The organism is Vibrio sp. Y58_MX_L22, assembly GCF_024181865.1.
GTDB classification, from domain to species: Bacteria; Pseudomonadota; Gammaproteobacteria; order Enterobacterales; family Vibrionaceae; genus Vibrio; species Vibrio alginolyticus.
Genome location: NZ_JAMZAN010000007.1, coordinates 57,672 through 115,342, shown reverse-complemented (window position 1 = coordinate 115,342; position 57,671 = coordinate 57,672). Strand labels below are relative to the sequence as shown.

The window sequence follows — 57,671 nt, the reverse complement described above, 5'->3', positions numbered from 1 at the left end:
TACGACAACGGCTATCGCGATTACGCTTGCTCTAACTATGGGTACTCTATTCCAGCCAGGGGCAGGGGCAGATCTAACGGCAGCAAGTTCATTCAAATCAGCCGAAGCGCCATCTTTAGGTCAGGTGATCATCGATATGTTCCCGACCAACCCAATCAGCGCAATGGCAGAAGGTAAAACTCTGCAAGTTATCGTGTTCGCCGTGCTATTCGGTATCGCGATCAGTGCAGCGGGTAAACCAGGCGAACGCATCGCAGCATTCTTCTCTGATCTGAATGAAGTGATCATGAAACTGGTCGCGATTTTGATGAACTTGGCGCCTTATGGGGTGTTCTTCTTAATGGCGAAGCTATTTACTGGTCTTGGTCTGGGCGCGATCGTCAATCTGGCAGAGTACTTCTTAGTACTGGCTGGTACGCTTGTCCTACACGGTCTAGTTACTTACAGCTTAATGTTAAAAGGTTTCACAGGTCTAAACCCAATTACGTTCCTACGTAAGATGGAAGACGCGATCATGTTTGCTTTTTCTACAGCATCATCGAACGCGACGATTCCAGTGACAATGGAAACAGCAAAGCACCGCATGGGTGTTGAGAACCGTGTATCATCGTTCACAGTACCACTTGGTGCAACCGTGAACATGGACGGTACGGCGATCATGCAGGGCGTAGCAACTGCGTTTATTGCTCAAGCTTTCAATATTGATTTAACTATGGGCGATTACCTAATGGTTATCATGACGGCAACATTGGCGTCTATCGGTACCGCAGGTGTTCCTGGTGTGGGTCTTGTCATGCTTGCTATGGTATTGAACCAAGTTGGTCTGCCGCTTGAAGGTATCGCGCTCATCATGGGTGTTGACCGTCTTCTTGATATGATTCGTACCGCGGTAAATATCACTGGTGACAGTGCTGTAACCGTCATCGTTGCGAAATCAGAAGGTGCATTGGATGAAGCTCGCTTCAACGACCCAATGGCAGGCGTAGCCGAAGAAGAAGTGCACCTGAAGCGCGCTGACGCCTAAATCGTTCTACGATTACCATTCTGAAATTATATAGTCCTGTCTAAAAGAAAGCCCCGATGGAAACATCGGGGCTTTTGTTTTCTCCGCGTCTAGAAATACTCTTTCTAATCCGCCATCGAATTCAGTTTTTCTCTCGCTTGTTCTTCATGCTCTTTGGTGATGGCATTGCCGACCGAGTTCGCTGCTAGAGTCAATGCTGCCATGTCATCAGTAAAGCCGACGCCTGCTAGTACGTCTGGCACCATATCTGTTGGTAGGACGAAGTAAGCCAGCGCGCCACCTAGGATAGCCTTGTGGCGAACAGAAGTATTGGAATCTGCCATCGCAAGCCATGATTTAATGCCCATAACAGCAATCTCTTCGCCTGCTTTCTTGACAGAGTTTTTCATTTTGCGCCAGAAGGTTTTCTCATCTGGCGCCTGCATCGTTTGGTCTTTGGCGTCTTTCGGCGCCGATTTTACAGACATTGTTGTGGTCATCGTTGCCTCCGAAATTTATGACTATCTCCAACATATTAATAAATCGAACCTGAACGCAAGATTAATAACAAGAAATGATAGTAAAGTGAAACACAGATAGAAAAATCCCCAAACCGAAGTCCAGGGATTATTGCATTGGAAAAAAAGTCTTGGAAGCCAAAAGCTTTGGGAACCAAGCTTTAAAAGCAGAATGCCCTATTGAGCAATCTTCTCCAATACACGCATCAGCATTTTGATACGTGGTTCGATAGACTCAAGCAACAAGTACTCTTGATCGCTGTGGAAGCCCGCACGGATAGGACCTAGGCCATCCAAGGTTGGAACGCCTAGAATCGCCGTGTTGTTTGCATCAGAGCCACCACCGACTTCTTTCCAGTTGATGTCGATCGCCAGTTCACTTGCCGCTTCTTCAACTAATGTCATTAAGCTTTCTGTTTGTGGGCTTGGCACCATAGAAGGCTTATACGCTTCACGAACCAACTCAATGCTCACGCCATCAACGAATGGTGTTTCCAGCATACCATTTAGCTTGCTATCGACATCATCGTATTCTTCGTTGCTCCAGAAACGCACATCCACGATCGCTTCAGCATGTTCCGGAACGATGTTCGCACCGTTACCGCCAGAAACAATACCGACGTTCAATGTGGTACCAGATTCAAAGTTGGTCATTGCATTGACAGCCAGAATCCAATTCGCCATCTCAGTGATTGCGCTGCGGCCATTCTCTGGCTCGTTACCAGCGTGAGCTGCAACGCCATTAAAGGTCATTTTGTAGCGAGCCATGCCTTTGCGCGCTTTCACTAAACCACCGTCTGCACGTGCTGCTTCTACAACCAGTACATTCTTAGCGTTTTTCGCTACTGATTGAATCCAATCCACAGAGTCCAGAGAGCCCGTCTCTTCATCTGGGTTCATGCAGATAGCGATAGACAGCTTATCCAACACCGCTTGGTCTAGATTGCGCATCGCGTATACGATGTTCAGCAAGCCAGATTTCATGTCCGAGACGCCCGGACCGTAGGCTTTTTCTGCATCTTGAGACATTGGACGAAGCTCAGCAGTACCCACAGTGAACACCGTATCCATATGACCAATTAGCATCACGTCGATTTGCTCAGCTTCCGGCTTGTTTCGAACTTCAAGACCAGCACCCGCTCTGCCACAGTCGATGCGTTTTACGCTCCAACCTGACATCGCTTGGTACTTATCTTCAAATTGAGAAGCGATGAACTCGATACCATCAGTAGTGTAAGTACCACAATCCACATTGATTAGCGGACGTAGCTCTTCTAGATATTCATTTAGAGAGAATTGCATGACTCACTCCTAGACAAACAGATTCATCACCAGCATTGCGCCAAATGCGTTCAATACTGAGATTGCAATCATAACTGGGATGTAACGACCTTCAGTACCGATTGGCCCCATGATACGACCCATGTACTGAACTTGAGAGCCCATTAGGTAGATAGCAGGTGCAAGAATCGCAATGTGCGTGCCGTTAAGGATACCTTGGTCAAACAGCGTGATAACCACACCCACTGCGCCACCCATCGACATCCAAGCACCGATCAATACCGCTGCAGCTTCACCCGGCAAACCAAACACCGCCATGATTGGAGAGAACACCGTGCCCATCAGATCCAGCGCGCCAGTGATTTGTAGCGCCTTGATGATAACAAATGCCATCAATACGTTAGGCACCGTAGAGGTAGTCGCAATCACCCAACCTTTCTTAGCACCTTCGACGAAGATATCCGTCACCATTGGTTTTTTCGCTTTAACGTCACCCATTATGCCGTCTCCTCTTTTAGGTTCTCTGATTTGTTTTGGTCTTGCTTGTCTTCTTTACCTTCCGTCATGTTTAGGTAGATACGGAACAGGTTCGCACCAATGATCTTAAACGCGAACATCACCACAACCGCCAAACCAATAGAAGAAGTTACTGCTAGAGAGCCGTCAGCCATCGTCAACGTGAACAATACCGCACCCGATGAGAAGAAGTTCACGATGGTTGCACCCGCAGTGAACTGGAACATGGTAAATACGTCCGTTTCACGCTTAGTTAGGTGACCTTCATCTTTTAGTTGACGCGTCATAGCCGCACCTGCATCGGTACTTTGTAGAGAAGCAATTAAAGCCAGACCAGAGTTACCAGGGATGCCCATTAGAGGACGTAGTAGAGGAGTAAGAAGCTTACGAGCGGCTTCAAGTGCACCGTAGTGCTCAAGTACGTTGATCATACCTAAGGCGAACATAACAGTTGGAATCAAAGTAAGTGCGAAAATGAAACCGTCACGAGCACCGCTACCACCAGTACCGCGAAGCGACGTTGTTGCAACTTGCACACCGTCAGCCGTTTCGGTGACACCATACGCCACCTTGCCGAAAGAGCCATTGAGCGTTGTAAAGTCGAATACACCGTACCATTCGCTAGATTGCATCAGGCCAGAAAAGAACACAACCGCAAACGCCAGAGCAACGTAGCACCCCAGTGTAACTTTACGCTCAGTTTGAACAGGAATTTTCATAACATTACCTACACATGTGGAACTTAACACATATGTTCACCTGAATAATGTGCTAGAGAGATGATCAAAATCAATCCGCCTGCCGAACATTATCGCGACTCAGTTATGAAGTTTTGTTTTATGATTTCAATCACAATTGAAAGATAATAAAAATTTGTGCTAACAATTAGGTATATTAATCTATGTCGATAGCTCACGACTTCTTCATCAACTCAAAAAATGATTCTGACGAATATTGCTTTCTACAACATTCATGACGTACTTCATACTTTGGCATTGAGGCAATATCGATTAACTCGAAAGTAACATTCAGCCACGAAATTTAGGTTAGGATGGTCCGGTCATATGTAAACGGCATAAACCAGAATTAACAGGACTATACGACCCATTGTTACGCTCACAATATAAAATAGCCAAATGGACACTCGCCCTCGTGCTTTGGGTGGTGATGATATGCTTAAGCCAAAATTCTGGTTTCTCGAAAAGCTGCCCAAAGGCTCACCAAATACAGAGTCAGCAAGATGAAAGCGTGAATTTATCACCATCTTGCGACCTTTCAGAAAAGTTGGTTCAAGCGTACCAACATCAGTTTGATCATATTCTTATTCCATTTTTTCTGTTTGCTTTGATTGTGGCGCTGCCGATGACAACCACAGCAATTCGCTATCTGGAATACACAGAACCGATACCGGAAAAGTATCAGGTTCACCTAAAGCTTTGCGTGTTTAGAGAATAAAGCCAGCAAGGCGAGAGACCTTTCTGCCTGACTTTTGTACATATTTTATTCACTTCACATAACAAACAACGAAATTTAAAAGTTTTAGGAAATATTATGACATTCACTCGTACACTTTTGGCGTTAACGATGGCTATCGTATCTGCCGTATCTTTCGCATCAGAAAAGACCGCAGAACAAAAGCTAGAGGAAGTTACTCAGATACTAAAAGATAACCCTCAAATTCTTGATTCATTGCACCAAAACCTTCAAGAGTACATTGCGTATCAACAGTCATTTGGCGACACCTTGAAGGAGGTTCGTCAATATCTAAGTGATGGCAAACATTCCTCTTTTGGTGCTGAAAACCCTGAGTTAACCATTATTAACGTAACAGACTACAGCTGCCCTTTTTGTAAACGTTTAGAAGGAGAGCTGGTCAAAGTTGGTAAGGAATATCCGCAGGTAAAAGTGCTTAACCTCAATGTCTCTTTTAAAGAACAATACGAGAAAAACGGCTACAACTCGGCAAGTTACGCATTAAATGTTTGGCAAAACCAGCGAGATAAGTACGAACAAGTGCATGAGTTATTGGTGAAAAAACCGGGCGCACATGACGCACGTTCCTTAAATCAAATCGCGAAAAAAACGGGGACAGAAGCGCAGCTTGTCGACGACAAAGAGACCAAGGCGTTGCTTGATAAAAACTATCAGTATTTCACGCAACTTGGTTTACGCGGCACGCCTGCGTTGATCATTAATGATCAAGTTATTCCTGGCTATGTGCCGTTTGACGAGCTAGAAAAAGTCATCGACCAAGAACTGGCGAACTAAAACAACAAAGCCCTTCCCTGATAACTCAAGGAAGGGCTTTTTATTTATCGACATAAAGAGCGTTTAGTTACTTATCACGTCCTACAAACGCCACAACGACTTTGTCATTGCCAAGCGAGCGAGAGAACACGTACGCGCCTTCTTGTTCAATTACTTGATGCTGACCCGCACCAATCGCTGGGTGCGCTTTACGGAACTGACCAAGAGTTTGCCAGTGTTTGAGCAGCGCTTGCTTCTCATCAGATAGCTTCCACACCATGTCAGAACGAGTGCCTTGGTGGAAATCGTCCGCGTAAGGACCAATGTTACGACCAACTTCATCACCATAGTAAACCTGAACAGCACCAGGGCTCAGAAGCAGTGCATTCGCGGAGTTACGCTGCATGCCGTAATCTTTGAAGCGAGAGAAGAACAGCTCGGTATCGTGAGAAGACATGTAGCTCACTGGGTTGAAGTCTTTTTCATTGGCGATAGTATCTGCGTAACTTTGGTAGGTGTCTGCCATTTGGCTGAAACACGCCGCGCCTTTGTCTAACTTCTTCTGCATGTCGAAGTTAATCAACGCATCAAAGCCATCTTCAAAGTAAGGACTGCGATATGCGGTATGTCCCCATACTTCACCCATCATCCAGAATGGCTGACCTGACTTACCATTCTCTTTGCGCCACTGCTCAAGACTGCTTGAAGCCTCTTCTTTCAAGCGTTTCCACACATCGCCTTCAACGTGCTTCACCGTATCGACACGGTAACCATCAATGCCAAAGCGTTTCACCCAATCAGTTTGCCACTCAATTAGGTAGTCCGAGACGGTGTAATTGTCGCGCGCCTCTACGCGAGTACCAGGGTTATCCAATAGCCACTGCGCGGGCTTCACGGCTTTGTCTGATTCGGTGATAAAGTCAGGTAAACCCGCCAATGACATAGTGATATCACTGCTGCCCGGAGCTGGGTATCCCGGTAGACCTGTTCTTACCCAGTCACCGCCCCACCATTTCGACCAGTTTGGACTCTGGTAATCAATATTCTGGTGATAGCTATGCCAATTTTCACCCGCTTTTGGTTGCCAGTCACCCCACTTATTCGGTAAATCAGCGTTTGGTTTTAACACCTCAATACCGTCAAATTGCAAATCGGCTAACGTTGAGTAACCGGTGTGGTTGATTACTGCGTCCATCAAGACTTTAAGGCCACGTTTGTGTGCCTCTTCCACCAGCTTTTTCAGATCAGCTTCGTTACCGAAGTTCTCATCAATCTTGGTAAAGTCACGCGTCCAGTAACCGTGGTAAGCGTAGAATGGGAATGAGCCGCTATCGCCGCCGCCAACAAAGCCGTGCACTTGTTCAACGATTGGCGACAACCAAATCGCATCTGTACCTAGGCTCTTGATGTAATCTAGCTTTTCGATCACGCCTTTTAGATCACCGCCGTGGAAGGTGCCGATCTCTTCTTTGCCGTCTTTCTTGCGTCCATAGCTGTTGTCATTGCTCGTATCAGCATTCTTGAAACGGTCGACCATCACGAAGTAAATGTTGGCATTGCGATAATCAAACGATACTGCTTCTTTGGTTTTCTTCACTGGCTCTAGTAGCACCAACCCGCCTGAATCTTTGCTTGGCGTCAGCGATACTTGCTGATCTTTTACTTCGACCATTTGCCCAGAGTAAGCATCACGCAACTTGGTGCCATCGGGGAAACTGTCACCCAGCGCAATGGTGACTTCGCCGCCTTGATAAACCTCACATTGCACTTGTGGGATTGGGCGTTTGAATTCTGTCTTCGCGGCTTTCTTAGGTTCACGCTTGAAGCGCAGTGTTTTCGCTTCCGCATCAAAAGCAAAAGAGTAATCGCCAGTAAAGCGGATTTTTAACGGCAGTTCCGTTGGCTTTCCGCAGTTCAGCGCGATAGGTTTATTGAATTTGACCTTCTGGCCATCAGGCGCGACACAGTCGCCTTCAACACCCGTAATTTTGAGCGTGTATCCATCTTTGGTTAAGGGCACAACCAAAGGCTGCTCTGCATTTAAAGGAAAGTCACGGCTGTTGGTCGTGGTCGAAATGGTGATGTTTGGCTCGGCGATGGCACTTGCCGATGCAAGCAATAAGGTAGTCGTAATCAGATTCAGTTTCATCGTTCAGTCCATTGGTTGCGCATAGGCGCAGTATTCGTGTTGTATTTTTATTCACACTAATAGTAAATGGATGAAAAACTGAGCACATCATTCTGAAAGGCTACGCCCTAAAGCTTGTGACGCTTCACATTTTATTGATATAGGGGCGTAGTTCTATTTAAGCGCAATAGATTGAGGGAGTTAAAGTTGCACGCTGCCAAGATTGCTCATTTGATTCATCGCCCATCTTGTGCGGCGAGCAGTGTAATCACTTTGTGGATAGACTTTGATTCGATATGGATTTGGCAACACCACGGCTAAACGCGCTGCTTGCCACTTCGAGAGTTGCTTTGCACTGACACCAAAATAATTCTGCGCCGCCGCTTCAGCGCCGTAAATACCGGGACCAAATTCAACCACATTTAGATACACTTCGAGAATGCGCTCTTTGCTCCACATCAGCTCCATCAGCAAAGCAAAGTAAAGCTCATAAGCCTTGCGAACGTAGGAGTGAGACGGAAACAAAAACACATTTTTCGCGGCTTGTTGGGTAATGGTGCTCGCGCCTCTCGACGGACCATTATCACCAGCCTCGGAAATCACGTCGAATAGCGATTCGAAATCGACACCATAATGATGAGGGAATTTTTGATCTTCGGTCGCAATCACCGCTAACTGCATATTTTTTGAAATGCGCGACAAGGATACCCATTCGTGTTGACTATTGTCTGGATAGTTCTTTGGTGGCGCAACAATGCGGCTTAACTTCCATCCCCATATTGGTGGATCGACATATTTCACCAAACCAACCAAAACGACTGGGGCGATCAGCAATATCAACACCATTTTAAATAGAAATGACTTAAGCCTTTTCAACATGTGTAGTTCCCCAATGCATTAGCGATTGATGATAAACAAACCCGTGAGCTTGCCTGATTCAATCAAGAACAACAAGTTTTAGAGGTAAAAAATAGGTCAAAAAAAGCCCGATTTACAATGTAAAACGGGCTTAGAATTTGATTAGACTAAATTATTTGTGCAGCTTGTAGAACACGGTTGAAAGTGGAGGCAAACGAAGCTCAAGTGATTGAGGCAGTGATTCACTTTCAACTTTTTCCGTTTTCACACTGGTCAGCACTTTAAAATCGCTGCCGCCGTATTTGCTATCGTCTGTATTCAGTAGCAGTTCGTATTGACCTGCATTTGGAACGCCTAAACGAAAGCGCTCGTGTGGTACGGGCGTAAAGTTGGTGATGATCAGAATACGCTCACCTTCTTTACTAATACGCTCGTGCGCTAGGATGCTCGCATCCGCTTCGTCTTGTAGACGCCACTCAAAACCAGCAGGAACACAATCTTGATCGTGCATCGCCGCTTCATTTCGGTACAAGTGGTTCAAATCTCGCATCAGCTTTTGGACACCTTGATGACGCTCATATTCCAGTAAGAACCATTGCAACTGATCATCGTGGTTCCACTCCGCCGTTTGGCCAATTTCCGCGCCCATAAAGTTCAGCTTTTTGCCCGGTTGACCATACATATAACCGTAGTATGCTCGTAGGTTTGCGGTTTGCTGCCATTCATCACCTGGCATCTTGTTATGGATAGAGCCTTTTCCGTACACCACCTCATCGTGAGAGAGAGACAAGACGTAGTTTTCGCTGTGCGCATAAACCAGCGGGAAGGTGATGGTATTGTGGTGGTATTTGCGGTGAACAGGATCTTCTTTGATGTATGAAAGACTGTCGTGCATCCACCCCATATTCCACTTGAAGCCAAAACCTAAACCACCCATAAAGGTTGGCGCAGACACCCCCGGAAACGCCGTTGACTCTTCCGCAATCGTCATCGCATTCGGGAAGTGCTTGTACACTTCTTCGTTCATCCATTTTAAGGTTGCGATTGCGTCGTAGTTTTCGTTGCCACCATCGACGTTTGGTACCCACTGGTCGTGGCTACGTGAGTAGTCGAGGTAAAGCATCGATGCGACTGCGTCCACGCGAATGCCATCAATATGGAATTGTTCAAACCAGTACAGCGCATTCGATACAAGGAAGCGACGCACATGTTCACGGCCTAAATCATAGATGTATGAGTTCCAATCTTGGTGCCAACCGCGACGTGGGTCCGGGTCGTGGAACAGCGGTGTGCCGTCAAAGTTTGCTAAACCGTGGTCATCCGATGGGAAATGCGCCGGAACCCAATCCAGCACCACACCGATACCAGCTTGGTGACACGCATCCACGAAGAATTTGAAATCATCAGGTGAGCCGTAACGGCTAGTTGGCGCAAATAAGCCAACGGGTTGATAGCCCCATGAACCATAGAATGGATGCTCAGACACAGGCATCAGCTCAACGTGGGTGTAGCCCATATCCACAAGGTATGGCACCAACTGCTCCGCGAGTTCGCGGTAGTTGAGGAAATCACCGTTCTCGTCGCGCTTCCATGATCCAGCATGCAGCTCATAAAACGATAACGCTTCATCACGCTTTTGTGTCACTGCGCGGTTTTGCCATTTCGCATCTTGCCATTGGTAACGCTTGTGATCGTAGGTGATGGATGCGAACGATGGGTATTGCTCAGAGTAGAAACCCCAAGGGTCTTGTTTATGAGGAAGCCCTTCCCCATTTGGCCCTTTGAGCTCAAATTTGTATTGTACCCCCTCTTCCAGACCAGGAATGAATAGGCCCCAGATACCGTAGTCTAGGCGTTGCATTGGATGACGACGGCCATCCCATTGGTTGAAGCAACCCACAAGGCTAACAGCCGATGCATGTGGTGCATAAACAAGGAAACGCACACCAGAGATGTTTTCACCGCCACGTTCTAGCGTGACAAAGTGTGCGCCCATGTAGTGATACATGTATTTTGGCGTATGCAGATGCTCGTACTCTTGGTAGATATTGTGATACTGGTACGGGTCATCAATAATTTGTTCAACACCATTCCAATCGACCGCTAAACGGTAGTGGGTCAGGTGTAAATCGCGTTGCTCTTTTAAGATGAAACCGCTGTCGCCATCACGCTCAAGCGCCACGCGAGGTTCACCATTAACAAGTAGTTCAACCTTGTTTGCGCCCGGCATCCAAACTCTCAGCGAAGCTTCGTCGTCAATGAATGGACCCAGCGCAGCAAATGGATCTGAGTAAGCCGCCTCAGCAAGCAGTTCGTATGCGCGTTCGTGTTGTTTCTTTATTTTCTTGGTTTTGGTGGTTTTCAAATCTTTCTCCCTAGAGCCAACATCCTTTTCAAGACCAGAGATCTGAATCAAACATCGGTTTCTCCACAGCCAACGTTGTGAACTCACAAAAAGACTCCGCTTCTCACGTTCGTTGCGTAAACGGCGTCAAAATACAAAAATGCCCGCTATTGTCGCGGGCATAATAACGGTACTTCATCCTAACGGATTGTGTTTTAGGAATGAGTGACCTAGACGGAACTTTCGTACCTCTGAGCTAACAAAAAATTGGTAATCAGCTCGTCCATCTACGCCACTCTAGGCATCTTACTTACTCGCCTGTGCACGAACTTCAGTAAGGCGTTTAGAAATACGATTCACATCTTCACGGCTGAAGATTTCATCTAGGTTCATCGACAATTTACGACGCCAGTTTGGATACTCATCCACCGTACCAGGAATATTGACCGGTTGATCCATTTCTAGCCAGTCTTCAAGCTGAACGCTAAGCAGTGCAGAGTCACCCGCGGCTACGTGCAGTTGCAGCGCTTCGCTTAGGTATGAATCCATTGGCACGTACTGAGCATCATGACCAATGCCTTCTGGCAGATAGCCATGCCAGCGAACACTGTCTAGAATGCCTTGTTTGCACTTCAAGCGGTCAGCGAATAGGCCTTCCAACTGCTGCTCATCAGGGTACAGACCAATCTCACGCCCCATCTTCAAGTCATCACAGTGCCAGAAACCGCGTAGTGTTGGCATATCGTGCGTACACAGCGCAGCCATAGACTGCTCAGCGTAGTGCTTCGGAGAAATAAAACCGCCGTCGTCTTTTGATGTTTCGAAGAAGAAGACTTTGTACGAATGCACACCCGCATCACGAAGGATATCAACGATTTCATCAGGTACAGTACCCAAGTCTTCACCGATTACAGAACACTGATGACGGTGAGATTCCAACGCTAGGATTGCTAGCATGTCTTCAACTGGGTAGTACAGGTATGCGCCTTCTGTCGCTTTCTCGCCTTTTGGAATCCACCAAAGGCGAAGCAGGCCAAGTACGTGGTCGATACGCAATGCTCCACAATGCTTCATGTTAGCACGTAGCAATTTGATGTAAGCGTCGTAGCCAGTCGCTTCTAAAACCTGAGGGTTAAGCGGAGGCAGACCCCAGTTTTGGCCTAGTGGACCAAGTACATCTGGTGGTGCACCGATGCTTGCATCCAATACTAGCGCGCCTTCATCAGCCCATGTTTCACTACCAGAATCAGCAACACCAACCGCAAGGTCACGGTATAAACCCACAGCCATGCCTTTTTCTTCGGCTAGCGCTTGCGCTTCTTTGATTTGATCGTCTGCGATCCATTGCAGGTACATGTACAAGTGAACACGATCTTGGTTGTCCTTAATGTACTTCTGAGTACCAGCTGCGTCGAATGTGCGGTATTTCTCAGGGAATACAGGCCAACCCCACATGTTTGCATCTTCTGCATGTAAATCAGCATGAAGTGCATCGAATGCAGCTTGATGTAGCAAGCTGTCGCCGCCTTTTTCAACAAAGTCCAAGAAGGCACGAGCGCGATCGGTGTTCTTGTCTAAATGGCGAGCTTTAAACTCACTGAATAGTAGCGGAAGAACGCTCATTTTTAGTTGCGAAACTTCGGTGTAATTCACCCAATGAGAGTCTCGCGCTTTTTGTAAACGTTGTTGGAACTCTGCGCTACCAACACGCTGTTGTGCTTCTGCACTTAGCGCGAATTCAGGTACAGAGCTTACGTCGATGTACATGATGTTCAACCAACGACGAGAAGACGGGCTGTATGGGCTTGCCCCTTCTGGATTCGCAGGGAACAGCGAGTGAATCGGGTTCAAGCCAATGAAGTCACCGCCACGAGAGGCAATATCACTCACCAGTTGTTTTAGGTCGCCAAAATCACCGATGCCCCAGTTATGCTGAGTACGCAGTGTGTAAAGCTGGATACTAGGACCCCATAGCTTTTTGTGTTGGTTTAGATCGTCTTGTTTGAAACACGCTTTCGGCGTAATGATCAATGACATCTCGTAAGGTGTTTTACGACGCTTACGACTGATGATCAGTTTGTGATAACCCCAAGCCAAGTTCTTTGGCAATGCAAACACTAGAGGGCCACCCTCAGCACGCTCATCACGAACAATTTGGGACTGAAGATAGCCTTCAAGTACCTCTCCTTGTTCTGTTTCTAAACGCCAGCTGAATTCACTCTCACGAGCACTCGTACCTAGGTTTAGTTCCACTTCGACTGGTTCGCCGTCGCGTAAAACAAGAACAGGGGCTAGTACGTCTTTTTTATGTTTCTTTTCAGCAGAAGCCAGTAGTTTTTCATCACTGCTAGTATCGTAGCCAAGCGAAGCGAGCAAGCGGCGTAGCGTCTCCTCAGACACTTTAGCCTCATCTCCCCAAGCACTGACATAGCTATCAGCCAATCTCGCCATTTCCGCGACTTTCTTTAATGCTGTTTGTTCTTTCATCGCTTTCTCCGAAGGTAATACCAACACCTTCCATGTAGGGTTTTATTGTTATCAATAACTTCTTTTGGAAAATGACCAAAGGTAGCGCTTGGCTACCTTGGTCTTAACTAGGTTCTATTAGCGTTTCACCGCTTCAAGTTTCCAGATATTGTTCACGTAGTCGCGGATTGAGCGGTCTGACGTGAACTTGCCAACAAGGGCGGTATTAAGAATGGCCTTCTTCGCCCAGCCAGCTTGATCTTTATATTGTTCGCTCATGTCTTCGTGTGCTTTCACATAAGAGGCGAAATCCGCGAGACATAAGTATGGGTCACCACCGTCTAGCAGGCTGTCGTATGTGGCACGCAGTAAGCCTGGTTGGCCTGGTGTGAACTCTTCACCCAATAGCAAGTCCATTGACGCTTTGAGTAAGTGATCCGCATTGTAGTAATCAAATGGGTTGTAACCTTGAGCTTTCAGCGCTTTCACACCTTCAACATCTAGACCGAAGATGTAGATGTTCTCATCGCCTACTTCCTCACGAATCTCAACATTTGCACCATCCATTGTACCGATAGTTAGCGCACCGTTTAGCGCCATCTTCATGTTACCTGTACCTGATGCTTCTTTACCCGCTAGCGAGATTTGTTGAGAAACGTCAGCCGCAGGGATAATGATTTCAGCCATGCTCACACGGTAGTCAGGGATGAATACCACTTTCAGCTTGTTACCGATGCGAGGATCGTTGTTCACCTTGTCTGCAATCTTATTGATTGCGAAGATGATTTCTTTCGCTAGGTGGTAACCCGGTGCTGCTTTTGCTGCGAAGAACACAACGCGTGGCGTACACTCAAAACCAGGTTCATTAAGAATACGGTGGTACAGAGACAGTACGTGTAGCAAGTCTAGATGCTGACGTTTGTACTCGTGCAGACGCTTGATTTGAACATCGAAGATTGCATTAGTATCGAGCTCGATACCCATGTTCTCTTTCACCCAAGTTGCTAGGCGTTCTTTGTTCTCTTTCTTCACTGCCATGAATTCTTTTTGGAATGTCGCGTCAGTGGCGTACTTCGCAATACCTTCAAGTTGCTCTAGTTTCGCTGGCCATTCTGGGCCGACTTTCTCAGTGATAAGCTGAGACAGACCTGGGTTACAGAACTTCAACCAGCGACGTGGCGTAATACCGTTCGTTACGTTGTGTAGACGTGTCGGGTACATTTCGTGGAACTCTGGGAATAGGTCTTTCTTAACCAATTCAGAGTGAAGTGCTGCTACACCGTTTACTGCGTAAGAGCCGATTACACATAGGTTTGCCATGCGAACCATGCGGTGGAAACCTTCTTCGATGATAGAAAGCTTCTGTTGTTTCGCGACATCACCCGGCCACATTGCACGTACGTCTTGTAGGAAGCGGTGGTTGATCTCGTAAATGATCTCCATATGACGTGGTAGCAGGTGCTGGATTAGCGACTCTGGCCATGTCTCTAGTGCTTCTGGAAGTAGCGTGTGGTTGGTGTACGCAAATGTCTTAGAGCTGATTTCCCAAGCCGCTTCCCAAGCTAAACCTTTTTCATCCATCAGGATGCGCATTAGTTCAGGAATCGCAATCGTTGGGTGCGTATCGTTAAGCTGGATAGTCTCTTGCTTAGGTAGATCCGCTAGCGAGTAGCCCGCAGCTTCGTGGCGACGTAGGATGTCACGTACAGACGCTGCTGAGTGGAAGTACTGCTGCATTAGACGCAGTGTTTTACCTTTCTCGTGGTTGTCGTTCGGGTAAAGCACTTTAGTGATGTTACCTGCGTCGATCAGTGCGTGCTGAGCTTCGAAGTAATCACCATTGTTAAAGCTTGCTAGTGAGAATGGTGCGATCGCCTGACATTCCCAAAGACGTAGCGGGTAAACAGTGTCTGATTCGTAACCCACAATTGGAAGATCCCAAGGCATTGCTCTTGCTGTCATGCCTGGTACCCATTTGCGAACTTCTTTACCGTTCTCGTTAATCACTTCAACGTGACCGTAGAAACCGATCTCTTGCGCAAGTTCTGGACGCGCAATTTCCCAAGGGTAACCTTCTACACCGCGCCATGCGTCAGGTGCTTCTTGCTGGCGACCATCTTTGAATGACTGTTTAAATAGACCGTATTCGTAATGTAAACCATAGCCGACAGTTGGGAATTCTTGTGCCGCACATGAATCCATGAAACACGCAGCCAGACGACCAAGGCCACCGTTACCCAATGATGGGTCGCGCTCTTCTTCTAGCAGATCAGTTAGGTTGTAACCTAGTTCAGCCATTGCTTCTGTTACTTGTTCGTACAGACCCATGCTGATTAGGTTGTTACCAGTCAAACGACCGATAAGGAATTCTAGCGAAAGGTAGTTAACGCTCTTCGCACTTTTAATGCGTGGATCTTCTTCTGTCGCAAGCAAATCTAGAGTAGTAAATTCAGCCAGAGCATGCCCCATTGCTAGGTACCATGCGCGGCTGTCTGCGTTTTCAATCGTATGAGCGTAAGTTACAGATAGGTGTTTCTTTACGCTTTCTTGGAACGACTTCTTGTCAAATTGTTTTTGTTGAGTAGGTTTCATTACGAAATTCTCACGTCTTTTGGTAATTCATCTGCCATACATCGTGCATTTACCTCTGTGAATAAACATCCTCCTAATTCTCATCCTTTGAAGGAGGAGGGCTGAGGGCGTAGAGGGGGTACCATTGCTAGGTTAGTGATCCAAATCTCAACAAAGTGAACTTTGCACCAGTTCTTAGTGATTTTGATCACAATGGAATGTGAGAAAGGTTAAAACCCGTTCATGACGCTTTTTATAGTCCACTCATCTGATGATGTGAAAATTGTAATATCGGTCACATTAACTCGGTCAGCGTAGAAGAACTTTTCGTAATCTATGTGCAACGCGATCTTAATGCTAACGAAACAAACGATATTTAAGTGACGACAATCACAAATAAAGGGCGTAGTTGATGGTAAATCCATCAACCCTTGAGAATTAGGAAGTGGATCAAAGTAACGAACATTTCTGATGTCGTAACATCCCACTCAGCTCACAGGATTGTACGCTTTTTATACAAACTAGAATTAGGCGATGTGAGTTATTTCTAGTTTTCGCTAGCTTTTATATCTAAGTGACCGTATGGAATGGTTTTTCAGACGGACGCAAGCCCCAACAGTAGCGACATCATCCGGCATTCAAACAGTGTTTTTGATGCTGATGACATCATTCAGTAAGACGGCTTTCAAGGGGGCTTTACAAGAATGATCACGTTGCTGTCATTTGGGTATACATAAATAAGGACATAACTACTAATGTGGATTCCATCTAAGCTTACTCGACCAGGACGCCTGCACAATGCCATCGTGCGCCCACGAGTGTTGGACTTACTACAGCAAGCGCCTTACTACAAATTGGTTTTATTCCGCTCCCCAGCAGGTTACGGAAAAACAACAATGGCAGCGCAGTGGCTATCCGATAAGCCAAACGTCGGTTGGTACAGCATTGATGACAGCGATAACGACGGCTTTCGCTTTGTAAACTATCTGCTTCAAGCATTAAACAAAGCCACCAACGTCAGTTGCGCTAACGCACAAAAACTGGCGGAAAAACGTCAGATCTCGTCTTTACGCTCCCTATTTAGCGAAGTATTCGCTGAAATGGCTGACTTTCATCAAGAGTGCTACGTGGTACTTGATGACTACCATTTAATCACGAATGATGAAATCCATGAATCCATGCGTTTCTTCTTAAAGCACATGCCAGACAACCTCACCGTTGTGGTAACCAGTCGTGCAGCGCCGCCTCTGGGCACTGCAAACTTACGTGTTCGTGATTTAATGATCGAAATCGGCAACGAGATGTTGGCGTTTGATACCGAAGAAACCACTCGCTTCTTTAACCAGCGTATCGCCGATGGTATTGATGAAGACATGGCGAACAGCCTAAGAACCTATGTTGAAGGTTGGCCATCGGCGATGCAGTTGATCGCATTACAAGCCCAACATCAAAACCGCACATTGGCACAAACTGTAGAGTCGGTATCGCAGTTCAATCACGCGCACTTGTGGGATTACTTGGTCGAAGAAGTGTTTGACTTACTCGATCACGAAACTCGTCACTTTTTAATGCAAGTATCCGTGCTTGACCACTTCAATGATGAGTTAGTGTTTGCCCTTACCCAACGCGAAGATGCACTGGGAATGATTGAATCGCTTAACCGTTACGGCTTATTCATTTACCCGCTCGAAGGGGAACAGAACTGGTTCCGGTTCCATAACTTATTTGGCGAGTTTTTATCTCATGAGCGCCAAGCTCGCATTCCTCAGCAAGAAAAAGATCTCCACCGCAATGCTGCTATCGCTTGGTTACAACAAAAAGCACCACACCAAGCGATTCATCATGCACAAAAATCGAATGATAAGGACTTAGTGGTAGAGATCCTAAACGAATTCGGCTGGAAGATGTTTAACCAAGGCGAACTCAGCACACTGGAAAGCTCAATTAACAAGTTGGACGATGATCTGTTGTTCAGCCACCCAAAACTTACGATGCTCCGAGCATGGTTGGCTCAAAGTCAGCATCGTTATAACCAAGTGGGCCACCTGCTTGAAGAAGCGGAAGAGGAACACAAAAAGCGTAACATTGCGTTAGATATTCATTATCAAGGTCAAGCAAACGCGTTGCTTGCTCAAGTGGCTATCAACAGTAACCAACCAGAAAAAGCTCTCGAATTAGCGGAGTTAGCGCTTAGCCAACTTGATAACACAATTTACCGTAGCCGAATTGTGGCGACTTCGGTTGTTGGTGAAGTTAACCACGTGCTAGGTAAACTAGACCGTGCTTTGCCGATGATGCAACAAACTGAAAAGCTAGCTCGTCAGTATCAGGTATATCACCAAGCGTTATGGGCAATATTGCAGCAAAGCGAGATTTTAATTGCACAAGGTTACGTGCAAGCTGCCTTTGAACTACAAGATTCCGCATTCCGTCTGATTGAAGATCAGCAGCTTCAGCATGTTCCTCTTCATGAATTTTTGCTGCGTATTCGCGCGCAAGTACTTTGGTGCTGGAACCGACTTGATGAAGCGGAAGAATGCGCGTACAAAGGTCTGCAAATTCTCGAAAACCATTCACCAAGCAAGCATTTACATAGCTATTCGATGTTGGCGCGTATTGCGATTGGACGCGGTGAATTAGACAAAGCAGGTAAATTCATTGAGCATATACAGCACTTGATGAAACAGTCGACTTATCACGTAGATTGGACTGCAAACGCTTCACTATCGTTGATTCTATTTTGGCAAGCGCGCGGGAATACCGATGCAATGCAAGAATGGCTCAACACTGCGGTTCGTCCTGAATCGGCATGCAACCACTTTTCTCAATTGCAATGGCGTAACATTGCTCGCGCCCACATTAACTTAGGCCAATATACCGACGCTCGTACTGCGTTAGATTTTCTCCAAGGTGAAGCTCGTCGCACTAACCTAATCACAGATACTAATCGCAACTTAGTGGTTGAAGCGGTCCTTTCTGCTCGCCAAAAAGATGAGGAGCAAGCCAAGGCTCTGTTAAAAGAAGCATTAGTAATGACGAACCAAACTGGCATGGTCGGAAACTTCCTGATTGATGGTGCAACCATTGGCGGTCTGCTGGAGAAGTTGAGCCTCCGCCATGAACTGGGCGATCTTGAGCGTCACCGTGCTCAACAGTTAATGAAGGACATTTCATCGAATCAACGTAGCCGGTCGATTCACTTTGATGAAGACTTTATTGAAAAGTTGGTGAATCACCCTAATGTGCCAGAGCTAGTACGTACTAGCCCATTAACACAACGCGAATGGCAGGTTCTGGGGCTGATTTATTCAGGCTTTAGTAACGAGCAAATCGCACAAGAGCTGGATGTGGCAGGTACGACAATTAAAACCCACATTCGCAACCTGTACCAAAAGCTTAATATTGCTAATCGTAAAGAAGCCATTGTGACAGCTGAAAATTTGCTACAGTTAATGGGATACTGAACTGCTAGATAAACGGGTTAAAACGTAAAGTAAAACACAAGGGTTGACGTAACACGTCAGCCCTTTTTTATGACTGACAGAAAGAGAAGTGCAATTTGCAAAGCACGTAAGTAACGTTGTTCATATAAAAAAATAGCCAACCGCAATAATCGCGATTGGCTTATATTTAGTGTGAACAAATTGTATTCACTAACAACGTCAGTTGGCTAGGTGACCCTCGGCTTAAGAAGGGTCGAGCAGTATTATGCATTAATCATGCCAAAATGCAAAGACTTATTTTTGGGCACAAGATCTCATATAAGCTGGATTTATTCATGCGCAAATTATCAAAATGCAATTTTATAATGCAAATTGCAATTGCATAATGCAACCAAGATTGATAATTGATAGTAGAGTTAATCATCTCAAAAATGTAAACCAAGCATTAAAAGCTCGTTACGGCGGCATTGTCTCTTGGCGGGTAATAAAGATAGGCAATAGATTGGATATAAAACCAAGTAGTTACAGCACTATTTCATACTTTTTTCATCGCAATGTTTGTATACTCTCTGCCATCGAAACGACTTAGCATTAGAGCAATGAACTACTTAATTACTTTCTTCAAGGGAATCGCCATGGGTGCAGCAGATGTTGTACCTGGTGTATCTGGCGGCACCATCGCGTTTATCACTGGTATTTACGATACGCTGCTTGAAAGCATTCGACGCATTAACCCCTCACTTTTCTCTATCTGGCGAAAAGAAGGGTTAAAAGCCGCGTTTAATCACATCAACGGATTCTTCCTAATCGCTCTGTTTGCCGGCATTTTCACCAGTATTGCAACGCTAGCAAAGTTGATTACTTGGCTTCTTGACACACACCCGATCCCACTTTGGTCATTTTTCTTTGGTCTAATTTTGGTCTCTGTGTATCACATTATTCGTCAGGTTGAGCAACGCGATCTTGTCCGCTTTGTCATTCTGCTCGTTGGTGTCGGGTTTGCTTATAGTATTACTGTGCTCAAACCTTTACACATGGAACCAACGGCCATTAACACCTTATTCGCTGGAGCTATCGCGATTTGTGCGATGATCTTGCCGGGTATCTCTGGCAGTTTTATTTTGCTGCTGATTGGCATGTATGCTCCTGTATTAGCCGCAGTGAAAGGTTTTCAAGTCGATACATTAGCGCTATTTTTGTCTGGCTGCGTGATCGGTTTACTGTCCTTCTCTCACTTATTGTCGTGGTTACTACGCAAGTTCCGTGATTTCACCCTGATGTTTTTGACTGGATTAATGATTGGTACGTTGCCAAAGATTTGGCCATGGAAAGAAACCATCACTTGGCGCACCAATTCGAAGGGCGAACAAGTGCCATTGCTACAGCACAACCTATCACCATTTGAATTTGAACACGTGACATCACAACCTTCTCAGTTAGTACTTGCTGTCGTAATGATGCTTGCAGCCATTGCTCTGGTTTTGGGTCTAGAGAAATTCGCAGATTCAGATAAATAACTTTGGTATCAAACACATACTGAACCAAATAAAAACGGAGCCAATTGGCTCCGTTTTTATCTATTGGCTAAGGGCAAAAACATCTCAATTGAAAACTCTGCTGTATTTGATGCAATAAAGTCCGTCGCATTACTAAGAAGCTGGTCACCGAGGTATAACGCACAATTTACCGAGGTCACGAGTTGGCGAGCGGCGCATCTGTGCTACGATGCTCGTAATGTTAAGTGATAAATGCTGAACCTTAATGAAACTGTTACAAATCGCCGCTGTTTCAGCCGCATTAGTTGCGGGATTTTATGCCCCGACTCTAATAAAAAGCTTTTCTTCTTCCACTCAAAGCAAGTCAATAGATGAATACTGCTTTCTCTCTACAACCTCTTGCGTCCAAGAAAATGTTACGATGACGCTAAACTCAGAAACTGCTCAACCCTTGGTTCCTACCACTCTAAATGTTGAGTGGCATACAAGCGATGCTAAGCAACTCATCCTAAGTCTTTCAGGAAGAGAAATGGAGATGGGTGAGCCTAAGTTTTTGCTGAAGCAAATCGCTCCTGGCCAATATCAAGGTGACATCATTCTCCCGGTTTGCACGGAGGATGCAATGACTTGGGTTGGTGAACTCAGTGATGGAGAGAATACCGTTTACCCTGCTATAAAAATGCAAAGATAAGGAATCGTTATGAGCCGCAATTGGTCCCTATTTCTCGTAGCTGCTTTCGCACTCGGGTTTGGCGTAAAGAGCTATTTAGATAATCAGAACACGAAGCCAGAGCTAGTGGACAGTTCCACCTCTCAACAAACGGTATTGTTTGGGGAAAATAGCCAAGCCGTCAATATCTTCGATGTGAATGACCCTCGCATCCGAGTCGTCTATTTTGGCTTTACTCGCTGCCCAGACGTTTGCCCAACTTCTCTTGCAATGTTGGCAGGAGCACTGAATCAAATTGATGACGCGCAAAAAGCACAACTACGCCCGATGTTCATTTCTTTAGACCCAGAGCGTGATGAGGCCGATGCATCAGCAAAATATGCCCATTACTTCCATCCAATGATTGAAGGCCTATCGGCACCACTTGATGTAACGACACCTTTGGCACACAACTATGGTGTCATTTTCCGCAAGACAGAATTGGAAGGCTCGGAACTAAAGTACACGCTGGATCATAGCTCTTACTTTTACTTCTTGAAGCCGGATGGCACGTTAATCACTAAAGTACCGCATACGCTCTCGCCGGCACCGATTGTTGAAGCCATTTCAAAACTAACGACCGAAGGCTCTTCAAATGACGGTTAAGTCAGTGCTGAAGCAATTTTTCAATTTCCTAACTCATACCAACCCCAATGTCGAACAAGACGTCGATACGATCATTGACGCCATTGGGGGCATAGAGAACCTGCTAGAAACTGGTGCATGTGCGACTCGGCTGCGTCTTACCCTCAGAGCGACGTCCGTCATCGATAAGAACGCACTCAAAAATCATGGCGCGCATGGCGTCGTGATATTGGATGATCGTCATGTCCAAATCATATACGGCTTAAAAGCCAACACGTATTCGCAGATTATGGAAGAGCGCATCACAAAACAAAGTTAATATTTTTGCAGTATAGCTACCCTCTTTAAAAAAGGGCAGCTATACTCTTTTGGCTTAATTAACTCACTTATTTATTAACCAACGAAGAGGACACAAGATGATTGTATTGAATAACACTAACTGGGCATCGCAAGGGTAATCCTAACAGCACCAACTCTGTGGCATAACCACAACTCCCCTTCTCTGCCCGGTCTTCACCGGGGTCAACTCTATCCGAATTAGACCCTAATGCGATTTGTATTAAGGCGCTTTGTTGCGTCTGGGATAATTCAATAATGAATCAAACACATACTTTTTGTGACACATTAGTTTCAACTTCAAACCCTCTAAAACAATTGGGTTGGAAACCATTTTTTCAGCAACAACTGACATTAGACGATTACGACAACACTATCTTTGCTCGTGTAATTGCGCATCACCGAAGTGGTTATTTATTGGCAACAGAAACTGGGCAAGTTCATCTTAATGCCCACCATTCTTTACCCAACATGACCGTCGGAGACTGGGTAATCTTAAATGAAGATCAGCAATTTGTTCGCTTACTGGATCGCTTGAGCCTCTTTAGCCGCAAAGCCGCTGGCAGCAAAGTGGCAGAGCAACTCATCGCAGCCAATGTGGATACAGTGTTTATCGTCTGTTCCCTTAACGACGACTTCAATTTAAGTCGTATTGAACGCTATCTTGCCTTGGCTCATGAAGCCGAAGTCGAACCCGTCATCGTGCTTTCCAAAGCCGATTTGTGTGACAATACTGATGAACTAAAAAGCCAAGTACAGAAGCTCGACCCTCTATTAGCTATAGAGACAGTCAACGGCTTAGAAATAGAGAGTGCTTCTAAACTCATGACCTGGTGCAAAGAAGGACAAACCCTCGCTTTTATCGGTTCTTCAGGCGTTGGCAAATCAACTCTTGTTAATGCATTACTCGGGCAACAAGAACAGGCAACTGGGCATATTCGTGAAGACGATAGCAAAGGTCGACATACAACTACATCGCGCTCTATCCATCTATTACCTGATGGCGGCATCTTGATTGATACTCCGGGAATGCGCGAGCTTCAACTAGCAGATTGTGAATCGGGGGTCAGCGAGGCGTTTTCTGACATTGAGGCTCTCGCTCAGCGTTGTCGCTTTGGTGATTGCCAACATCAAACTGAGCCGGGTTGCGCAATTCAAACTGCGATTGAAAATGGCAAACTGGAAGTTCGTCGTTTCAATAACTATCAAAAACTAACGCGAGAACAAGCCTTTAACGGTGCGACTTTGGCAGAGCAACGAGCTCAAAGTCGACAGTTCGGGAAACTCACTCGAAATGCCATGAGTGATAAGCGCAGGCGCCAACAAAGTTATTAATTTGTTGCGTTTGAGTTGTCAATAAAATCAAAGGAGACGAAAGTCTCCTTTTTAACAACTTTATTAAAAACCATTACTCATAACTAATGATAATTTTCAACATAAAAATCTTATTTAAATAACATTGAGCAAACATTTAATCCAAAAACAAACTAAAACTAGACACAAAATATTACCAAGCTAAGATATGTGATATTCAGCAAGAAAATGGCTGAATTTATAAAAACAGGATAATTGATAATCATGTGTCTTAGTGACCAGAAGCAATGCCCACCCCTTGCAATACAAGGGCATTATCGCCGTGTAATGATGGACTATTGCCCTGCCACTCTGGCATAAAATTGCAGGAATGATGTATGCAACACAACAGCCTCGTTGCCCGATATGCTCGTGGTAACCTCGTCGTCCAGATCCTTGTCGGTATCGTCTTTGGTATTTTGCTCGCGACAATTTCTCCAAGCCATGCCGAAAGCGCGGGATTAATTGGTAGCCTTTTTGTCGGTGCGCTTAAAGCGATCGCGCCAATTCTTGTGTTTATTTTGGTTGCCGCTTCAATTGCAAACCAAAAGAAAAACCAACACACTTACATGCGCCCAATCGTTGTACTGTACCTGATGGGTACATTCTTCGCGGCGCTATCAGCAGTGGTTCTAAGCTTCCTTTTCCCGACCAATTTAACGCTTGTCACCGGCGCTGAAGGTGCAACGCCTCCTCAAGGTATTGCTGAAATTCTACGCACATTGTTGTTTAAACTGGTCGACAACCCAGTAAATGCACTAGTAGAAGCAAACTACATCGGCATTCTTGCTTGGGGTGTGGGTCTGGGTCTTGCACTACACCACGCATCGGCAACAACGAAGGCCGTATTTGAAGATCTAAGCCACAGCGTGTCTCACATTGTGCGCTTTATCATTCGTCTTGCACCATTTGGTATCTTTGGCTTGGTTGCTTCAACGTTTGCGACAACGGGCTTTAGCGCACTAGCAAGCTACGCACACCTTCTGGCGGTTCTTCTTGGCGCAATGATGATCATCGCACTCGTTGTAAACCCGGCGATCGTGTTCGTTAAAACCAAACAAAACCCTTACCCACTTGTATTCCGTTGTCTACGTGAAAGTGGTGTAACTGCGTTCTTCACTCGTTCAAGTGCGGCGAATATTCCAGTAAACATGGCACTATGTGAGAAGCTAAAACTGGACGAGGATACATACTCAGTATCTATCCCTCTAGGTGCGACCATCAACATGGCTGGTGCTGCAATCACTATCACAACGCTAACGCTTGCAGCTGTGCACACTATGGGTATCGAAGTTGATCTACTGACTGCGCTACTGCTCAGTATTGTAGCTGCGGTTTCTGCATGCGGCGCATCAGGTGTTGCAGGTGGCTCTCTACTACTTATCCCACTTGCGTGTGGCCTGTTTGGTATCTCAAACGACGTAGCAATGCAGGTTGTAGCGGTTGGCTTCATTATCGGTGTGATTCAAGACTCTGCAGAAACTGCGCTAAACAGCTCAACAGACGTTGTCTTTACGGCAGCAGTTTGTAAATCAGAGCAGCAAAAAGCTCAGTAAGACTGACAGAACAAATAGAAAGGGGAGCCGATGATGGCTCCCCTTTTTTGTTTAATTGCGCTCAATTACGCGGTGACCAAAGCCACCTCTTCAATTGAGAAATGCTTACTTGGCTCAACAAACTCTTGCTGCGCAGCAATAGTTTGCAGCTCCCATTCGCCTGCATGGTACGTTGCACTTAACACCCCGTAGCATGCGTCATGACAATGTTGGAAAGCTTGCTTGGGAGACCAGCCTTTTAAGAGTCCCGCGGTAAAGATAGCTGAAATAAGATCGCCCACGCCAACAGGTTGTTTAGCAAACTCAAATTGAGGACGCTTCGCAAGGTAAATGCCTTCTTGCGTAGCCAATAGCATGTTGAAGCTGCCATTTTCTAGGCAGTAAAGGTGCTTAACTAGCACCACTTTTGGACCTTTTTCTAGCGCACGTTGGCATGCGGTGATCGCATCGTCTAGTGAGTGGATTTCCATCTCAGCAAATTGACTTAGCTCGAATTGGTTCGGAACGATCACGTCCGCCATTGGCATCAAACGCGTTAGAAGATTTTCAGCAATGCCCGGAGCCACAATGCAGCCTTTGTCTGGCGCGCCCATCACAGGGTCGCAAACATAAAGTGCGTTCGGGTTCGCTTGCTTCACTTTCGTCACGGTATCTTCAACAGCAAGGCACTGCTCTGCGCTACCTTGGTAGCCGGTCAACACCGCTTGGCATTTTTCCAATGCACCGATGTTACCAAGGCCACGAACTAACTCGCTGATGTCTTCAGCCGCAAACGCTCGCCCAGTCCAGCCTTCTTGATACTGCGTGTGGTTAGAAAATTGAACGGTATGAATCGGCCATACTTCGAAACCCATGCGTTGCATTGGGAAAACGGCACTGCTGTTACCAGCATGACCAAAAGAAACATGAGATTGTATAGAGAGGATACCTTGCATAGTACCTTACCTCTTATTGTAGTTATCGATAGTTCAAAGACAGCGGCAAGCGCCAGTTTTGCGAAACCAGTAGTGTATCCGACAAACCAAGATTCTCTAACTCAATTCTCCTCAATATCTTCAGAGTAAGTTGGAGCGTTGGTTTTCAACACCATCTTCTTAATTTCCATTTTGTCTTTATTCAGTGCGATTTCTAGGGTATCTCCTTCCCTTATCCCGAGCTGAGCCAGGATTACGCTTGGAATGACTACGGCGGTGTCGTCACCGATTTTAACAGGTTGACTTATCATCTTTCGTCCTCCAAATGTCGAAAATGAGTTTTCACGTCATTGGATGTCTAGCCTCAAATGCATTGAGCTGACTTGGGTTTGGCGTAACATTTTAAAGACAAAAGAAAAGCCTCACTCTTGAGGCTTCTGGATAAGATAGGTTATGGTTGAAGGAAGTTTTGAGTGAAATCGAGCGCCTCTTTAGAAAGTTTTTTTTCGTTGGGCGATGTGCTTGCCTGACCTTCTGCTGTTACCGTTGTCATGTTAGGCTGAAAATCTAGTGTTGATGTCTCCTCCCAAGCTTCGGAGGCGTCTTTATTCTCATCATTCAACACCGCATTGAGCTCCTCTTCCGCAGGAAAATACGCTTCGCGTTTGTACACTTTGTTAAGGGCTCGAATAATAGAGTGCTTTCTCACCATTCCTGAGGCCAGCTTTCTTTGCAACGGCTTCGCTATGGACTGCAATCCAACGACAACATCAACACCAATATTGGTTGCCACTTCATCACGCAACGTACGTGCAGGTTGGTAGCCCATATTGGCAGCAAGAAACAGCCAAACGTAAGCAATTGCATTACCCGTTTTACCTTTATCCTTCCACGCTTCGCCAGCATGATACATCGCTTTAGCACTGCCACCTTCCGCGGCCCGTTCCAGCCAGTAGCAACCTTTAACCATGCTTTTTTCTGTACCAATGCCATTTAGGTAACATAAGCCGACTTGGATCTTGCCATCTGCACTGTCTTTTTCCGCCGCTTTCATAAACCAGTAAAGCGCATCTGCACTGCGTCCTGCACTATTGTCTGGTGAAAGCTGCCATTCCCCCATATAAATCATGGCATCAATGCAGCCTTCTTCGGCGGCAGTTTCAATCAGTTGGTTACCTTTTGGGATATTTTTTTCAGTTCCTCGACCAAAGACCAAGGCCTTGCCCGTCGAAAATTTCGCTTCGGTATCCCCTTCCATTCCCGCAATTGCGGTACGCCAGAAGTTTGCCTGCTCTTTTAAAATCACATCTTCGCGCATGCGTTCACTTAAGCGAACAATGCCGTACATCCCCGTCACATTGTCCAGTTTAGCGGCTTTATCATACCAATACAGCGCTTGACGAATGTTGTCCTTTTCGGCTTCTTTCGCTAGAAATAAAATGGTGGGGATATGCCCGGTTTCTGCTTTGAACTCTCGCTCTTTACGCTCTTGCTCTCGCGCTTTATGCATCGCCTTTCGATAAGCGGCTTCGCGAGCTTTCCTCTCTGCCTCGAGTCTCTGTTTCCGCATCGACAACGAGATCATCCACACAAATATCAGGACGAGTGAAAGGCCAGTTGCCGCAATGGCAATGCCCATACTACTCATAAATAGCCTCTTTTGGTTTCAGGGCCCAATTCAACTCCCTTTCAGGGAAATCTTATGATTACGCGCCGACATAACGCCGACTACCTTCATTATATAACGACCACTTAGCGAAAATCTGAAGCTTGCGAAGACTTAATGGCGGTATTTTATTCAACATCACTGCAACTTATTTTTAAAAGAAAAATATAGCCCTCATTTTTATAGAACTTAATCACGGTTTTGGGGCTGAGACATTCTCATCCCCTATCATCCCCCCTTACTCATCCCATAAAAATTTACATTTTAATGATGTGCAGAATCTCTCACTATGCGCCTGTTTTATTATTTAATTTGTGAACAAAATCGACTGTGACAGAAAATTTGCACCTGTAAAAAACTTAACAGCCTGCTCTCACATTTTGCTGATGATTCAGTGTATTAGCATCTAATTGAACATTTCCTTTTTTGGCATCTGCCTTTCTAGCGTGTGCAAAACCTTCTTGATGATTGAGTCAGCGAAGGCAGCGCGCAGCTCAATATCAATTCAATAACAATGGATTTGTAAACGTGGACAATAAGACATTTAAATTATCAACAATTGCCAAAACCGTACTGCCTTTGATTTCCGTCGCGGTAATCAGCGGTTGTGGTAGTGATAGCACGAACGAAGATACGACGAACCCTGGCTCAGGCTTGTACCCTGCGGGAGAGAACGAAGTCGTCATTTATTACAAACGTGACGTAGCATCAGCTTCAACAGCAAGCGACTACGAAGGTTGGGGCTTGCACCTATGGAACGGTGAGGGCTGTACCAGCACAGATTTAGACGCAATGGGCATTCCGGGAACAGGAACGGATTGGTCTGCGCCACACCCATTCGATGGCATCAACGACACCTACGGTGCTTACTACGTACTGAAAATAAACCCTGACGCCTCTGACCCACACGAATGCATGAACTTCATTCTGCACAAAGGTGATGAGAAAGCGTTCGGCAGCGCAAACTCAAAAGTAGAGTTGACGAAAATCGGCGAATCGAAAGGTTTGTTTGGCTTCCACGGCAGCAGTGAACTTTACTACGAGCCAATAGAAGAGCGCCCTGTTGATATTGATGGTCAAAAAGCCCATTGGTTAGACGCCAACACCATTGCATGGGAAGCGGCGACCAGTGCGGATTCCATGAAGCTGTTCTACAGCCTTAGCAATGACATCAAAATGGATGAAGACAAGCAAATCTCTGGCGGTACTGCGGTTGAGCTGACAAAAGCTGGTGAGTTATCTGATGGACTAAAATCACGCTTCCGTCACCTTGCTAGCCTTCAAGCTGCGGGTATCGATGTCGATGACGCGACCTTGCGTACGATCCTGAAGTCACAAATCGTTATGGTGGCTTACAACGCAAATGGTGACGTCATTTCTGCAACTGAAGTGCAAAAACCGGGCGTTTTGGATGCGGTGTTTGCCGATTCCAAGGCAGGTAACGCGATCGGTCAAGAACTCGGTGCGATTGTGGAAGGCGGTGCCGCAACCTTCAAACTATGGGCACCAACTGCCCAAGATGTTGCTCTGATAATCTACGATGAAAACTTAGCAGAAGAAGCGACCGTTGCCATGACGGAAGACCCAGCAACAGGTATCTGGGTTTCTGAGGCACAAAGCAACGTTGTCAACAAATACTATCGCTACCAAGTTAAGGTATACCACCCAACAACTGGCGTCGTTGAAACGCGTTTGGTAACAGACCCATATTCAATGAGCTTGTCTAAGAACTCACGATACTCGCAAGTGGTTGATTTAGATGATCCAAGCTTAATGCCTCAAGATTGGAAAAACTACGCACGCCCAACGGTTAAAAAAGACGAAGACCACGTCCTTTACGAGTCACACATTCGTGATTTCAGCTTTAACGACAGCAAAGGCACACCAAGTCTTGATGGCAAATATCTTGCCCTTACAGAAACTGAGCGTGAGTCTGTTTCTCACTTAAAAGCCTTAAAAGATGCAGGCCTAACAACGCTACATATCCTACCTGCATTTGATATTGCAACAGTGGATGAAGACGCTGACCAGCGAGTCGATATCACCGACACCGTGGGTAAGCTTTGTGGCATCAAGCCAGAAGCCTCCATTTGTGAGACCGAAGATGACGGCAAAGTGATTGAAGAGGTATTAAATAGCTACGACCCAACAACGGGCAAAGCACAAGCGTTGATGAACGATCTTCGCATGCTAGACAGCTTCAACTGGGGTTACGACCCTTACCACTACACCGTGCCAGAAGGCAGCTATGCGACCGATCCTAACGGGTCTAAGCGTATTATTGAGTTCCGCGAAATGGTTCAAGCGACGCATAAAATGGATCTGAAACTGGTCATGGACGTCGTGTACAACCACACAAATGCATCTGGTGTGAACGAAAAATCAGTACTGGATAAGATTGTCCCTGGGTACTACCACCGTCTAAACGTCAACACTGGCGGAGTCGAAAACTCAACCTGTTGTGATAACACCGCAACCGAGAACTTGATGATGGGTAAACTAATGGTTGACTCATTGATGGTATGGGCGGATGACTATAAAGTCGATGGTTTCCGTTTTGACCTTATGGGCCACCAGCCGAAAGATGTGATGGTTTACGCACTTGAAAAAGTCCGTGAAATTGACCCGAATACCTTGTTCTACGGCGAAGGTTGGGACTTTGGTGAAGTCGCGCAAAACGCTCGCTTCGATCAGGCAACACAAGTCAACATGGCGGGAACAGAAATCGGTACTTTCTCTGATCGTCTGCGTGACGCAGTTCGTGGCGGAAGCCCGTTTGATGGCGGTGTAGATTCTGAAGGTAAGCACCCACTTCGCTTTAACCAAGGCTTTGGTAACGCCGCTTATCCTAACGAAGAAACCAAAACTGACGCAGAGTCGGTGAATGGTCGTTTACACAACCAAGATCTGGTTCGTCTAGGTATGGCTGGTAACTTGGCTGATTACATCCTTCTTGATTACAAAGGCGAAACCAAACTGGGTAAGAACGTTGATTACAATGGTGCGCCTGCAGGCTACACAAAAGTGCCATCAGAGAACATCTCTTACGTGTCTAAGCACGACAACCAAACATTGTGGGATAACAACGCCTACAAGATTGCGACAGGCACTTCATCTGCCGAGCGTGCACGTATGCAGTCTGTGTCCCTATCAACGGTGATGCTTGGTCAAGGCATTCCATTCATCCACATGGGTTCTGAGCTATTGCGCTCTAAATCCATGCAGCGCGACTCGTACGATTCTGGTGACTGGTTCAACCGTGTATTCTTCGACGGAAGCGACAATAACTGGAACGTTGGTCTACCACGTGAAGACAAAGACGGTGCAAACTGGGAGCTGATCAAAACCATCGTTGGTGACAGCACGGCGAAACCAGATTCAACCGACATCGAGCTGACTAAGCAACAATTCCTAGAGCTACTAAAAATCCGTAGCACAAGCGAACTGTTCCGCCTAGATACCGCGCAAGAAGTGATGAACCGTGTGGACTTCCGCAACGTAGGGAAAGACCAAGTGGAAGGCTTGATTGTGATGTCTATCGACGATGGTACATCAGCAGGTGCCGATTTAGATTCGAACTACGATGCTGTTGTGGCCGTTGTGAACTCAACATCAACTGAGAAGTCTTTCAAAGTTGCTGGCGCAACTGGTTTCGAGTTACATGAAGTTCAACAAAACTCTGCGGATGACATCGTGAAAGGTGCAAGCTTCACCAATGAAACGTTCACAGTACCAGCACTGACAACAGCGGTATTCGTGCAGCCACAAGACGGCGCACAAGGTGCTGGCCTGCCAGTAAACACGGATAACAAAGACGTATCGAGCATTCCTCCTTACGGCGAAACCGTTGTTTACGTGAAAGGCACGATGAACGAGTGGTCTGATAGCAGTGATTGGGCGATGACCTTTATTGGCAACGGCATGTACTCTGTAACTGGCGTTCTTGAAGCAGGTGAGCACGAGTTCAAATTCGCGGACTCTGGTTGGGCAAATCCAAACATCGGTTGTGATATTGCGAATATAGCTTCTGGTTCACTAGACTTAGGTTCAGAAGGTAACTGTAAGCTGTCTGTTGCTGAAACAGGTAAGTACAACTTCACTCTGAACGCGCTACATGTTCAAGATGAAAGCGTAGAAAAACCGGTCGTGTCAGTGACCAAGTCAGCAGATGCACCAACATTCGGTGAAACAGCACTTTACTTACGTGGCACTATCACTACATGGGATGCTCCAGCACAAGACTCAACTGCGAAGTTCAGCTATGTAGCAAATGACGTTTACTCGCTAGACATTACCCTAGCGGCGGGCAACTACGAGATGAAAGTTGCGAGCGCAGACTGGGCAGCAGACACCAACTTCGGTGGCGAAGGCAGTGTTGAGCTTGGTAAAGCGCTAACGATGGAAGTCGGTGGCGGTAGTGCAAACCTGAAAATTGCGATTGCAGAAGCAGGAAATTACAACTTCCACTTCAACGCGGCTGACAAGTCGGCGCCAATCGTGACGGTAACCAAAAACTAGTTTCATTTAAAAACATCCGTAATGAAAAAGGGGAAGCATCACGCTTCCCCTTTGTTTTGTTGGCGTCACTAAATGGTGGATACCAAAATCAAAAAGGTGTTAGTTTCCCCAAATCTGTTCAACAAACTCAGGATGATCAATGAATGGATTACGATTGCCCTGAAAATCAAACACTTGTTGATTGCGATTTCGTTCTTTTTCACTAACGGGATCATTTTTGTGCCAACGCTTAAGCATGTTTAACACCCAAGGTTCAAAAACCGTCGAACTTGAACCATCAAGGACAGCATCCGCATTGCTTGAGTTACCTTCCCAATTACCTACAACATTTTCATAACGGGTCGCCATGTAGAAATAAGCACGGGCGAAGTCGCCCTTAAACTCATCAATCGGCTCAAACACCGTACCGGAGTAGCCCAGACTAGTGCTTGCTTGGCCAAGTTTAGAGCCATTACTAGACACGTAGGTCGCGGTGCCCACTTCACCAAATGGCCAATTACTGCGCTTCGCGTTTACATAACCATCAGTCGCAAACAAGTGATGACCGTCTGAGTTCATCGGCTCAACCTTACCGCCAAACCAGCTTTTCGGAAAAGAGTGCTCACGGTTGTAGCAATCCCCTTCCGTTTTGTATTGGCCACATTGGTCTGTGACTTTGGTAAAGCTTACTGTATCGCTAGCAGATGGCTTTTCAGAGTACATATCGAGAATAGAGCCATCATTTTCATAATAACGATCAATATCGGCATCTTTTACCAAGGTCCAGACCGCAGAATAGCCTCGGCTGGAGTGATTATTGATAATGTTAAACAACGCTGTTTTTAGAGCGTATCCCGTCTTACCAGATGCCGCTTGATAGTAACCATCAACCACTGGTGGGGTCGTCGTTGTGTCACCTAAGTTAAAATCGGTGGTTTCACTTTTCGAGAATTCAGCGCCAGAAGCAAGAGTCTTATCTCCCTCAGTCAGCGTGTACGACCCCGCGCCACTGCCACAACAAATGCCGTCACCATACTCGTCTTGAATCGTGAATTGGTAGTTACCGTCAGCTAAGCACATGCTCTTTTCAATGGTGATTGCTGACTCATATCCCTGACCAGAAAACAGTACTTCAGCTTGGTTGTTTTTTAACGTCCAGCTAGTTTCTGAACCATAATTATCTGTTGTGAGAGTCAAGACCACTTGGTGATCACTACAACTTTCTACAGGAGGTTGTGTACTCGTCTCAGTCGGTTGAAAATTATCGACGTAGACAACTTCTGAGCCATCAAAACTGGCTTCATCGTAAAAACGCAAACCGACGTTGATGGTCTTGTTCGAGCTCGCTGTGTAGTTGTGCGCGAGCTCTTGCCACTGGTTTATCTGTTGTGGGTTCGAGTAATTGTGATAACCATCAACCACCAGACGTGCTTTTACATTTCCTTCGGTATGATAAACCGAGACAGAAAACGGATAGGTTTTCCCTTGCTCCACATTAATGGGTTGCAAAAAGTCGGTGTTGCTTTGGGTACCTGTATTCACGACGACCTGGGCAGCCAGACCACCCGATTTGATTTGCTCGCTGCTTGGCGACACTGCAATGCCAGCGTCAATCTCTGACCACTGCGTAGGTACATTGCCATTCCACTGTTCAAAGTCACCGTTGATAATTTGGCTATATGCAAACGGCGAGCTAACAGCAGCAAGGAGACAGAGGGAGTTCGTTATGGATTTCATTATACTTTTCCATTAGTTATATAAATCCCAAACACGATAAACATATTAGTGGGGCATAAGTAATCCTTCAGTCACATTTTTACGTTGCACAAGTGTTAATTTACTTTTTAATGTGCAGCTTATCTCACAAATATCCATCTGCTGAAAACAAACGCCAATACAAAAAGCGAAGCAACTTGTTGGCTACATCGTCGCAAAACCATTAAGGGAAAAGTAAAACAGACAGAAAAAAGCCAAGTGTGCGCCTATGGGGGTCAGCAACAACACTTGGCTTGTTTATAAGAAAGCTTGTGGTCAGCTCAACTGGTGAGCATCAATTCTGAATAATTCCTTAAGGTTTTACCGCAAAGAATCGTCCTTGTAGTGGCGACATCAGAATCTGATATTGACCATTACTCGGAGTAATTTTTTCATTCGTGAGCAAATCCACCAACTCACCAGTACCAACACTCTCCTGAGTAAGAGTGACGCTTCTAGCGCTCTCTAAGGTATTTAGCGCAAACAAGACTTTGTCCGAACCAGATTGTTTCAAATCCACATAACTGCCGTTACTCGCAACTAAATTCGTGCGTGACCCCTGATAAAGTGCAGGATGCGCATCGCGCATTGTCATCAGCGATGTCACATAAGATTTGAGATCGGCTTGGTTTGCATCAAGCGTCGCCGTCACGCCTTCAATTTTCGCACTGCTGCGCGCAACGTGATCATCGCACAAACCTTGAATGGCGCAGGTGCTGTTGTCTTCTTTTACGGCAAAACCATCCACTTGATCCCCGATTTCATCACCGTAGTACAACGTGATTGGCCCGGTGTACGCCGCTTGGAAAGCAAACGCGGCTTTATGGCGTAACCAATATTCTGCATCATTCACATCCGCCAAGTTTCCACGCTGTAACAAGTCACCAAAGCGCACTAAATCATGGTTGCCGATCATCAAATTCGGCTGCGCATGTGTTGGATATTGGTTGTGTGTGCTGTAACCGTTGTCTAGCCAATCCACACCGCGACCACCCACGCCACTCTCATTCACGGCCAAAGTTTCAACGATGCGATAGCGCATAGGAAAATCAAATGCAGAGCACAGTGCTGGATCGCTGTTCGATCCATACGCCTCATTCGCGATCTCAGACTCCCCTTTCCAAATCTCTGCCACCATATAGCCCAACGGATTCACTTGTTCGCCTTTGCTATTGGTGTACGTCACACTTTGTGAGGCTTCATCGACGGCTTTACGAAGTTGTGTCCAAGCGTCTGTCGGAACTTGATAGGCTTGATCTAAACGCCAGCCGTCAATCTTCAGTTCTTTGATCCAATACGTTGCCACTTCTTTGTAGAAATCGAGACTGGCCGGGTAATCAACGGGATTGCTCGATCCCGATGGCAACAAACCGGAAGGAGATGGTTTGATCAAACCATCTTTGTGATGACCAAATACACCATCAAAAAACACGTATAAGCCGCGTTTGTGTGCTTCCTCGACCAAGGTTCTCGCCGTTTCTAAATCACCAAAACGTGGATCAATGGTGAAGTAATCCGTTGCAAAGTAGCCCGTGGCATCCAGACGATCGGCCCAGTGCTCTTGGCCCGCTATCGCTTCCGATTCAAAAACTGGCGTCAACCAAATCGCGTTCATCCCTAAATCTTGGATGTAATCGAGTGAATCAATCACTCCTTGCAAATCGCCGTTATGATGGCTGGTGCCATAACCTGTACCGTGACCAATGCTCGCATCACCATCCACAAAACTCTCTACCATGATTTGATAAGTACGAAGTTGGTTACTTTGCGCCATGACATTGGCTTGGCAAGCATAACTGGTATCCGGTAGCGGAGTGCTGCTATTAGTGTCGCCACCACCAGAAGAATTACACGCAGATAAAGCACCAATCACACTTAACGCAAGCAACGATCGAGGCAGGCGATGGTTACGTAGGATATTACGCATTTTATTCTCCCTAACTTACTCAAATAAACTACGGAAATTTGAGTAATAAAATTAACCCCGACATGTGTTTCATGCAGGGGTTAATAAATAAAAATAGATTTTAAATAACTGAATGGAATATTATTGGCACTTATTTACCATGACATTAACAGGTTTACCTTTTCCTTCAAACTGAAGACTCCATACATATTTACCATCTTCTTTAATATCAACCGAAGTATCCGTACCATAACCACCAAATGTTAATGGTGTTAATTCACCAACGTTCATTCTATTACCTTTTGCGGTAAATTGTGGGAACCACAACTCGGTCGCGTACTGCATTTTGTAGGAGCCTACTTTTTCTTGAACCACGGCTTGGTAGAAATTATTCCCTTTGTAGGTGTATTGACGCTGAGGCACGTGTTTCCAATCGGAATCCGCAAAAGTACCCACCACAAATAGTGGTTTAGAAATAGGTCCTTTTGCTGTGCTATCTGGGTTGTCACACGCTTTCATGAAAGCAACCACTTCGTCTTGAGACATATTAACAACAGGCTCTGCGGCCGCTTCTGGTTCTGCCGTCGATTGACAACCTACTAAGGCAACAAGTAGGGCAGCAGCAAGAGAGGTCTTCATCATGTTCATTTCACGTAATTCCTTTTTAGTATATCCAAAGCAAAATAAACTCAACGGTTAAAAGAAATATTAATCGTTATTAAAATGGAAATATCAAACGCCAAATAAATATTGTCAGATTGCGAATTTAAATCACTTCGAGAAGTTTGTTTATTTCCTAAGTACAAAAAATAAATTAGGAACTGCCATTAATTATTGATCCAACCTATATAAAAAACAAAGTAATAAAAATAATTATGTGAATAAGGTAACTCTATGTAGGGGTATTTTTATTAGTTTATTTTCTATGAAAAAGGTCAGCATTTCGCTGACCTTTTTTTATCTGATTATTTTCTATTTACGGCTTTCACAAACACTTGTTGTGCACCTTCGATACCCAGCTCTTTTGCTTCATCAAGCAAAGTGAGCGCTTTCGGAATATCATTCGCTGCGACTGCCGCTTCAATGGAGCTGTAGTAGTAGCTAGTAAGGTCCGTACCTTGGGGAATGTTGTCGTTTTTCGCAACAATCTTAGTATTCACAATATCATTCGCGGATACCGAAAAGCGGAACTGACCGAGTGGGCTATGTTTCGCTAGAGGGTCTGCAATATCTGGCGGCTGAGTGTGACGCGCCATGGCGAAGGCTTTTGCAGGGTGTAAAACTTGTGTACTTCCTTTTAGATCGGCGGAAGTCGTGTAAACCAACACATGCAGATCGTTACCTGTCATGTCTGGAATCACATTGAGATCAAGTACGAATTTATCGTTGTCCAACAGTTTTGCTGGTTCGTACTTAAACTTTGAAAAATCTGCTTGGTAAATGGTTTCTCCTGCCGAGTTCATCACTGCGACATTAGGAGCATAAAATTGAAGTTCTTTACTTACGAATGTCTCTAATTTGATATCGAGACTGCCACGGTTACCTGGAAGAGCAAACGCTGCAATAGCGCCAGCACTGTTACCATCCAACAACATTTGGCTTTTATCAGTCAAAGCGAACTCAGTAACCACAGGCACGTTAAGCGGTACCCATTGAATATCACCCGATTGCGTGATCACTTGTTGCTGACCTTTTGGACTCATCTCTACTTGTTCTACAGACGCACAACCAGTAGCCAACATGCCCAGCAGTACGGGAGCAAGCCATTTTTTCATTACTGTCTACCTCGACTCTTTATTGTTTTTTAAATAAATACAGCCAGATAAGTTCTGGCTGTATCATTCTAGGACAATTTAGGACTTAGTGGTTAGATGATTACCACCAAGCTTCAGCTTGTACACCGAATTGGAACGTATCGTCTGAACGACCGTTGTCAAATGTGTTTGAGTTGTCTTCTTTGTCAGCCGTTAGGTAAGAAGCGTAAACACGGATTTCAGGACGAGCCCAGAAGCTAGAGCCAGCAGACCATGCTTGAGCAACAGTTAGCTTACCGTATTTGTTTTCTTCGCCGTCGTTATCGTCGATAGCGTAACCAGCTTCGAAAATAGTTTTGTGGTTGTCATCCCATTTGTACATTGGACGAACAACAACAGACATTGTTTCCCACTTGTCTTGGCCAGCCCACATGTCTTCACCAACACCGTACACTAACTGGTGACCCATTTCCCAGCTGTCGCCCATGCCGATTACACCCCAGTTGATTAGGCGGTAACCAGATGCACCGTTGTCAGCTTCTGCGCCGTACCAGCTACCGTCGCCGTAGAATGCCATTGTTTTAGAGTAACCTTCAGTACCGTACTGAAGCACTGTTTTGTTGAAACCAGCGTCTAGACCTTGAGTCAATTCTGCTGTGAACATTACACCGTTTTTCGCATCTTTAGTGCCGTTTGGCGCAGCGTCAGTTTCGTTAAGAATTGCGTAGTTCAAGCCCATTTCTAGAGAACCGTTGTCCCATAGAGGAAGACCTGCGTAACGTACGTCTAGAGTGTTTACGTTTGTTGCGCCACCATCGTTGCCTGGGTCTGCGATATCGCCGCGGTCGTTACGAACCCAAGCGAAAGAAACTTTACCAGGACCTGCTTCGATACCTTCAACACCAGCGCCCGCGCCAGAGATGTTCCAGTAGTAGAAGTCAGAGATATGAATGTCGTGACGTTGGTAGTAGCGTTTACCTGCCCAAAGCGTTGCTTCAGGAGCAAAGTTTAGTAGGCCTTTAGCTTGAACGTTGAACTGACGTAGTGCGAATTGTGCATCGTCTACACATTTCACTTCGCCGTTATCCAAACCACAGTTAGCAGAAGTGCTTTCCCAGTCGTTTGAACCGTTAGAAGTCATTGCAACCATAGAGTCTACGTAGAACGTTTTGCCGTTGTTGTTGTAAACTTCTTTACCTAGTTGAATCTCGCCGTAGATATCGCTTTCATTACCTAGACGACCGATCTTGTTCTTTTCGAATGTTAATTGTTGACCACCGTCAGCGTTCACGCCAACGCCAGCACGCATGTAACCGTGGAAATCCACTGCGAATGCAGAACCAGCAGCTAAAGTTGCAGCTACAGCAGCAGCAATTGCACTTACTTTTTTCATTCTTAACTCCATTAAGGGTATTTATAATTCTGTCTTCCCTGCTCACTCTTTTAGGTGAATATAGGCAGTAAAAACACACCTAAAGAAAGAGAGGTAAGATGGGAACGAATCCCCGTTTGTTTCAACAGTTGTGAGATTACCCGAGGCGTACAAGGATGACTTCCTCCGCCCTAAACTAATTTAAGGGGGATGAGAAGGGAGTAGAAAATTTACCGAATGGTGTTTTTTCGAGTCAGATCACCAATCTAGGGAGGAATTAGTAAGTTTGTTCGGTTTTGAGCCGCTACAAAGTGATAGCCATTTCATATTTTTGACTCTAAGCCGTCACATAAAGTAATTAAATTACACGAATATTTTTATATTTAGGGTGGTTGACCTTAGTAAGACAAAGTTTTTAACTTATAGTTTCCTAAAGGTAGCAATAAATATTAAATAAAGTATCTCCGATGACACGACTTCTCTCTCGCCCCTACCCCCTGGGCGCAACATTGAATAAAGAAGGCTGTAACTTCTCTATTCATGCTCCGGGCGTAAAAGACATTCAACTGGCATTGTTTGCAGACGATGGCAGCTACGAGCTTCACTGTTTACCGAATGAATACGCTGGCATACGTCATACTTTTATTCCAGATATTAAGCCGGGGCAAAAATACGGTTATCTTGTCTCCCACAAGGACGAGCCACTGTTAATTTCTGATCCGTACGCAAAATCAATAGATAAAGCCCTCCACTATCATCCTCCCTACTCTCCAGCCAAAAGTTTCGATATGCCGAAGTGCGTCGTTATCGAAGATGATTTTGACTGGCAAAACACGGATCACCCGCGTATACCCAGAGAAGAGATGGTGTTGTTTGAGACGCACGTCAAAGGGCTTACCCAACGCCACCCTGAGGTTGAGGACAAGCTGAAGGGGCGCTATTTAGGTCTTGCATCACCTGAAATGCTGGCCTTTTACAAACAGCAAAACATCAACACGCTGCAATTGCTACCTGTCGCAGCATGCATGCATGAGCCTCACCTACTAGAGATGGAAAAGGTCAATTATTGGGGATACAACCCTTATCTCTTTATGGTGCCCGATCCGCGCTACGCAGAACAAGACGCCGTTACGGAATTAAAAACAACAATTCGCGAATTGCATAAAAACGGCATCGAAGTGATTCTCGACGTGGTTTACAACCACACTGCTGAAGGTGGTGAAGGGCCTACAATTTTCAACCTGAAAGCCCTCGACTCCTGTTTTTACATCAAACATGGCAACCACTTCGCCAATTACACTGGCTGCGGAAATACAGTGGATCTCACCTACCAACCAGCCTTAAACCTTGTGATGGATACATTGCGCTACTGGGTTAGCGAATTTAAAGTCGATGGCTTCCGTTTTGACTTGGCTGCAACGTTAGGTCGACAGGGCGATGATTACAACCCAGAAGCAGCTTTCTTTAAAGCCGTTGCGCAAGACCCAATTTTGCGTGAAACCAAATTGATTGCCGAACCTTGGGATATTGGTCCAAATGGCTACCAAGTGGGTAACTTTCCATTTGGTTGGAACGAATGTAATGACAAACTGCGTGATATTTCCCGCAGTTTTTGGCGCGGTGATCAAGGCTATTTAAAAGAGTTTGCCACTCGATTAATGGGCTCTCGTGACATTTACAGTGCAGCGAACTGGCCATACAAACTCACCGTAAATTACATCACGTATCACGATGGCTTCACACTGCAAGATTTAGTGTCTTACAAGCACAAACACAATGAAGCTAATGGCGAAGAAAATCGCGACGGTCACGGTGACAATCGTTCAGAAAACTACGGTGTCGAAGGCGAGACAGAAAATCTGATGATCATCGCCACGCGTGAGAAGCAAAAACGCAATCTTATTGCTAGCTTGCTGTTTGCTTTTGGAATCCCACACATCCTCACTGCTGACGTGCTGTCTCACACCCAAGGCGGTAACAATAATGCCTATTGCCAAGATAACGAAACCAGTTGGCTGAACTGGGAAGAGACAGAACGTAAGCAACATTTCAAAGCATGGATGTCACAAATGGTCGCCAACCGAAATCAATACATGGTGCCATTTATCCGAGCTTTCAGTGGCGAGAATCGCAATAACAACCGTATTTTCTGGCGCCGTACAGACGGTCGCTTAATGGAGCACGATGATTGGAACCGTTTAAGCTCTGTCGCACTTCACCTTGGTATCGGTAAAGAAGGACAAGAGCTGGTTTACCTCATCAACCAAACTAACGCCACAGCGCGCTTTAAGCTCCCCAATGAGCGAAAGCAAGAATGGGTGACGATCTGTGATACAAACGTACGTAACCTCAACCCAGGACATGCTGAAGGCGAAGTCTTGCTGTCACCCACCTCGATGGTGATTTTGCACTATCAACCAAACCAAAGCACACCAAAAGGTGAGCAAACGCATAGCTAAGTTATAAACGTTCCAAAAAAGAAAAGCCGATGCATCTCAGTGCTTCGGCTTTTTTGTTGGTTAGATTTGCCTAACTCATTATTCGCAAGGTGGCGCTAGGTGAATCAAAGCTAACCCACCCAGTGATGTTTCGCGGTATTTCTTGTTCATGTCTTTGCCCGTTTGGTACATGGTTTCAATCACTTTATCCAACGAGATCAAACATTTACTATTACGCTTTAATGCCATGCGAGAAGCATTGATCGCTTTCATTGCCCCCATCGCATTACGCTCAATACACGGTACTTGCACTAAGCCACCAATTGGGTCACAAGTCATGCCTAGTGAGTGCTCCATGGCAATCTCGGCCGCAATACAAATCTGCTCATTGCTGCCACCACGTAGCGCGGTCAGGCCAGCTGCCGCCATAGAGGAAGACACGCCAACTTCGCCCTGACAGCCTACTTCAGCACCCGAGATAGACGCATTGGTTTTGTACAAAATGCCAATCGCACCGGATACAGCAAGGAAGTCTTTAAGTTGTTTGGTATCCAGCTCTTTGATGAAGCGATGGTAGTACATCAATACCGCCGGAATCACACCTGCTGCACCATTAGTTGGAGACGTTACGACTTGTCCACCAGCGGCGTTTTCTTCACTCACAGCAAAAGCAAACAAGTTAATCCAATCCATGATTTCCATTGGATCGTTTTCGATTGCTGCATTTGCTTCAAGCTTCTTCAGCAAGTTAGGCGCACGGCGGGTCACGTTCAAGCCGCCATCCAAGATACCTTCTGTCTCGAAACCACGCTCCATGCAACGCGTCATCACACGCCAGATCTGTTCTGCACGTTGATTGATGGCTTCCATATCCTGAAACGCTTGTTCGTTTTTCAGAATCATGCCGCCAAGGCTCATGCCGTTCTTCTCTGCCTGTGCCAACATTTCGTCCGCACTGGAGAATGGAAACTCAACTTCTACGGGTGAAGTCGCGCTGCCATTTTGCAGTTCATCCGCCGTTGCGATGAACCCACCACCGATAGAGTAGTAAGTTTCAAACCCAACCTGATTGCCATGCGCATCTAACGCAGTAATCGTCATGCCATTCTCATGCAGAGGAAGGTTCTCTTCATGGAACAACATGTCCGTTTTGTAGTTGAATTCGATTTCATGACGGCCATCGACAGACATCATGCCCTCTTCAATCGCCTTGCGCATCGCTTTGTTCGCAGAAGCGATTTTGATGGTATCTGGTTTGTTACCCAACAGACCCAAAATCGTTGCACGGTCAGTATGGTGACCAATCCCCGTTAACGAGAGTGAGCCATATAAATCGACTTGAATACGAACTACTTTTGCCAAGTTCGATTCAATCAAACGAGTGAAGTGGTAACCCGCGATCATTGGACCATTAGTGTGAGAGCTAGAAGGGCCCACACCAATCTTGTAAATATCAAAGATGGACAGCATAAACCTACCTATTACGACAATGCAGCATAAAGCCAATCAGGGAGAACCATACAAGCGGCGATGGTCGCCACAGCGAACACCAATAGCCCGTAATGGCTTGCGGTTGGCTTTGCAAAAAGATGTTTTTGATTATTGATAAAGACTTGTTGCTCGGCAGTCACAGCGCCCCAACGACGGCTCACTAACACACCAAACAAAAGGAAGACGAACGTGCCAATTGGCGCGAACCACGGCCAAGCCACGTCGAGATACATCGCAGTAAACACCGCAATCACACTCATGATACTCCCAACGATCACGCCTTTCTCATTGGCTTTCGCCCAGAATAAACCAAGCACGAATGAACCCAAACGGATACCAACAAAGATAGAAGTCAGACTAGCGATGGTTTTGAGTACGGATTCATTCGATACCGCCAGAAGAGCTGGCACTACCACCGTAGCCGCCGCAAGCAAACTCATCTTTCTTGCGACTTTTTCGTAGTGCTCATCATCGGCACTTTTGCGAACGAAACGCTTGTAGATATCGAACGTTGCGACGGTCGCCATCGAGTTGTAGGTCGAATCCAAGGTCGACATTGCGGCCGCCGCCAATGCGGAAATGATCAAACCAACGACGATTGGGTTAGTGTGGTTGAAGACGAAATCCAAAATCACTTCGTTGCTGTTTTCAAACGATTGATCTTGATAGAAAACACTCAGAAGGACACCGAGTACCGCGAAGAACAAGTACACGAAAAACGCACCGTAACCACACAACAGCATCGACTTCTGCGCCGTCTTTTCACATCTCGTCGCTAACGTGCGTTGGATGATCAATTGGTTGGTGCCGTACACACTCAAATGCAAAAAGCTCACGGCAACCACGCCTGCCCAGAGTGTGGTATCTACGCCTAAATCGAAGTCTAAGTTGATGATATTCAGGTGATCACGAGAAAGGTAATCTGCCGCATTAATCTCTGTCATTAGAATGGCAAAGATAGCGATGCTGCCTGCCACCAATACTGCAGATTGCAACATATCGGTCCAGATAACCGTGGAAATCCCGCCCGCATAGGTATAGCAAGCGGTGAAAATACTAATGTAGATAATGGCTTCAGAAATACTGATAGGCAGAACTTGCACTAAGATCAGCGCCACGGCATACAAAATCACACCCGCAGAGATACATTGAACCACAATGAACACAATCGAGTTGATGGTTCTTGCATACACCCCAAAGCGGTGCTCAAGGTATTCATAAATCGAAGTCAGACCCAGCTTATAGAAGACAGGCACAAAGAAAATGACGGTGAAAAAGATAACGATGGGATAGTTAAGGTGAATACTCATCGCTTCCATGCCAGAGCTATAAACCCAACCAGGCATCCCTACAAACGTCATCGCACTAATGTAAGTCGCAAGTATCGAAACACCCGCCGTAAACCAACCAAATTGCTTTCCACCCGTGGAAAAGTCGCCACCATTGCTGTAGCGCTTATTCACTAAATAGCTGATTAGTATGGTAATTGCTACATATAACGCAATCACCACAAAACTTGAGTACGTAACCATTTCAGGGTTTCCATAATTCTGGGTGCTAATTATTTGTGCTTGGATATTACTTTAAAAAAGCATATCTAAACGATAATCCCGCCATAACTGTGACTACAATCACCAATATAGACGGTTATATATTCAAAAATGCCAAAAAGACCGATTTAATGAGACTCCCATCACTAAAAACCACTAATTGGGTACGCATTCATTTTAAAATTGATATTGATCACGGATCTAATGACCTTAAAAAAACTATGATTCACCACGACACGAAATCGAAGATGATCACAATAAGATCGTGTTCTTTAAGTTTGAATAGCAACAAATCCTAAGTGAAATAGAGGTTTATCGGTCATGAATGCCAAAAGACACATGAGCGAAGTTCCTATGATTCAAAGGGTAGCTGCCTATCTAGCGATACTGGTTGGTTACTTTTTCTATTGTTATAACTTTGTAATTATTGACTACGTACGCCCATACATCGTTGAAGCGTATGATGGTATTAGCCTGTCAGACACTGCCCAGTTCTATACATGGCAGTCGGTTGGTGCACTCATCGGTGCATTGAGCTGTGCTTGGTTCGCAACAAAATTTGGTAAGAAATCCACTCTTATTACCATCACAGCCCTAAACGGTGGCGCAACGATCATCAATATGATGTTCACCGACTACACAACATGGGCAGCAATGCGTTTCATCATTGGTTTATCACTGGGTGGTTACTTCACCGTGGCAGTAAGCTTGATGATCGGCCTATTTACGCCAACGGTACGTGGTAAGTTGACGGCATTCGCGTCTTCTATGTTCTCTGTAGCACTGATGGTAATGGGTGCGTATGCGGCATTTATTGCAAGCATTGATGCACCATGGGAAAGCCTAATGCTTGTTGGTGGTATCCCACCATTGGCAGCCGCTGTTGTCATGATCTTTGTACTACCTAGCGACAGCAAAGTGATCGCTTACGGTGAAGAAGAGCAAGCAAAAGCAGAAGAATCAAATGCACCAGCGAAAAAAGGCTCTTGGGGAGAAATGCTAAGCAAGCCCTACCGTAAGATCACACTAACCTGTCTATTACTGGCTGGCCTTAACTTCTATGGTTTCCAATTCTTTGGTGGCTTCGTAACCACTTACCTACGTGATGTACGTATGTTCGACGGTGCAACTATCGGTCTCATCTTCTCTATCTCAGCATTTGGTTCACTGTTTGGTGCGTGGTTCTGGGGTTGGGTAGCTGACAAATTCGGTCGTAAGGTGAACGCATTTGGCTTCATCCTAGCGGGCATCATGGTTTCAATATTCTTTGTTGCACCTGGCGACATGGTGATTGGCGGCCTAAACATGCTGGCTCTACTTGGTCTGATTTACAACTTCGGCCTGTCTTCTTCAGCGGTATGGGGTGGTTACTTCTCAGAACTGTTCCCAGCACACCTACGTAGCTACGGCGCGGCGCTATTCCACGGCGGTCGTATCCTCGGTATGTGGGCACCAATGGTACTTATCTTCATCCAAGAACGTACCGACCTACAAACCGCAATGTGGGGTTCACCAATCGTATGGATCCTTGCTGGTCTTCTATGGCTATCACTGCCAGAGACACTAAAAGGCGGCGTGTTCGATAAGAGCAAAAAAGCCGAAGCAGCAAAAGCGTAACTGAATTTCAAAAACTCCGGCTGGCTCCCCGGCCGGATGAAAAAACTTAATTTCGAGTCCTGTTCCCAAAGCCGACTCGACAGCAAATAAGAGAGTTTATTATGTCTAAATATCAAGAAGCAAAACGCGTTGTACGTGAATACTTCAGCGCAATGGAAAACGCAACTCACGAGAACGTGGCAGAAGTACTAAAAGCACACACTTCAGAAGATTACCTATGGCGTGGTGTTTACCCATTCCGTGAGCAACAAGGCGCTCAAGCAGCGGCTGACGTTTTCTGGGCTCCTTTGATGAAATCAATGACTCGCATGCAGCGTCGTCAAGACATCTTCATCGGTGGTGAGAACGAAGTCACATCAGGTGAAATCTGGGTAATGAGCATGGGTCACTTCATGGGTCTATTCGACGCTGAATACCTAGGCATGCGCCCAACTGGCAAAATCATGAACATCCGTTACGCAGAATTTAACTGTGTTGAAAACGGCAAGATCACTAAGACTGGCCTATTCCTAGACCTTCTAGGTGCAATGGACCAAGCGGGTTGTTACCCACTACCACCATCAACAGGTAAGCACTTCGTATACCCTGGTCCTCGTAACCACGATGGTCTACTGTTCGAAGACGCAGCACCAGAAGAAGGCGTAGCAACACTAGCACTAGTGAACAAGATGGTTGATGACCTATCTGCACTAAACGACAGCGGCGCTATGGGTTGCCCACCAGAAGTTCTTGAGAAGAGCTGGTCTAAAGACATGATCTGGTACGGTCCATGTGGTATCGGTGCGTCTTATACAATCCCTCGTTACCAACAGCAGCACCAATTGCCGTTCCGTAACAACCTAAAAGACAAGAAGTTTAACGGCCACGTATGTCGTTTCGCAGAAGGTAACTTCTCTTGTTTCTTCGGCTGGCCAAACCTATCTAACACGCCTATCGGTGGTTTCCTAGGTATGACAGGTGGTGAAGTACGTGCAGACATGCAAGTGGTTGACGTTTACTACCGTGACGGCGACAAGCTATCTGAGAACTGGGTACTGATCGACCTTCCTTACTGGCTAAAACAGCAAGGTCTAGACGTGTTCGAGCGTACTCAACAGATCCTAAACCCTTCTCTATAAGAAGTCCTAGGGGCGGATTGTCAACCCGCCTTTATGTTGCCTGAATCCCCTCTCGGTTCAGGCGACATGCTCCCAACTCGTGCCTCAAGGATGGGGCACAACCTCAAGATAGAACCCTTATTCAAAACGGGCATGAACGCACGGTGGCTTTCTGCGCCCTGAATAATGAGATTGATGATGAAAAAGTCGACCCTTTCTGCAGTGATTTTAACAGCGCTTACTTCTAGCTCAGCCTTTGCTGCACACACTTTTGTTAATGACGCTGGCGACAGCCTAACCATCGATGGCCGTTTCGATCTTCGCTACCAAGACCGTGGCGGTGATGACAACGGCGAATGGAACAGCGGCAGCTCACGTTTCGGTTTGAAAGGCCAAATGGGTCTGGATAACGGCTGGACTGGTTTCGGTCACGCGGAATGGGGCTACAACTCTGGCGCGAACGGCGACAACATTTACGACCGCTTGCTATACGCAGGTGTTGATCACGAAAAATACGGCAAGGTTGCTGCGGGTACTAAACAGTGGTCTACCTTCTACGACGTAGCATGGTACACCGATTTAGGTCGTGTATTCGGTACTCGTGGCTCAGGTGTTTACAACCTAGCTGACTGGGGTATCGCATCCGGTGCTGGTCGTGCGGAAAACTCAATTACGTACCGTAATTCAATTAATGAAAAAGTGAGCTACGGCTTTACTTACCAGACCACGCGTGAAGGTGTTGCTCTAGCAAGCAATGCGACAGCCTCACTGAAAAACGGCATGGGTGCTTCGATCACTTACAAACCCGTTGATGGCGTAACACTGGGTGCGGCTTACCATCAAAATGAAGTTGCGGATCTAGACGCAAGCGTGGTTGGCGTAGAAAACGGCGACAACATGCGCATCATGCTATTGGGCGCAAACTACAGCAACGGTGGCTTCTACGCAGGTGCGACTTTCCACGTTGGCGAAAACTGGGAAGCAGTGAGCCAAGGCGGTACGGACGTAATGTTCGATACCCTAGGTGGCGAAATCTACACTTACTACCACTTCGATAACGGCCTACGCCCAACGTTGAACTACAACTACATGGAAGATCGCGGTGACGAGACACAAGGCTACGAGCGTAACTTGCTGATTCCTGGTCTTGAATACCACTTCCAGAAGAACAAATTCCTAGTTTGGACTGAATACCAGTTCGACCTAGGTAAAGATCAGTACGATGGCAGCAAATTCGAAAACCGTGATGATCAATTCGCGGCAGGTATTCGCTACTACTTCTGATAATACTCATCGCTCACCACCTATACCCAAGTAACCTTAAGGTGGTGAGTGATGAAGTTCTTATCAACACTAAGCAAAGTTATCTTGAAGCCAAGTAGTCATCACTTCACTAATAATTAAAGGCTGCTCAAGCGTAGATAGATGCCCACACTCAGGGATAACATGAAGCGTGACGTTTGGGATGCATCTCTCCATGAGCAGATGATTGTCTAGCGGACAAAGCTTATCTTCTTTACCTGTTATCACCAACGTAGGAGCTTGAATGTCCGCCAATAAAGGTCGAGCATCCGGGCGAGTTGCTAACGCTTTAGCATGTGCTTCAAATGCCTCCAAACCTACATTGACCGCCATGCCTTCTATACGCTCAGTTAACGCTTTGTCTTGCAAACGGCTTGGATGAATCAGCACAGGCATCAGAGTGTCAGGCGTAATGCGTTCAAACTCACCACTTAACGCACGGCTAACCAGTGCATCACGCTTTTGTGTCACCTCTGGCTTTTCATCTGCTGCATTGGTATCCATGAGGATCAAGCCTTTGACTCTGTTTGGCGCTTGACGGTACACCTCAAAGGCAAGAATCCCACCCATTGATAAGCCACCCAAGACAAACTCCTGCGGTGCGTCTTGCAACACTTTCTGCGCCAGCTGTTCCATTGACGGCAATGAGGCCAGCGTCGGGCATGAAGGCTCAACCCAACTTGGCAACGCTCGGTTGACTTCCTCAAACAATGTGCCATCACAAAGTAGTCCGGGTAGCCAAACTAACGAGGTGGGTTGCGTCATTTTATTCTCCTGCCAGCGGCTTTGGTTGATCAGACCCAAGAATGCAATACGTCAAACTATTACCACGCAAGTTCGTCAGTGAATAAGACGCACCTTCTGGAACATTCAGCACATCACCGCGCGTTAAAACAACACTCGCTTGTTCGCCTTGATGCGTGAGGACCACTTCAGTATCGCCATCAAAGTTGATAAGCACTTGTTTTTCTTCTCGGCAGTGTTGAGGAATCGAGCCACCTTCAGAAAGCTCATAAGCCATGATGCTCACTTCATCTTCACTCTTTACTTGGAAGTCATAACTCGCCAAAGGATGACCCGTTAAGGCGTATTGTTTCACGTTGCTTCCGCCGAAATCGCCTTTGATTTCACGATAATCTTTTTGCAGAGCGACAAATGGCATCATCTCTTCTGCGGTGTAGGTATCGAAGGTCGCGAGCTCTTCTTCGGTAAGCAGCGGCATCAATTCTGATTCTTGTGGCACCGGGTCGCCATTAATGGTGTCCACGAGTGTGCCATCGGCTTTGAGGTATAAACCATAACCTTGACTGTCTTTAATAACGTTTGGATGCCAAATAACGCCGCCACCTGAATCGTCGCCGCCAAGTACCGAGAACATAAAGCCGTAATCGCGGCCAACCACTTCAAATCCACGGAAGAGATTGGTTGGAATCGAGATGACGTCACCGTGAGACAACACCGCCTCATGCTCTCCATCGTTCCCCCAATAAAAACGGAACTGACCTTTGAACACCAAGAAAAGCTCAGCGGTGCGATGAGAATGTAACGAATTTTTGATGCCCGGCGGTTGGCCTGCGGCACCAATATTAAAGCCCGCCGTATCGCGAATATGAACATGCTGACGACTGCTCTCTGCCACCCCTGCACCGATAATACAAAAGTTATCTTTGAGATCACTGCCTGGCGTGCGCGCATCAATAAACGCACTCGTACCCGGAATCAGTTCCATGTAGCGGACCAGGTTATTATTCATTTTAGATTGTAGAGTCATTGTAAATCCTTGTTGTCCTTGTTTGGACCTAGCCTTTGAATTGTTAGTTACAAACCTAAAGTTAGTTACAGACCGAAAGTTAGTTACAGACCGAAAGTGTGTTACAGACCTAAAGGTCGCCCACCATCAACCGCGATGGTATTGCCTGTCGAGAAGGTCAGAAGATCTGCCGCGGCGTACACGGCTTGAGCGACTTCTTCATCATTGGCTAAACGCTTAAGCGGTGTGGATTGTTCTTGTTGATTACGCCATGCGTCATCCAAGCCTTTGACAAACTCAGTGTCGACAAGCCCTGGAGCAACAGCCAAAACGCGAACCTCGGGAGACAGAGCGCGAGCTAAAGAACGGGTCATGTTCTCCGCGGCAGATTTACTTGCACAGTAAGCAATGTTGCTCCCCATCGCAGTCTGTGCCGCGATAGAGGTAATGTTCACCACACAACCATTGGCTTGCTTAAGCCAAGGCTCAAACGCTCGAACCATGGCAAAAGGCGCACGAACATTCACTTGGAATATTTGGTCAAACAGCTGGTCATCTAAGCTTTGCAAATCAGAGTGCGCGACGAATTTCGTCATCCCCGCACAGTTGACCAACAGATCCAGCTTGTCGCTTATTTCACTGACTTGATGTTTAAGCTGTTCAATCGCACTAGAATCTGCCACGTTCAGTTTGAATGCTAGATGCTCGTTACGTGGCAGCGAAGAAAGCACATCCTCGGCCGCTTTCTGATTACTGTTGTAAGTCAGAATTACGCGATATCCCGATTCAGCTAGCTTGCGACAAATGGCGGCACCCAGTCCGCCACTGCCGCCTGTGACTAAGGCAAGTTTCGACATATTACGCCTCTTCCACTTTGCCTTTGTAACGGCGCACACGAATATCCGCTTGCTCTTTGTGGCCAGCAAAACCTTCGAGTGCACACAAGCGAGAGCAGTACTCACCGACTTTTAGCGACGCAGCTTCCGTTACACGCTGGTAAGTACAGGTCTTGATAAATTTACCTACCCAAAGACCACCGGTGTATCGCGCCGCTTTCTTCGTTGGCAGTGTATGGTTGGTACCAATACATTTATCGCCGTAAGAAACGTTGGTTTCACGACCTAGGAACAAGGCACCGTAGTTGGTCATGTTATCTAGGAAGTATTTAGGATCTTCCGTCATCACTTGCACGTGTTCAGAAGCGATATCGTCTGCCACTTCCACCATTTCTTCGTAGCTATCACACACAATCACTTGTCCGTAATCTGCCCACGCTTTACCCGCAACTTCAGCCGTTGGGAGAATGGTTAACTGACGTTCGATCTCTTTGATGGTTTCTTGCGCAAATGTTTCGCTATTGGTCAACAATACAGCGGGAGAGTTGTAACCATGCTCAGCCTGACCAAGCAAGTCTGCCGCTGCCAATTCCGGGTCACAGCCTTTCTCATCGGCAATGACTAGGGTTTCCGTTGGGCCTGCAAACAAATCGATACCGACGCGACCAAACAACTGACGTTTTGCCTCTGCTACAAATGCGTTACCCGGCCCTACAATCATATCGACCGGTGCAATAGTCTCCGTCCCCAGAGCCATTGCACCTACCGCCTGAACACCACCGAAGCAATAGATTTCATCCGCACCCGCCATTGCCATCGCAGCGACAATCGCCACATTCGGCTGGCCATTAAACGGTGGCGCACAAGCAATAACACGTTTTACGCCCGCGACTTTCGCCGTCAGTACACTCATGTGAGCGGATGCAACCAATGGGTATTTACCGCCAGGGATGTAACAACCCACGCTGTTGACTGGAATATTTTTATGCCCCAGTACCACACCAGGCATGGTTTCTACTTCGACGTCTTTCATTGAGTCACGCTGAATTTGAGCAAAGTTTCGAACTTGTTGCTGAGCGAACTCGATATCATGACGAGTCGATTCATCAAGCGCATCCACACAGGCTTGGATTTGCTCTTCTGACAGGCGGAATTGCTCCGGCGACCAGTTATCAAACTTTTCAGACAACTCACGTACAGCGCTATCACCTTTCGATTCAATATCAGCAAGAATGTTTTCAACAATCTGACGCACTTTTGCGTCGTTTGATGCTGATGCTTCTTCAGTGATTCCGTTTTTTAAAATGCGTGCCATTGGGTTTCTCCTTGAACATTGAGGCTGACGAACGGTTATTTTTATGCTTTTGGATACGAATGCAAAATCAGATTAAACACTTAATTAACATTTGACAAGTTAAGTCAACAAACCAAAAAAACCACCCTTAAGCCTTTGTATTGATTAATTTAAAAAAATAAAAGTAAGTAATAAGGACCTTGATTGAGTTTAATTTTTAATCAAAAATGAGTTTTAGATCACATCATTTTTACTCATCATTTACATTTCACCGTGTTAGTTTTTGCATACCTTTGCAAAGGAGAGAATTATGAGCAATTTTAAGCAACGTCTGACTAAAGAAACGCTATTAGGTACATTTGTTAAAACCCCTCATCCTCACATTATCGAGGTATTGGCACTGGCAGAGTTGCCTTTTGTGGTACTGGATGTAGAGCACGCACCTTTCGATCGTTCCTCGCTTGATCTGTGCATCATGGCGGCCAGAGCGAATGACCTCGCGTGCGTGGTACGAGTACAAGACAGCGCTCCTTCAACTATTTTGAACGCGCTTGACTGTGGCGCGGCGGGTGTACAAATTCCCCATGTTTGTACTGCTGAGCAAGCGACGCAACTGGCGAAACTCTGCCATTACGGAGAAGGTGGCCGAGGGTATGCTGGTTCCAGTCGAGCAGCGCAATACGCCACTAAGCCCATGGTTGAACACTTAAAAGACAGCCGTGCGAATACGATTGTCATTGCACAAATTGAAGACCCTCAAGGGGTCGAAAATGTTGAAGCGATTGCCAATGTTGAAGGTATTGATGCGCTCTTCATTGGCCAAGTTGATCTCACTGTAGCTTATGGTGCTGATAGCGTTCATGATGAGAAAGTCGCACAAGCAAGTATGCGAGTAATCGAAGCGGCCAGAGCCGCCAATAAACCTGTTGGCATGTTTGTCTCGACGGCTCAACAAGCTCGGGAATGGCGTGAACTCGGCGTTAGCTTCTTTTGTGTTGGCTCTGAACACAAAATGATCATTGATGGCTTCAAACAAGAGAGAAATGTGATGAATTCTTGAGTTTTCTCTGATATTTACGCCTTATCAATGTAATGCTCTAGACACAGAAATCCCCTAGCCCATACACTCAGCACGTATGAGAAGGTTCAATGGCCTTAAATAAGGAGTATCACCATTAAAGCGAAAGTAACTTCGATCGACGTCGCGAAGATGCTCGGCGTCTCTCAATCGACGGTATCTAGAGCATTCAGCCCGACTGCGAGTATTAGCGAAAAGAAACGCAAAATGGTGATGGATGCCGCAGCTAAGCTCGGATACACACCGAATGCCATCGCCCGAGGTCTGATTTCGAATCGTTCAGGCTTAGTGGCGATTGCGTTAGATAGCGAATCAAACCCAATGTACGACATGCAATCTCGTGCTTTGGCTGTCGAAATTCAAAAGCGTGGCGGACAAGTTGTGCTTTGCCCTATCGACAAGGACGACCTCGATCTCGCCATTTCACGCGCCATTGAATACCAAGTGGACGGACTCGTTATCGCCACCAGCCGTTTAACCTCACGCGCGTTTGCCCAATGCGAAAAGTTTGGCGTTCACTTAAGCTTGATCAACCGCTACGCCGAAGGCATTAATGCCAACAGCTCTGGTATTGATAACCGCTTGGCGGGCCAACAAGCTGCGGAGTATTTAGCGCATAAAGGCGCAAAACAGTGTGCTTATATCAGTGGCGATGCTGGCTCCATGACCAGTGAAGAGCGTTGGCTGGGTTTCTCTTCAAAGTTGCAAGAACTCGGCTCCCCGTCACCAACGTTTATCCAAGCCAAGTACAGCTTTGAAGCAGGCTTAGAAGCGGCGAAAGCGATCTTGTCGCACACTAGCAAACCCGATGCAATTTTTTGTGCAAACGACATCCTCGCCATGGGTGTGATGGATGGCTTGCGACAAGCCGGAGCAAAGATCCCCCAAGACTTCTCTGTGATGGGTGTAGATAACATTCCGATGTCTGCATGGCCGAGCTATGATTTGACCACCATTGCTCAACCAGTCGACAAAATTGTTAAACGAGCGGTTGAAGACTTGATGAATCGAATCAACGGCAACCTGGATGCAACTGGCGAATACCTTTTCGAGCAAGGCACCTTGATCGAACGTAGTAGCACCATTTAATAAATCCATTTTTATTCATTCTTCATAAACCAAATGCCTTGCTTTCGAGTAAGGCATTTTCTGTGATCACGATTAAGTTTTCACCAATCGTTATTTAATTCCTCATCAATTCATCAATCTTGTTATTGACTTGTTACTTTAATGTTTTATTTTGGATTCGTATGCAAAATGGATATGAATTGCTCAACTAATTTATAAAAACATAAAAAGTTGTGTGACTTGCCGACGAATGCCCATGGCAGGTCATACCAGAAACAAGGAAGAACGATGAAGAAAGTAATCCTTACTTCACTTACCGCACTGGGGCTTGCATTTAGCAGCATGAATACGTTTGCAAACAGTGTTATTCGTCTTGCTCATGACAGTCAAGAAACCTCTCCCGTACACAAAGCAATGCTCTATTTCGAACAAGAAGTGGAAGCTCGCTCAAACGGTGAGATAGAAGTTGAAATCTATCCGGCAAGACAACTAGGCGATGTGCGTGAGACGACTGAACTCGTACAGCAAGGCAACTTACAAATGACGTTTGGTGCGTCAGTTTTACTCTCTCCCTACGTCCCAGAGTTTAACGTGCTCGACGTGTTCTACCTTTTTGATAGCGAAGAGCAAGCACACAAAGCGCTCGACAGTGAGAAGATCGGACAACCATTGTTGAATGCTATGGAATCAAAAGGCTTTCATGGACTTGGCTTTATGGAGGTCGGCTTTCGTAGCGTGACCAACAACAAACAGCCAATTGATAGTATTGAGGACCTGAAAGGGCTAAAGATTCGCTCGGCATCTAACCCCACTCAAATAAGCGCGTGGAAATCTATTGGTACTGCACCAACACCTCTGTCTTGGGGAGAAATTTTCACCTCGTTACAACAAGGCCTGATTAACGCTCAAGAAAGTGCTATCTACTCTATTTATGCCGAACGTTTTTACGAGGCACAAAAGTATCTCTCTTTAACTAACCATATATACACCAACTACGTGTTGTTCATGAACAAATCGTTTTGGGATTCACTGCCGGCCGCACAACAAGCGCTGATCAGTGAAGTAAGCAAAGAAACCATCGCAAAACAGCGTGAGCTCGCCGCTAAGCAAAACCAAGAAGTAATCAAAGAGCTCGAAGCAAAAGGCATGACGGTTAACATCGTCCCAGACGAGGTACGCAGCATCATGAAAGAAAAAATGAATGCAGCCGTGTACCAAGATCTGCGTAGCAAGACAGGTGAAGACTTGTTTGACAACGTGATTGCCGAGATAGAACGCCTATAACTCCCACTCTTTTGCACGATCTGGCAACAGGTCGTGCTTTCTCGTTTTGGAGGTGAACATGAAGTGGTTTCGCTTACTAGACAAATACCTAGAACCTACCCTTATCGTTATCGCGATCTCGACGATGACAACTTTACTGTGCTTGCAAATCGCACTACGCCTATTTGACGCAACGATCGCGTGGGCTGAAGAGCTGGCACGTTATTTATTCGTATGGGCGATGTACCTGAGCATCAGCTATTGTATCCGAGATGATCGACACATCCGCATTCGTGTGTTCATCGATAAACTTCCGGGCAATTGGACGCAATTCAGTTTGATTGTTTCTGATCTTATCTACCTTGCCTTTAGTGCCACTGTCGCCTGGTTTGGATTTAAGGTTATAAACCGCAGCCTGCAACTCGGTCAGATTGCACCCGCAATGGAAATTCCTATTGCGTGTTTGTATGCCTCTGTTTTAGTTTGCGCACTATTAAGCTGCGCGCGCCTAGTGACAAGCATTTATCAACGTGTGAACGCGTGCTCCACCAGCAATGAACGAGTTCGCTTTTCTCGCCAACGCTATCGCCATATCAAAGCAAAGTATCGTACTTCTAACCGACTATTGGAGTTTAACGCATGACGTCTGCACTTTTGTTTGGCAGCTTTGGTCTGCTTCTGCTCATTGGCGTTCCGGTCGGTATTGCTCTGGCGGCAGCCAGTATGGTCGCGATATTAAGCCTGCCATTCCTTAACATCGAGTTTTTAGTCCAAGGAATGGTAACAGGGCTCGACTCTTTCCCTCTCCTCGCCGTCGTTCTATTTACCTTGGCAGGTAACCTTATGAGCCAAGGAGGGATCTCAAAACGATTATTACACGTGGCGGAGGTCTTCTTTGGCCACTTTACTGGTGGGCTTGGCATCGTCGCCATTGTGGCGTGCATGTTCTTCGCTTCCATCTCTGGTACGGGGTCTGCCACTGTTGCCGCTATCGGCCTGACGATGATTCCATCTATGGTGAAGAAAGGCTACGACCGCAGCTTTGCCGGTGCCTTGATAGCCTCTTCCGGCGGAATTGGGGTCATTATTCCACCCTCTGTGGTGATGATCGTCTACGCGATCACTGCTGAAGTCTCCGTCACTAAGATGTTCATGGCGGGAATCATTCCTGGCTTGGTCGTCGGTATGGTATTGATCGGCTACTGTCTAATTGTCTCAAAAATGCGGGGCTACACAGGTAACGAACGCAAAGCGACTTGGGCAGAGCGTCTTGCTGCGCTAAAAGAAGCCAGCTGGGCAATGCTACTCCCCGTGATCATTCTCGGCGGTATCTATTCTGGCATTTTCACGCCTACCGAATCAGCCGCCATTGGTGTGCTCTATGGCTTGTTCTTTGGCATGTTTGTTTATAAAGAGCTCAAACCAGCGCAAGTGGTGAAAATCATTCTAGAGTCGTCACTGTTAGTTGGCGCTGTGCTCGTCATTGTGGGTGCGTCCGTGACGTTTGGTCGTATATTGACCCTAGAACGTCTACCGACCGAGATTGCTCAGTTCATTCTATCGATTACCGAAAACAAACTTCTGATACTGCTTTGCATCAATGTTCTGTTGTT

The 57,671-nt window shown here is 46.2% G+C and carries 43 protein-coding genes (2 of these 43 cut by a window edge); 20 read left to right on the top strand and 23 right to left on the bottom strand.

Translation table 11 applies throughout. The features are described 5' to 3' along the window. Positions 1 to 1,024, top strand: partial view of a dicarboxylate/amino acid:cation symporter gene (locus NL626_RS16770; protein ID WP_017820133.1) — the 3' portion only. The gene continues 281 nt to the left of window position 1, outside the view; only the last 1,024 of its 1,305 coding nucleotides appear in the window; its start codon lies beyond the left edge, outside the window; it ends in the stop codon at positions 1,022 to 1,024. Positions 1,025 to 1,128: 104 nt separating this feature from the next. Here the strand turns inward: NL626_RS16770 and NL626_RS16765 are convergent, their stop codons facing one another. The 4 genes from NL626_RS16765 to NL626_RS16750 all read right to left on the bottom strand — a co-directional run bounded on the left by NL626_RS16765 (position 1,129) and on the right by NL626_RS16750 (position 4,037). Next, positions 1,129 to 1,503, bottom strand: a complete 375-nt coding sequence (locus tag NL626_RS16765; protein ID WP_253657559.1) for a YkvA family protein — start codon at positions 1,501 to 1,503, stop codon at positions 1,129 to 1,131. 195 nt (positions 1,504 to 1,698) lie between these two features. Next, complete coding sequence (locus NL626_RS16760; RefSeq protein ID WP_253657558.1) at positions 1,699 to 2,823, bottom strand: M20 family metallopeptidase; 1,125 nt, start codon at positions 2,821 to 2,823, stop codon at positions 1,699 to 1,701. 9 nt (positions 2,824 to 2,832) lie between these two features. Then, entirely contained in the window at positions 2,833 to 3,300 is a 468-nt protein-coding gene (locus tag NL626_RS16755; protein WP_005374849.1) for a YjiG family protein, read from the bottom strand. Then, positions 3,300 to 4,037: a nucleoside recognition domain-containing protein gene (locus NL626_RS16750; protein WP_005374846.1), complete on the bottom strand. Its 738-nt coding sequence runs from the start codon at positions 4,035 to 4,037 to the stop codon at positions 3,300 to 3,302. The genes NL626_RS16755 and NL626_RS16750 overlap by 1 nt, the downstream gene beginning before the upstream one ends. A gap of 448 nt (positions 4,038 to 4,485) precedes the next feature. Between NL626_RS16750 and NL626_RS23005 the strand changes: the two genes are divergently transcribed. Both NL626_RS23005 and NL626_RS16740 read left to right on the top strand, forming a co-directional pair. Continuing rightward, positions 4,486 to 4,773, top strand: a complete 288-nt coding sequence (locus NL626_RS23005) for a hypothetical protein (protein ID WP_367618283.1) — start codon at positions 4,486 to 4,488, stop codon at positions 4,771 to 4,773. Positions 4,774 to 4,869: 96 nt separating this feature from the next. Next, entirely contained in the window at positions 4,870 to 5,586 is a 717-nt protein-coding gene (locus NL626_RS16740) for a DsbA family protein (RefSeq protein WP_253657556.1), read from the top strand. A 67-nt stretch (positions 5,587 to 5,653) separates the two neighbouring features. Here NL626_RS16740 and NL626_RS16735 read toward each other — a convergent pair whose 3' ends face one another. The 5 genes from NL626_RS16735 to NL626_RS16715 form a co-directional block, all read right to left on the bottom strand. Then, a complete protein-coding gene (locus NL626_RS16735) occupies positions 5,654 to 7,714 on the bottom strand; it encodes an alpha-amylase (RefSeq protein WP_080607903.1) in 2,061 nt (686 codons plus the stop codon). Positions 7,715 to 7,894: 180 nt separating this feature from the next. Further along, positions 7,895 to 8,572, bottom strand: coding sequence for a monofunctional biosynthetic peptidoglycan transglycosylase (gene mtgA / locus NL626_RS16730; protein ID WP_062855380.1), 678 nt, complete (start codon positions 8,570 to 8,572; stop codon positions 7,895 to 7,897). Between the two features lie 151 nt (positions 8,573 to 8,723). Continuing rightward, a complete protein-coding gene (glgB, locus tag NL626_RS16725; RefSeq protein ID WP_253657584.1) occupies positions 8,724 to 10,967 on the bottom strand; it encodes a 1,4-alpha-glucan branching protein GlgB in 2,244 nt (747 codons plus the stop codon). Between the two features lie 234 nt (positions 10,968 to 11,201). After that, positions 11,202 to 13,382, bottom strand: a complete 2,181-nt coding sequence (gene malQ / locus NL626_RS16720; protein WP_005374838.1) for a 4-alpha-glucanotransferase — start codon at positions 13,380 to 13,382, stop codon at positions 11,202 to 11,204. A 117-nt stretch (positions 13,383 to 13,499) separates the two neighbouring features. After that, positions 13,500 to 15,953, bottom strand: coding sequence for a glycogen/starch/alpha-glucan phosphorylase (locus NL626_RS16715; RefSeq protein WP_253657555.1), 2,454 nt, complete (start codon positions 15,951 to 15,953; stop codon positions 13,500 to 13,502). 734 nt (positions 15,954 to 16,687) lie between these two features. Here NL626_RS16715 and malT point away from each other — a divergent pair. From malT to sstT, 7 genes are all read left to right on the top strand, one after another. Next, complete coding sequence (gene malT / locus NL626_RS16710) at positions 16,688 to 19,396, top strand: HTH-type transcriptional regulator MalT (RefSeq protein WP_170889944.1); 2,709 nt, start codon at positions 16,688 to 16,690, stop codon at positions 19,394 to 19,396. A 578-nt stretch (positions 19,397 to 19,974) separates the two neighbouring features. Further along, positions 19,975 to 20,892, top strand: coding sequence for a DUF368 domain-containing protein (locus NL626_RS16705; protein WP_253657554.1), 918 nt, complete (start codon positions 19,975 to 19,977; stop codon positions 20,890 to 20,892). Between the two features lie 244 nt (positions 20,893 to 21,136). Further along, complete coding sequence (locus NL626_RS16700) at positions 21,137 to 21,562, top strand: hypothetical protein (protein WP_025768641.1); 426 nt, start codon at positions 21,137 to 21,139, stop codon at positions 21,560 to 21,562. A 9-nt stretch (positions 21,563 to 21,571) separates the two neighbouring features. Beyond that, positions 21,572 to 22,186 carry an SCO family protein gene (locus tag NL626_RS16695; RefSeq protein WP_025768642.1) on the top strand — a complete coding sequence of 205 codons (615 nt, stop codon included), beginning with the start codon at positions 21,572 to 21,574 and terminating at the stop codon, positions 22,184 to 22,186. Further along, positions 22,176 to 22,484, top strand: coding sequence for a PTS transporter subunit EIIB (locus tag NL626_RS16690; RefSeq protein ID WP_005384641.1), 309 nt, complete (start codon positions 22,176 to 22,178; stop codon positions 22,482 to 22,484). Before NL626_RS16695 ends, NL626_RS16690 begins: the two co-directional genes overlap by 11 nt. Before the next feature lie 275 nt (positions 22,485 to 22,759). Next, positions 22,760 to 23,836, top strand: coding sequence for a ribosome small subunit-dependent GTPase A (rsgA, locus tag NL626_RS16685; RefSeq protein ID WP_025768643.1), 1,077 nt, complete (start codon positions 22,760 to 22,762; stop codon positions 23,834 to 23,836). A 356-nt stretch (positions 23,837 to 24,192) separates the two neighbouring features. Further along, complete coding sequence (sstT, locus tag NL626_RS16680) at positions 24,193 to 25,410, top strand: serine/threonine transporter SstT (RefSeq protein ID WP_005374821.1); 1,218 nt, start codon at positions 24,193 to 24,195, stop codon at positions 25,408 to 25,410. Positions 25,411 to 25,475: 65 nt separating this feature from the next. Here the strand turns inward: sstT and pdxY are convergent, their stop codons facing one another. From pdxY to NL626_RS16665, 3 genes are all read right to left on the bottom strand, one after another. Next, complete coding sequence (gene pdxY, locus NL626_RS16675) at positions 25,476 to 26,345, bottom strand: pyridoxal kinase PdxY (protein ID WP_213886428.1); 870 nt, start codon at positions 26,343 to 26,345, stop codon at positions 25,476 to 25,478. A 101-nt stretch (positions 26,346 to 26,446) separates the two neighbouring features. Then, a complete protein-coding gene (locus tag NL626_RS16670; RefSeq protein ID WP_005374817.1) occupies positions 26,447 to 26,635 on the bottom strand; it encodes an AbrB/MazE/SpoVT family DNA-binding domain-containing protein in 189 nt (62 codons plus the stop codon). 140 nt (positions 26,636 to 26,775) lie between these two features. Further along, positions 26,776 to 27,972, bottom strand: a complete 1,197-nt coding sequence (locus NL626_RS16665; protein WP_239938919.1) for a tetratricopeptide repeat protein — start codon at positions 27,970 to 27,972, stop codon at positions 26,776 to 26,778. Positions 27,973 to 28,518: 546 nt separating this feature from the next. Between NL626_RS16665 and pulA the strand changes: the two genes are divergently transcribed. Next, a complete protein-coding gene (pulA, locus tag NL626_RS16660) occupies positions 28,519 to 32,508 on the top strand; it encodes a pullulanase-type alpha-1,6-glucosidase (RefSeq protein ID WP_253657553.1) in 3,990 nt (1,329 codons plus the stop codon). Positions 32,509 to 32,607: 99 nt separating this feature from the next. Here pulA and NL626_RS16655 read toward each other — a convergent pair whose 3' ends face one another. The 5 genes from NL626_RS16655 to NL626_RS16635 all read right to left on the bottom strand — a co-directional run bounded on the left by NL626_RS16655 (position 32,608) and on the right by NL626_RS16635 (position 39,295). Continuing rightward, positions 32,608 to 34,224, bottom strand: a complete 1,617-nt coding sequence (locus NL626_RS16655) for an endonuclease (RefSeq protein WP_253657552.1) — start codon at positions 34,222 to 34,224, stop codon at positions 32,608 to 32,610. Between the two features lie 331 nt (positions 34,225 to 34,555). Continuing rightward, on the bottom strand, positions 34,556 to 36,169 hold the full coding sequence (locus NL626_RS16650) for an alpha-amylase family glycosyl hydrolase (protein WP_253657551.1): 1,614 nt from the start codon (positions 36,167 to 36,169) through the stop codon (positions 34,556 to 34,558). A gap of 120 nt (positions 36,170 to 36,289) precedes the next feature. Beyond that, on the bottom strand, positions 36,290 to 36,796 hold the full coding sequence (locus NL626_RS16645) for a glycosidase (protein ID WP_253657550.1): 507 nt from the start codon (positions 36,794 to 36,796) through the stop codon (positions 36,290 to 36,292). A 317-nt stretch (positions 36,797 to 37,113) separates the two neighbouring features. Next, positions 37,114 to 37,923: a MalM family protein gene (locus NL626_RS16640; protein ID WP_005374786.1), complete on the bottom strand. Its 810-nt coding sequence runs from the start codon at positions 37,921 to 37,923 to the stop codon at positions 37,114 to 37,116. Between the two features lie 100 nt (positions 37,924 to 38,023). Next, positions 38,024 to 39,295: a maltoporin gene (locus tag NL626_RS16635; protein ID WP_005374784.1), complete on the bottom strand. Its 1,272-nt coding sequence runs from the start codon at positions 39,293 to 39,295 to the stop codon at positions 38,024 to 38,026. 446 nt (positions 39,296 to 39,741) lie between these two features. Between NL626_RS16635 and glgX the strand changes: the two genes are divergently transcribed. Continuing rightward, on the top strand, positions 39,742 to 41,733 hold the full coding sequence (gene glgX / locus NL626_RS16630) for a glycogen debranching protein GlgX (protein ID WP_167415831.1): 1,992 nt from the start codon (positions 39,742 to 39,744) through the stop codon (positions 41,731 to 41,733). 78 nt (positions 41,734 to 41,811) lie between these two features. Here glgX and NL626_RS16625 read toward each other — a convergent pair whose 3' ends face one another. Then, positions 41,812 to 43,182 carry an L-serine ammonia-lyase gene (locus NL626_RS16625; RefSeq protein WP_045484172.1) on the bottom strand — a complete coding sequence of 457 codons (1,371 nt, stop codon included), beginning with the start codon at positions 43,180 to 43,182 and terminating at the stop codon, positions 41,812 to 41,814. Between the two features lie 11 nt (positions 43,183 to 43,193). Next, positions 43,194 to 44,735, bottom strand: coding sequence for a sodium:solute symporter (locus NL626_RS16620; RefSeq protein WP_182038112.1), 1,542 nt, complete (start codon positions 44,733 to 44,735; stop codon positions 43,194 to 43,196). Positions 44,736 to 45,074: 339 nt separating this feature from the next. Here NL626_RS16620 and NL626_RS16615 point away from each other — a divergent pair, with 339 nt between their 5' ends. The 3 genes from NL626_RS16615 (at position 45,075) to NL626_RS16605 (ending at position 48,751) form a co-directional block, all read left to right on the top strand. Beyond that, complete coding sequence (locus NL626_RS16615) at positions 45,075 to 46,370, top strand: MFS transporter (RefSeq protein ID WP_017634479.1); 1,296 nt, start codon at positions 45,075 to 45,077, stop codon at positions 46,368 to 46,370. Between the two features lie 101 nt (positions 46,371 to 46,471). Continuing rightward, positions 46,472 to 47,488 carry a nuclear transport factor 2 family protein gene (locus NL626_RS16610; protein WP_005374772.1) on the top strand — a complete coding sequence of 339 codons (1,017 nt, stop codon included), beginning with the start codon at positions 46,472 to 46,474 and terminating at the stop codon, positions 47,486 to 47,488. Positions 47,489 to 47,665: 177 nt separating this feature from the next. Continuing rightward, positions 47,666 to 48,751 carry a porin gene (locus NL626_RS16605; protein ID WP_253657583.1) on the top strand — a complete coding sequence of 362 codons (1,086 nt, stop codon included), beginning with the start codon at positions 47,666 to 47,668 and terminating at the stop codon, positions 48,749 to 48,751. Positions 48,752 to 48,820: 69 nt separating this feature from the next. Here NL626_RS16605 and NL626_RS16600 read toward each other — a convergent pair whose 3' ends face one another. The 4 genes from NL626_RS16600 to hisD all read right to left on the bottom strand — a co-directional run bounded on the left by NL626_RS16600 (position 48,821) and on the right by hisD (position 52,670). Continuing rightward, positions 48,821 to 49,534, bottom strand: a complete 714-nt coding sequence (locus NL626_RS16600) for an alpha/beta fold hydrolase (protein WP_138939483.1) — start codon at positions 49,532 to 49,534, stop codon at positions 48,821 to 48,823. A 1-nt stretch (position 49,535) separates the two neighbouring features. After that, complete coding sequence (locus NL626_RS16595; protein WP_005374765.1) at positions 49,536 to 50,540, bottom strand: cupin; 1,005 nt, start codon at positions 50,538 to 50,540, stop codon at positions 49,536 to 49,538. Positions 50,541 to 50,641: 101 nt separating this feature from the next. Continuing rightward, the gene (locus tag NL626_RS16590; RefSeq protein WP_025768659.1) at positions 50,642 to 51,376 is read right to left on the bottom strand and encodes an SDR family NAD(P)-dependent oxidoreductase; all 735 of its coding nucleotides are present in this window, start codon (positions 51,374 to 51,376) and stop codon (positions 50,642 to 50,644) included. A 1-nt stretch (position 51,377) separates the two neighbouring features. Further along, complete coding sequence (gene hisD / locus NL626_RS16585; RefSeq protein WP_005374756.1) at positions 51,378 to 52,670, bottom strand: histidinol dehydrogenase; 1,293 nt, start codon at positions 52,668 to 52,670, stop codon at positions 51,378 to 51,380. Between the two features lie 289 nt (positions 52,671 to 52,959). Here hisD and NL626_RS16580 point away from each other — a divergent pair, with 289 nt between their 5' ends. From NL626_RS16580 to NL626_RS16560, 5 genes are all read left to right on the top strand, one after another. Continuing rightward, positions 52,960 to 53,709, top strand: coding sequence for an HpcH/HpaI aldolase/citrate lyase family protein (locus tag NL626_RS16580; RefSeq protein ID WP_253657549.1), 750 nt, complete (start codon positions 52,960 to 52,962; stop codon positions 53,707 to 53,709). A 150-nt stretch (positions 53,710 to 53,859) separates the two neighbouring features. Next, positions 53,860 to 54,816, top strand: a complete 957-nt coding sequence (locus NL626_RS16575; RefSeq protein WP_005383428.1) for a LacI family DNA-binding transcriptional regulator — start codon at positions 53,860 to 53,862, stop codon at positions 54,814 to 54,816. Between the two features lie 267 nt (positions 54,817 to 55,083). Then, on the top strand, positions 55,084 to 56,079 hold the full coding sequence (locus NL626_RS16570) for a TRAP transporter substrate-binding protein (protein WP_253657548.1): 996 nt from the start codon (positions 55,084 to 55,086) through the stop codon (positions 56,077 to 56,079). A gap of 58 nt (positions 56,080 to 56,137) precedes the next feature. Beyond that, a complete protein-coding gene (locus NL626_RS16565) occupies positions 56,138 to 56,701 on the top strand; it encodes a TRAP transporter small permease (RefSeq protein ID WP_025768663.1) in 564 nt (187 codons plus the stop codon). Continuing rightward, a protein-coding gene (locus NL626_RS16560; RefSeq protein WP_047102426.1) for a TRAP transporter large permease crosses the window boundary here: on the top strand, positions 56,698 to 57,671 show its 5' portion. Its footprint extends 307 nt past the window's final position; the window shows 974 of its 1,281 coding nt (coding positions 1–974); its start codon is at positions 56,698 to 56,700; the stop codon falls past the right edge of the window. Before NL626_RS16565 ends, NL626_RS16560 begins: the two co-directional genes overlap by 4 nt.

Coding starts and splice junctions, on each gene's coding strand:
- NL626_RS16715 (WP_253657555.1), bottom strand. CDS start 15,953: ATGAAACCTACTCAACAAAAACAATTTGACAAGAAGTCGTTCCAAGAA.
- NL626_RS16650 (WP_253657551.1), bottom strand. CDS start 36,169: ATGCGTAATATCCTACGTAACCATCGCCTGCCTCGATCGTTGCTTGCG.
- NL626_RS16655 (WP_253657552.1), bottom strand. CDS start 34,224: ATGAAATCCATAACGAACTCCCTCTGTCTCCTTGCTGCTGTTAGCTCG.
- NL626_RS16605 (WP_253657583.1), top strand. CDS start 47,666: ATGAAAAAGTCGACCCTTTCTGCAGTGATTTTAACAGCGCTTACTTCT.
- NL626_RS16665 (WP_239938919.1), bottom strand. CDS start 27,972: ATGAGTAGTATGGGCATTGCCATTGCGGCAACTGGCCTTTCACTCGTC.
- NL626_RS16735 (WP_080607903.1), bottom strand. CDS start 7,714: ATGAAACTGAATCTGATTACGACTACCTTATTGCTTGCATCGGCAAGT.
- NL626_RS16670 (WP_005374817.1), bottom strand. CDS start 26,635: ATGATAAGTCAACCTGTTAAAATCGGTGACGACACCGCCGTAGTCATT.
- sstT (WP_005374821.1), top strand. CDS start 24,193: ATGCAACACAACAGCCTCGTTGCCCGATATGCTCGTGGTAACCTCGTC.
- NL626_RS16740 (WP_253657556.1), top strand. CDS start 4,870: ATGACATTCACTCGTACACTTTTGGCGTTAACGATGGCTATCGTATCT.
- NL626_RS16615 (WP_017634479.1), top strand. CDS start 45,075: ATGAATGCCAAAAGACACATGAGCGAAGTTCCTATGATTCAAAGGGTA.
- malQ (WP_005374838.1), bottom strand. CDS start 13,382: ATGAAAGAACAAACAGCATTAAAGAAAGTCGCGGAAATGGCGAGATTG.
- NL626_RS16695 (WP_025768642.1), top strand. CDS start 21,572: ATGAGCCGCAATTGGTCCCTATTTCTCGTAGCTGCTTTCGCACTCGGG.
- malT (WP_170889944.1), top strand. CDS start 16,688: ATGTGGATTCCATCTAAGCTTACTCGACCAGGACGCCTGCACAATGCC.
- NL626_RS16590 (WP_025768659.1), bottom strand. CDS start 51,376: ATGTCGAAACTTGCCTTAGTCACAGGCGGCAGTGGCGGACTGGGTGCC.
- pdxY (WP_213886428.1), bottom strand. CDS start 26,345: ATGCAAGGTATCCTCTCTATACAATCTCATGTTTCTTTTGGTCATGCT.
- NL626_RS16755 (WP_005374849.1), bottom strand. CDS start 3,300: ATGGGTGACGTTAAAGCGAAAAAACCAATGGTGACGGATATCTTCGTC.
- NL626_RS16690 (WP_005384641.1), top strand. CDS start 22,176: ATGACGGTTAAGTCAGTGCTGAAGCAATTTTTCAATTTCCTAACTCAT.
- NL626_RS16750 (WP_005374846.1), bottom strand. CDS start 4,037: ATGAAAATTCCTGTTCAAACTGAGCGTAAAGTTACACTGGGGTGCTAC.
- NL626_RS16565 (WP_025768663.1), top strand. CDS start 56,138: ATGAAGTGGTTTCGCTTACTAGACAAATACCTAGAACCTACCCTTATC.
- NL626_RS16760 (WP_253657558.1), bottom strand. CDS start 2,823: ATGCAATTCTCTCTAAATGAATATCTAGAAGAGCTACGTCCGCTAATC.
- NL626_RS16595 (WP_005374765.1), bottom strand. CDS start 50,540: ATGACTCTACAATCTAAAATGAATAATAACCTGGTCCGCTACATGGAA.
- NL626_RS16570 (WP_253657548.1), top strand. CDS start 55,084: ATGAAGAAAGTAATCCTTACTTCACTTACCGCACTGGGGCTTGCATTT.
- glgX (WP_167415831.1), top strand. CDS start 39,742: ATGACACGACTTCTCTCTCGCCCCTACCCCCTGGGCGCAACATTGAAT.
- NL626_RS16635 (WP_005374784.1), bottom strand. CDS start 39,295: ATGAAAAAAGTAAGTGCAATTGCTGCTGCTGTAGCTGCAACTTTAGCT.
- NL626_RS23005 (WP_367618283.1), top strand. CDS start 4,486: ATGATATGCTTAAGCCAAAATTCTGGTTTCTCGAAAAGCTGCCCAAAG.
- hisD (WP_005374756.1), bottom strand. CDS start 52,670: ATGGCACGCATTTTAAAAAACGGAATCACTGAAGAAGCATCAGCATCA.
- NL626_RS16580 (WP_253657549.1), top strand. CDS start 52,960: ATGAGCAATTTTAAGCAACGTCTGACTAAAGAAACGCTATTAGGTACA.
- NL626_RS16765 (WP_253657559.1), bottom strand. CDS start 1,503: ATGACCACAACAATGTCTGTAAAATCGGCGCCGAAAGACGCCAAAGAC.
- NL626_RS16610 (WP_005374772.1), top strand. CDS start 46,472: ATGTCTAAATATCAAGAAGCAAAACGCGTTGTACGTGAATACTTCAGC.
- NL626_RS16600 (WP_138939483.1), bottom strand. CDS start 49,534: ATGACGCAACCCACCTCGTTAGTTTGGCTACCCGGACTACTTTGTGAT.
- mtgA (WP_062855380.1), bottom strand. CDS start 8,572: ATGTTGAAAAGGCTTAAGTCATTTCTATTTAAAATGGTGTTGATATTG.
- NL626_RS16620 (WP_182038112.1), bottom strand. CDS start 44,735: ATGGTTACGTACTCAAGTTTTGTGGTGATTGCGTTATATGTAGCAATT.
- rsgA (WP_025768643.1), top strand. CDS start 22,760: ATGAATCAAACACATACTTTTTGTGACACATTAGTTTCAACTTCAAAC.
- NL626_RS16645 (WP_253657550.1), bottom strand. CDS start 36,796: ATGAACATGATGAAGACCTCTCTTGCTGCTGCCCTACTTGTTGCCTTA.
- NL626_RS16625 (WP_045484172.1), bottom strand. CDS start 43,182: ATGCTGTCCATCTTTGATATTTACAAGATTGGTGTGGGCCCTTCTAGC.
- NL626_RS16640 (WP_005374786.1), bottom strand. CDS start 37,923: ATGAAAAAATGGCTTGCTCCCGTACTGCTGGGCATGTTGGCTACTGGT.
- NL626_RS16575 (WP_005383428.1), top strand. CDS start 53,860: ATGCTCGGCGTCTCTCAATCGACGGTATCTAGAGCATTCAGCCCGACT.
- NL626_RS16705 (WP_253657554.1), top strand. CDS start 19,975: ATGAACTACTTAATTACTTTCTTCAAGGGAATCGCCATGGGTGCAGCA.
- NL626_RS16700 (WP_025768641.1), top strand. CDS start 21,137: ATGAAACTGTTACAAATCGCCGCTGTTTCAGCCGCATTAGTTGCGGGA.